The 57,671-nt window shown below is 50.2% G+C and carries 31 protein-coding genes and 1 CRISPR repeat array (1 of these 32 running past the window's edge); of the genes, 16 read left to right on the plus strand and 15 right to left on the minus strand.

Translation table 11 applies throughout. The annotated features are described in order from the left end of the window. Nucleotides 1-132: 132 nt before the first annotated feature. Nucleotides 133-831 carry a TRAFAC clade GTPase domain-containing protein gene (locus F1593_RS10265; protein WP_149401467.1) on the plus strand — a complete coding sequence of 233 codons (699 nt, stop codon included), beginning with the start codon at nt 133-135 and terminating at the stop codon, nt 829-831. Between the two features lie 75 nt (nt 832-906). Here F1593_RS10265 and F1593_RS10270 read toward each other — a convergent pair whose 3' ends face one another. The 3 genes from F1593_RS10270 to F1593_RS10280 all read right to left on the minus strand — a co-directional run bounded on the left by F1593_RS10270 (nt 907) and on the right by F1593_RS10280 (nt 3,806). Further along, nucleotides 907-1,758: a hypothetical protein gene (locus F1593_RS10270; protein WP_149401468.1), complete on the minus strand. Its 852-nt coding sequence runs from the start codon at nt 1,756-1,758 to the stop codon at nt 907-909. Between the two features lie 290 nt (nt 1,759-2,048). Continuing rightward, complete coding sequence (locus F1593_RS10275) at nt 2,049-2,825, minus strand: GNAT family N-acetyltransferase (protein ID WP_172632026.1); 777 nt, start codon at nt 2,823-2,825, stop codon at nt 2,049-2,051. Nucleotides 2,826-3,011: 186 nt separating this feature from the next. Then, nucleotides 3,012-3,806, minus strand: a complete 795-nt coding sequence (locus F1593_RS10280; protein ID WP_149401470.1) for a PhzF family phenazine biosynthesis protein — start codon at nt 3,804-3,806, stop codon at nt 3,012-3,014. A 661-nt stretch (nt 3,807-4,467) separates the two neighbouring features. Here F1593_RS10280 and F1593_RS10285 point away from each other — a divergent pair. Both F1593_RS10285 and F1593_RS10290 read left to right on the plus strand, forming a co-directional pair. Next, entirely contained in the window at nt 4,468-5,679 is a 1,212-nt protein-coding gene (locus tag F1593_RS10285) for a S53 family peptidase (protein ID WP_149401471.1), read from the plus strand. A gap of 403 nt (nt 5,680-6,082) precedes the next feature. Further along, nucleotides 6,083-7,261, plus strand: coding sequence for a permease (locus tag F1593_RS10290; protein ID WP_149401509.1), 1,179 nt, complete (start codon nt 6,083-6,085; stop codon nt 7,259-7,261). A gap of 181 nt (nt 7,262-7,442) precedes the next feature. On the opposite strand, the gene F1593_RS10295 is transcribed toward F1593_RS10290, so the two are convergent. Next, nucleotides 7,443-12,362, minus strand: coding sequence for a beta strand repeat-containing protein (locus F1593_RS10295; protein ID WP_149401472.1), 4,920 nt, complete (start codon nt 12,360-12,362; stop codon nt 7,443-7,445). Between the two features lie 875 nt (nt 12,363-13,237). Here F1593_RS10295 and F1593_RS10300 point away from each other — a divergent pair. Next, entirely contained in the window at nt 13,238-14,821 is a 1,584-nt protein-coding gene (locus F1593_RS10300) for a hypothetical protein (protein WP_235932541.1), read from the plus strand. Nucleotides 14,822-14,998: 177 nt separating this feature from the next. Then, a complete protein-coding gene (locus F1593_RS10305; protein WP_149401473.1) occupies nt 14,999-15,574 on the plus strand; it encodes a hypothetical protein in 576 nt (191 codons plus the stop codon). Nucleotides 15,575-15,841: 267 nt separating this feature from the next. Here the strand turns inward: F1593_RS10305 and F1593_RS10310 are convergent, their stop codons facing one another. Beyond that, the gene (locus tag F1593_RS10310) at nt 15,842-16,423 is read right to left on the minus strand and encodes a TetR/AcrR family transcriptional regulator (RefSeq protein ID WP_149401474.1); all 582 of its coding nucleotides are present in this window, start codon (nt 16,421-16,423) and stop codon (nt 15,842-15,844) included. A 126-nt stretch (nt 16,424-16,549) separates the two neighbouring features. Then, nucleotides 16,550-17,035, minus strand: a complete 486-nt coding sequence (locus tag F1593_RS10315; protein ID WP_149401475.1) for a hypothetical protein — start codon at nt 17,033-17,035, stop codon at nt 16,550-16,552. Nucleotides 17,036-17,590: 555 nt separating this feature from the next. Here F1593_RS10315 and F1593_RS10320 point away from each other — a divergent pair. Both F1593_RS10320 and F1593_RS10325 read left to right on the plus strand, forming a co-directional pair. After that, nucleotides 17,591-18,304, plus strand: coding sequence for a TetR/AcrR family transcriptional regulator (locus F1593_RS10320; protein WP_172632027.1), 714 nt, complete (start codon nt 17,591-17,593; stop codon nt 18,302-18,304). Between the two features lie 32 nt (nt 18,305-18,336). Further along, nucleotides 18,337-19,761: a cytochrome P450 gene (locus tag F1593_RS10325; RefSeq protein ID WP_235932542.1), complete on the plus strand. Its 1,425-nt coding sequence runs from the start codon at nt 18,337-18,339 to the stop codon at nt 19,759-19,761. Nucleotides 19,762-20,522: 761 nt separating this feature from the next. Here F1593_RS10325 and F1593_RS10330 read toward each other — a convergent pair. Continuing rightward, entirely contained in the window at nt 20,523-21,749 is a 1,227-nt protein-coding gene (locus F1593_RS10330) for a cytochrome P450 family protein (RefSeq protein ID WP_149401512.1), read from the minus strand. A 950-nt stretch (nt 21,750-22,699) separates the two neighbouring features. Here F1593_RS10330 and F1593_RS10335 point away from each other — a divergent pair. Then, nucleotides 22,700-25,753 carry a hypothetical protein gene (locus tag F1593_RS10335; RefSeq protein ID WP_149401477.1) on the plus strand — a complete coding sequence of 1,018 codons (3,054 nt, stop codon included), beginning with the start codon at nt 22,700-22,702 and terminating at the stop codon, nt 25,751-25,753. A gap of 284 nt (nt 25,754-26,037) precedes the next feature. Next, nucleotides 26,038-26,913: an RNA polymerase sigma-70 factor gene (locus F1593_RS10340; protein ID WP_149401478.1), complete on the plus strand. Its 876-nt coding sequence runs from the start codon at nt 26,038-26,040 to the stop codon at nt 26,911-26,913. Between the two features lie 314 nt (nt 26,914-27,227). After that, nucleotides 27,228-27,631: a CRISPR direct-repeat array (repeat unit 37 nt; unit sequence CTTACAGGATCCTCTTTCGGATCGATTCCTCTGCAAC). Nucleotides 27,632-28,061: 430 nt separating this feature from the next. On the opposite strand, the gene F1593_RS29815 is transcribed toward F1593_RS10340, so the two are convergent. Beyond that, nucleotides 28,062-28,190: a PLD nuclease N-terminal domain-containing protein gene (locus F1593_RS29815; RefSeq protein WP_149401479.1), complete on the minus strand. Its 129-nt coding sequence runs from the start codon at nt 28,188-28,190 to the stop codon at nt 28,062-28,064. A gap of 31 nt (nt 28,191-28,221) precedes the next feature. Beyond that, nucleotides 28,222-31,731 carry a CHAT domain-containing tetratricopeptide repeat protein gene (locus F1593_RS10350; RefSeq protein ID WP_149401480.1) on the minus strand — a complete coding sequence of 1,170 codons (3,510 nt, stop codon included), beginning with the start codon at nt 31,729-31,731 and terminating at the stop codon, nt 28,222-28,224. Nucleotides 31,732-31,942: 211 nt separating this feature from the next. On the opposite strand from F1593_RS10350, the gene F1593_RS10355 reads away from it, so the two are divergent. The 3 genes from F1593_RS10355 (at nt 31,943) to F1593_RS10365 (ending at nt 35,570) form a co-directional block, all read left to right on the plus strand. Continuing rightward, nucleotides 31,943-32,626: a hypothetical protein gene (locus F1593_RS10355; protein ID WP_149401481.1), complete on the plus strand. Its 684-nt coding sequence runs from the start codon at nt 31,943-31,945 to the stop codon at nt 32,624-32,626. Nucleotides 32,627-32,975: 349 nt separating this feature from the next. Beyond that, a complete protein-coding gene (locus tag F1593_RS10360; RefSeq protein ID WP_149401482.1) occupies nt 32,976-35,294 on the plus strand; it encodes a PLL family lectin in 2,319 nt (772 codons plus the stop codon). 60 nt (nt 35,295-35,354) lie between these two features. Beyond that, nucleotides 35,355-35,570, plus strand: a complete 216-nt coding sequence (locus F1593_RS10365) for a hypothetical protein (protein WP_149401483.1) — start codon at nt 35,355-35,357, stop codon at nt 35,568-35,570. Between the two features lie 969 nt (nt 35,571-36,539). On the opposite strand, the gene F1593_RS10370 is transcribed toward F1593_RS10365, so the two are convergent. Genes F1593_RS10370 through F1593_RS10380 form a run of 3 tightly spaced genes read right to left on the minus strand, consistent with a single transcriptional unit; the run spans nt 36,540 to nt 48,833 of the window. Continuing rightward, nucleotides 36,540-40,586 carry an Eco57I restriction-modification methylase domain-containing protein gene (locus F1593_RS10370; RefSeq protein ID WP_172632028.1) on the minus strand — a complete coding sequence of 1,349 codons (4,047 nt, stop codon included), beginning with the start codon at nt 40,584-40,586 and terminating at the stop codon, nt 36,540-36,542. A 25-nt stretch (nt 40,587-40,611) separates the two neighbouring features. Further along, complete coding sequence (locus F1593_RS10375) at nt 40,612-43,521, minus strand: DUF8741 domain-containing protein (protein ID WP_149401485.1); 2,910 nt, start codon at nt 43,519-43,521, stop codon at nt 40,612-40,614. Next, on the minus strand, nt 43,518-48,833 hold the full coding sequence (locus F1593_RS10380) for a DEAD/DEAH box helicase family protein (protein ID WP_149401486.1): 5,316 nt from the start codon (nt 48,831-48,833) through the stop codon (nt 43,518-43,520). The genes F1593_RS10375 and F1593_RS10380 overlap by 4 nt, the downstream gene beginning before the upstream one ends. Nucleotides 48,834-49,041: 208 nt before the next feature. On the opposite strand from F1593_RS10380, the gene F1593_RS10385 reads away from it, so the two are divergent. From F1593_RS10385 to F1593_RS10395, 3 genes are all read left to right on the plus strand, one after another. Continuing rightward, complete coding sequence (locus tag F1593_RS10385) at nt 49,042-50,421, plus strand: McrB family protein (RefSeq protein WP_149401487.1); 1,380 nt, start codon at nt 49,042-49,044, stop codon at nt 50,419-50,421. After that, nucleotides 50,396-52,123 (plus strand): DUF2357 domain-containing protein, encoded by a 1,728-nt coding sequence (locus F1593_RS10390; protein ID WP_149401488.1) that lies wholly within the window; start codon nt 50,396-50,398, stop codon nt 52,121-52,123. Before F1593_RS10385 ends, F1593_RS10390 begins: the two co-directional genes overlap by 26 nt. A gap of 187 nt (nt 52,124-52,310) precedes the next feature. Continuing rightward, a complete protein-coding gene (locus tag F1593_RS10395) occupies nt 52,311-52,634 on the plus strand; it encodes a CU044_2847 family protein (RefSeq protein ID WP_149401489.1) in 324 nt (107 codons plus the stop codon). A 32-nt stretch (nt 52,635-52,666) separates the two neighbouring features. Here the strand turns inward: F1593_RS10395 and F1593_RS10400 are convergent, their stop codons facing one another. Together F1593_RS10400 and F1593_RS10405 are read right to left on the minus strand one after the other, a co-directional pair. Next, on the minus strand, nt 52,667-53,587 hold the full coding sequence (locus tag F1593_RS10400; RefSeq protein ID WP_149401490.1) for a hypothetical protein: 921 nt from the start codon (nt 53,585-53,587) through the stop codon (nt 52,667-52,669). A gap of 20 nt (nt 53,588-53,607) precedes the next feature. Further along, nucleotides 53,608-55,053 carry a S1 family peptidase gene (locus F1593_RS10405; RefSeq protein WP_172632029.1) on the minus strand — a complete coding sequence of 482 codons (1,446 nt, stop codon included), beginning with the start codon at nt 55,051-55,053 and terminating at the stop codon, nt 53,608-53,610. Nucleotides 55,054-55,249: 196 nt separating this feature from the next. On the opposite strand from F1593_RS10405, the gene F1593_RS10410 reads away from it, so the two are divergent. Beyond that, entirely contained in the window at nt 55,250-56,659 is a 1,410-nt protein-coding gene (locus tag F1593_RS10410; protein ID WP_149401492.1) for an outer membrane protein assembly factor BamB family protein, read from the plus strand. Between the two features lie 75 nt (nt 56,660-56,734). Here F1593_RS10410 and F1593_RS10415 read toward each other — a convergent pair whose 3' ends face one another. Then, nucleotides 56,735-57,671: the 3' portion of a WD40 repeat domain-containing protein gene (locus F1593_RS10415; protein WP_149401493.1), read on the minus strand. The gene runs 587 nt beyond the window's last position; the window shows 937 of its 1,524 coding nt (coding positions 588-1,524); the start codon falls outside the window, past its right edge; the stop codon is at nt 56,735-56,737.

Consider the following 57,671-nt stretch of genomic DNA (forward strand, 5'->3'; position numbering starts at 1 on the left):
ATTTGAACCCAGGTTTGTTCCACTAGATAACATCTCGATCTGTGAATCTTGGCGCTGGTTCACCTCCTATTTTACCTCCTTTTCATCGTTCCGGGTGCTCCGCAGGAGCATGGACTATTTGAAAAGCATAGTATGCTCCAGCCGACGCAGCCCTCCGCCATCAATCCTCAGACCAGAGTGCCGCTTATTTTCCGTCTTGAAATCGGCAAGGGCAAGCAGAGACGCATCCTCCACCTGAGCTTCTTTGACGCCGCTGGTGAGGATATGACCAACCATGCCACCCTTTCAAGCTATAACCGCTATATCTGTGGGGCCGATGGCATTATCTTTCTGCTTGATCCGCTGCAAATGTCAGGCATCCGGCAACGCATGAACACGGCGCAGTTGCCGCCCCTGGATACAGCGGCAATGCCGGAAAACATCGTACGCGCCTTGCGTGAGCTCTACGAGAGCGTTAACCACATTCCTCCCAAACAAAAAATCAAAACGCCCATCGCCTTCACCTTAGCCAAAACCGACCTCCTCACTTCACTCATAGACGATCCAGGCTCCCCGCTTCTTCAATCCAGCAACCACCTGGGTAAGCTGGAACTGAATGAGCTTCAATCCTTACATACCGATATCAACCATCGTCTCCAGGAGTGGCTCACACCAAATTTCTGCCACACTATCGAAACCAACTTCGCCAATTACAGCTACTTTGGTATCTCTTCCCTGGGCAAACAACCCGACATACGTGGACACATCGACAACATCAGTCCCCGGCGCGTCGAAGAGCCCTTCCTGTGGTTACTCTATCGCAACAACTTAATCAAAGGAAAAATGTATTAAAAGAGGAGGGGCAGTACACTATCTGTACAGATAGCGCGCTGCTCCTCCTCTTTCCTGGCTTGATGTGGATGGAAACTATTTAGTTTTTGTGGGTGTATTCAGCTTTTTGGTAGCTTGCTTGTAATCATCGGCACTGCCGGTATGGAAGACAAGCGCGTTGCTCTGGTTGGTGGCGCCGGCCTGATTTAAGGTCAGGGTATCGTTGTTGGCGTTGATCTTACCCATCAGGGTCGTCGGCTGACCATTGATGGTAACGACGACGTAGATGATATGGTTGTCCTTGTTGTACAATCCTACAGTCGGGGCTGTAAGCGACTGTGGGGTGCCATTGGGATTAGCTGCGAGCTGTAGTTGACCCTGCAAATCTCCGTTCTGGTTTGTCCAGTGAAGATAATAAAGGATTTTTACCGGGGCGCTCGCAGTGGTAGCAGGCGGCGTATAGGTAGAGATCCAGTCGCTTGGCGGATCTTTAGGACGGTTGAGAAAGAACAGGAGTCCGACCAGCAGGGCAGCCACAACAATGACGCTGGCGATCCCGATCAGGACGCCTCTGTGTATAAATAAGCCCGGGCGCGACGCTGCTGCAACTGGCTGATATGACTCGTCATCCTCGTCATCCTCCACCGTTGTTGCATCTGAATACACGGTCGAAGTATTTTCTCCATCTGATGCAGGCGTTTCACCCTCACCCGTTGCGGAAACTTCGCGCACATCCGATACAGGAGCCTCAACTTCGTGTGATTCTGAGGACAGTGCTGGCTGCGTAGGAATATCTTCTTCTGACACAGCAGGCGTTGACTGCAGTTCTGCCTCATTCTCAGGTGAGTCAGCATTGGGCACCGGCTGAATATGCGTTTCTTCAGAGGCATGCAATGCAGGCTGCTGCTCTGGTTCCTCTGAAGCAGGTGGCTGGGGGGTCGTATTCATGAAATACTAGATCCTTTCCTATGAGCAAAACGCCGGTCTTTCATGCATCAACGCACTATCAGGCGTTTGTAATTTCGAAAAGAGTACATTATCTATTGAACAACGTAAATTGCGCGTTATCTACATTATCTAATTCAATATATGCATCTTAGCAAAGTTTACAGTCTCTGTCCAGCGATAGTCAATAACACGTCAGTAAACCAACGCCATTCGAGCAGCATCTCAAGGGATACGATGGAATCTCTACCTCCAAATAAATTGATCCAGTCACATGAATAAATAGCGAGAAGCTAGAACGCCGATCCACCTGTAGAAGGGCTCATTTCGCCTTCATTCCTCTTCTTCAGGTACCAGTAGTCATAGCATGGCTGGAAGCCGAGTTTGGCGTAGAGTTGTTGGGCGATGAGATTTGTCTCTATGACTTGTAGATAGGCATAGTGAGCGCCGTGTTGGCGACCCCAGGCGAGCATAGCTGTGACCAGTCGGGTTCCATAGCCTTTTTGTCGTTGTGCCGGATCTGTCACGACATCAAAGATCCCAAACATCTCATGTTCCAGGACGCCCAGCCCACAGGCCACGGGAACGCCTTCCAGATAAAGGACCGCATAGAGGAAGGGCGGTGGGATGCGTTCCAGCAGTTCGCCATGTAGATGCTGGAGCTCGCTATACCGTGTACTAAACTGGCAATAAATCGGCAACCAGCTTGCCAGCGATACATTGTGCAACGCTAGATCGGGCTCTGTGAGCGTTGAAGAGAGGGTAGTGGACCAGACGTGCGAGCGTTCAAAGGAGTAATAGCCACGCTGCTCCAGGACGCGCTCTAAGGACGCGCTTTCCGCCGCGAAGGAAGGCAAACGAAAAATCGTTGGGAGCTGCTTCTGCTCGTAAAAACGCTCACAATGATCAATTTTTTCCTCGGACGATAACTGAGAGGGATAGATAGGTGTAACTGAATTTGCTCGCTTGGTATATCCCCGGGCGAAGCGTATGATCCATCCATCAAAGAGCAACTGCTGGAGCGCAGGCCAGCTATTGAGTCCCGCCTCCTCAATCCGTCTCTCAAACATATAGTTTCCACTTTCTAGATAGGCCGTTGAGTAATAATTCATTCTTGTAATTATTTATAGTGGCTCTATTTTATACTAACAGCACAATATCAGCAAGAAAGAGCTCCCTCGCCTTTTCATCTTTCGATAGAGAAGCGAGGGAGCTCTTTCTTTCATGAAGGATGGGCTAAAAAGCCGCAACAATGATTAGAGCAGTTCGCCGCGCAGGAGTGTGAGGGCCTGACCGCCAAGGCGTACGCGATCACCGTCGAAGAGGACACGGACAATGCCGCCACGAGTGGAGGCTTGATATCCAGTGAGCTGCTCACGGCCCAGTTTTTTGTGCCAGAAGGGGCTGAGGACACAGTGAGCAGAGCCAGTTACTGGATCTTCATTGATGCCGACGCTCGGACAGAAGAAGCGCGAGACAAAATCATATTCTGATGCTGAAGAATCAGCAGCGGCAGTGACGATGATGCCTCGTGCGGGAAGGGAGGCGATCTTTGCGAAGTCGGGCTGCAAGTTGCGCACAATCTCTTCTGATTCGAGCTCAATCAGATAATCGAGATGGCTCTTGCCAACGTAACGCGGCGTCACGCCCAGGCATTCTCGGAAAATGGGGAGTATTTCTGTGGCTTGCTCTGGCTTGGCCGGGAAGTTGAGCTCAATCCATTCTCCATAGCGGTTCGCCGTTAAGTGACCAGCGCGTGTATAAAAATGGGCAGGCGTATCATTTGTGAGATAGCCCTGCTCCCAGAGCACATGTGCACTGGCTAATGTACCATGTCCACATAATTCAAGCTCGACCGCCGCTGAAAACCAGCGCAAATGATAGCCGTCGTCCTGAGGTATCAGAAAGGCGGTGGCCGCGAGATTCATTTCACGTGCCACCTGTTGCAACCAGAGATCCTCGCGGGGTTGATCCAGCATACAGACGGCGGCGGCGTTGCCTGCAAAAGGGGTCGAGGTGAATGCATCAATGTGAAATAAGGGAAGGCCCATGTATTTCTGCTCCTTTATACTCTTTTCATACCATGAGTTCTTTCACTATTATAGAGGAAAAGAGATCGTTTATCTACAGCCAAGTGCGATTTACCGCAACAGCCAATGTACAAAGATAAGCTTGCAACATCTCTATTTCCCTATAAATAAAGTATGCAACCGAGGTGCGCTTTCCTCGTCTCGTACGAGAAACTCTCCCGTAGGCTCTGATCCCATCTGATCCCATCATGTCAGCGCGTTGGGGCGAGATGGTGGTACGTGAACGGGAAAGCGCACCTCGGTTGCGACCTCGGCACGCACCTACACTTCTCCATCGCCATTCCAGGTATTTGATTGAGCGGTATTGCCCTTCACGGGTGGTTCCTACGAAGGGTTAAATAACGGGGTGATTAGCCCATTATACCTATGTTTCATTGCATATCAACATGTATCAATGTGATTCCTGTTATGCTATACACAACAATAAGCAAGCAGAGATTTCACTGTTCCTTTCAGGAAGAAGCCAGGAACGGGGGATAGCTTATTGTGAGTGCGAAAAAGGACGCAACAACTATTTGAGCGACCAAATTGCACTCTTCTTCCGCATCCTCATCCGCCGCCATTGACATGGAATGGTGTCGAGACCCGGCCGAGGATCACTAGCTATGTACAGAGGGTTATCATGTTTATTTCACGTCAGGACAACCGATTGACAGGGGAAAAAATCCGGACCGCTTACAATGATGTACGCCATAGCATAAATTCCATCCAGCAGGACAGGAGCAAGCGTCTATCTGGCGCTCTTTTACTCCTGACGCTGGCCGTCCTTATCCTTCCAGGTTCCGCTTTGCTCTTCTCAAAACAAACGGCAAATGCGGCTCAAACAAATCCATCACATCTCGCATTTGCCAACACCCGTGGAGGCAGAGGAGGACGCGCAGTTCCGGGCTTGACCCCACAGGATCTGTGGAAACAATATAATTTGCCCGGAGTCAACGGCGGTGCGGGCCAACTGCTCGCCGTGGTGATCGATAGCGGGGAACCAAACATCGAGTCTGATCTCACTGCTTACAGTCAGAGATTTGGCCTGCCAACATGCACAGTTGCCAATGGATGTCTGACCATCAAAAATCGCGGTGGACAGCCGATCTCTCCTGGTCCAGATGAGGCAGAAGGAACGCTGGATCTTGAGACCATCCATGCCGTCGCGCCACAGGCAAAACTGCTGCTCTATAGCGTCCAGCACGGTGGCGACGCCCTGGCCCGTGGACCAGCCGATCTCATGAACATGCCTGGATTGAAGGCTATCAATATGAGCTATGGATTTGGTGGCAATACGCAACAATATCAAGCACTCTTTGCCAATAATCCCCATAATATCTCCCTTTTCGCTGCCAGTGGTGATAGCGGTCATGGACCAACCGCCCATCCAGCGAGCTATCCAGGCGTGATCGCCGTCGGTGGCACAACGATCACTAACGGTGTCGAGGCAGCCTGGAGAGGGGCTGGTGGCGGATTAGCCAGCAATCTGCCAGAGCCAGCTTATCAGAAAACATATGGGATTCCGCAGGCCAACGGGCTACGTGGTGTACCAGATGTCGCAGCGGTCGCGGGCACACCGATGACCATCTATCTGAGAGGCCAGTGGAACGCCATGGTTGGCACCAGTGTTGCGGCCCCCATCTGGACCGGCATCGCGGGTCTGGTCAACAAACCGATCACCCACGATATGCTGTATAGCCTGGCAAAGAGCCAGCCAGACTCATTCACCGATATCACACGCGGCACCAACGGTAGCTGTGGCTTCCTCTGTAGCGCGCAAACCGGCTACGACTACATCACGGGACTGGGCACGCCCAAAAACTTCGTGAAAAACGTCAACGCCCTGCCCTAAACGCAGACGGTTCGGCAGAACAGGATCATCCCTGTTCTGCCATCCTCTTCCCCCCATCCGCTTCTCCCTGGACAGGATTATCCTAATAGTAGTCCTTATGCGCTTGTTTTTCTTCTCCACTTCTATTATACTTGCAAAGCTCTATATACACTCCTTCGCAGCAGCATCTGGAAAACCTCAACAAAATACAAACTCTAAAGATTGCGAAAAGGAGAGATAAGTCTGCACCGCATTCAAAAATCTGGCTTAAAAAGAAAAGATCCGATGAAGGCTGCACAAAAGAGATTTGGAATGTCCCGATCAAGCCCCTCCTTCAGCTTGACAAGTGATGAAAACGCTGCTTATACTTCATGCATACCCATCCCAGGGGGGTGGGATTAGAAGGAATAAAAGGATGAGTTCTATGCAGATTATGCAGAGTATTGGGCAGGCATTATTGATGGCATTCAATATGTTCTGGGAGATTCTCTGGCCCTTAATACTTGGTTTTACCCTCTCTGGCATGGTGCAGGCGGTGGTTTCCCATCAAACGCTGGCCAGAACGCTGGGAGATGATGGACCAAAGAGCCTCACCTTCGCTACGCTGTTTGGGATTACCTCAAGCTCTTGCTCCTATGCCGCGGTGGCGCTAGCCCGTTCCTTGTTCCAAAAAGGAGCCAGTTTTACATCCGCGATGGTATTTGAACTAGCATCCACGAATCTGGTCATTGAGCTGGGTATCCTGCTGATCGTGCTGCTGGGATGGCAATTCGCCGCCGCTGAATTCGTCGGGGGCATCCTGATGGTGATCTTGCTTGCTTTAATCTTCCGCTTTACGCTGACCCCGCGCCTGATACAAAGCGCAAAGATCCATGCAGAAAAAGGAATAATGGGCAGGATGGAAGGGCATGCCGCTATGGATATGAGCGTGTCCGGCGACTCGTTCTGGCAGAAACTCCTCAGCCGCAACGATCTGACGGCCATTAGTAACTACTTTGTGATGGATTGGGCGTCGGTCTGGGTGGATATTGTGATCGGGCTCTTGATTGCTGGTGCATTGGCAGCATGGGTTCCAGATACCTTCTGGCGCATCTTTTTCCTTACGAACCATCCTACCCTGGCAAAGATTGAAGGACCACTGGTTGGACCATTGGTAGCCATTGTGAGCTTTGTTTGTTCGGTTGGCAATGTGCCGCTGGCGGCTGTGTTATGGAGAGGCGGGATTAGCTTTGGTGGCGTCGTCAGTTTCATCTTTGCCGACCTGATTATCCTGCCGATCCTCGATATCTATCGCAAATACTATGGCTGGAAAGTGATGGGTTATATCCTGATCACATTTTACCTTACCATGGCGGCCGCAGGCTACGTAGTGGAATTCCTCTTTGAGGCCCTGGGGATCATTCCACAGAACCGCAATGTGGTCGCGATCGGCGCGGGAATACAGTGGAACTACACTACTATCCTCAATATCATCTTTCTGGCTCTCGCAAGCATCCTGGTGATCCGATTTATACGTACCGGTGGACTACCGATGCTGCGGATGATGGGCTCGACCAAACACGAGATGCCTCAGGAACATGCTATGCAGCATCATGATAGATGATTCTGACAGAGGAAAAGTTCATACCCTTGATGCTCAGTTCTTACTTTGACATCTTCGATGAAAAAGCCGTGTGGCCCGTTCTTGTATTGATACAGGAGCGGGCCACACGGCTGGATCTTCGCGCTGGCGCTGGCCGTATGTCCTCATAGAAAGAGCGACATACAAGCCAGAAGAACAGGTACTACTTGGTCGCGACGGTGAAGACGTGTACCTGTCCGCCAGTTGTGGTGGAGGGCAATATCACCCCTGTAACCGTCTTGCCGGGTTGCAATGTCACATCGACATACAGAACAACCGGTCGAGAAGTTGCCTGCTGACCATTTGGTGTATTGCGGTAGCCGGTGGTGGCGACTACCTGGTTGCCAAAGGATGGAGCATCGGTACCTGAACCACCCAGGGTCCAGTCACTAAAGCCCAGCGTAAAGGTCTGCGTCGAGCCATCGGAATAGGTGATTGTGGCCTGACCACTGCCTGGACCACCCGCGGCTGAGCCGAGGAAGGCCAGCGTGGATGCTCCAGCGACAGGAGTAACAGGAATCAATTGCCCATTCGCGATATAGTTATCGGGTGTTCCCACCGTTGAACTCGGCCAGGTGAAGTTCACACCATTGAAGGCCACGGTTCCACCGGGCGTGATATTGACTGCCGCTAAAGCTTCTGCGGAGTAACTATTGGTCCCATCGAAGTTGCCAGTCGTGGGACTGGTATCGTCACTTGTGGCTGTATTGTTGTAGACAGCTGGCAGTGGCGTTGGCGTTGGTGTCGATACACTCGGCGTCGGCGTCGGGCTGACTGTCGTAGCGCCAGTTGTCGCCACCGTGAAGACATGAAGCTGTCCGCCAATTGTGGTGGAAGGTAAGATCACACCAGTAACTGTCTTGCCAGCTTGCAACGCTACATCGGCATACAGGATGGATGGTTTGGATGTGGGCTGCTGACCCTTCGGAGTATTGCGATACGCCGTGGTGGCGACCACTTTATTGCCGAAGGATGGGGCATCGGTACCCGAACCGCCCAGGGTCCAGTCGCTGAAGCCCAGCGTAAAGGTCTGCGTCGAGCCATCAGAATAGACAATCGTGGCCTGACCACTCGCTTTACCGCCAATGGCCGCACCCAGGAAACCCAGGGTAGTGGCATTAGAGGAGGAATTGATAGAAATCAATTGTCCCTTCGCCACATAGTTGTTATTCGTGCCTGCCGCCGAAATCGGCCAGGTGAAGTTGATACCATTGAAGGCCACGGTTCCACCAGGCATGATATTCAGTGCGGCTAACGCCTCTGCTGAATAACTATTGGCTCCATCAAAGTTGCCAGCCGAGGGATTGGTATCGTCACTCACACCCCGGTTGTTGTAGACCGCTGCCGGAGGTGTCGGCGTTGGCGTGACACCAGGGGTCGGCGTGACACCAGGGGTCGGTGTGATACCAGGTGTCGGTGTTGGCGCTACCGGCGTTGGCGTTGGCGCTACCGGTGTTGGTGTCGGGGTGACAGGGGTTGGCGTCGGGGTGACCGTCGTGCCACCTTTGGTCGCAACCGTGAAGATGTGCAACTGTCCACCAGTGACTGTGGAAGGTAAGGTTACGCCGGTAACGGTCTTACCGGATGGCAGGGTTACATCGGCATACAGAATGACTGGTTTGGATGTTACTTGCTGTCCACTCGGGGTATTGCGATACGTCGTAACGGCGACGACCTGGTTCCCGAAGGATGTGGGACCTGTTCCCGAACCGCCCAGGGTCCAGTCGCTAAAGCCCAGCGTAAAGGTTTGTGTCGTACCATCGGAATAGGTGATCGTAGCCTGACCGCTGGCTTTACCAGCGGTGGCCGATCCCAGGAAGGCCAGCGTGGTCGCCCCAGAAACTGGCGTGACAGGAAGAAATTGTCCCTTTGCCACATAGTTATTGGGCGTTCCCGGCGCTGAACTCGGCCAGGTAAAGTTGACCCCATTGAAGACAACCGTACCGCCTGGCGTGATATTCAACGCAGCTAACGCTTCGGCTGAATAACTGTTAGCCCCATCGTAGTTGCCAGTCGAAGGACTGGTATCATCACTCGTGCCTTTGTTATTGTACACAGCGGGTGTCGGCGTCGGCGTTGAGGTCACCGGTGTCGGTGTCGGCGTCGTACCAGGTGTTGGTGTCGTACCAGGTGTTGGTGTTGGTGTCGGCGTCGTACCAGGAGTCGGCGTCGGTGTGACTACAGTACCACCTTTCGTGGTGGCTGCAAAGACGTGAAGTTGTCCACCATTGAGAACCGAAGGTAGGACAACACCCTGGATCGTTTTACCCGCCTGTAAGGCGATTTCCGCATACAGTACCACGGGCTGTGATGCCGTACTGGAACCTTTCGGGGTATTGCGATACGCAGTAGTATCAACGATCAGATTGCCAAATTGGACTGAATTGGTGCTGCCAGTCGCTGTCCAGTCACCAAAGCCTAGTGGGAAATCCTGGCTCGTGCCGTCCGCATACTGGATGGTCGCGACACCGCTGGTTGCTCCACCAGTGGAGGCACCCAGGAAGCAGAGTGTAGTGGCACCGCTGACAGGGGTGATCGATAATAATTGTCCCTTTGCCACATAGTTATTGTTCTGGCCGGCGGGAATATTAGGCCACGTGAAGGTGGCACCATTGTAGTTGATGGTCGCGCCAGGCGTGATGCCTACGGCCTGTAAGGCTTCAGCAGAATAACTATTGGCTCCATCGAAGTTTCCACCCGAGGGATTTGAATCATCGCTGGTGGCGATATTATTGTAGACGGCTGGCGGTGGTGGACCCTGGTTGGTAGTTACCGCAAAGACATGCATTGTGCCGCCTGTGGCATTCGAGGGCAGGGTCACACTTTTGACCGTTTTATTCGGCTGCATGGTGACATCGGCATAGAGCAGATAGGTATCAGCAGTGGTCTGACCTGTCGGGGTATTATAGTAGGTCATGTAGGCCATCTTACCATTGCCGTATTGCAAGCCACCCTGCAAGTGCCAGTCGCTAAAGCCAAGTTGAGCAAACTGTGCCGAGCCATCGGTATAGTTCACGGTGACCGTGCCCGAGGATGCTCCTCCGGTCGATGCGCCAGCGAAGGCAACGACAGTCGCATTTTTCAAGGGTGTTACTGGGATAGTTTGGCCGTTGGCGATATAGTTCTCAGGTTGTCCCGGCACGACGTTCGGCCAGGGGAAAACGGTATGACCAAAGAAGGCGTTGTCACCAGGATTGATGCCGTCGGAACGCAATGCCTGCTCGGAATAACTATCACCACTGGTATCAAAGTTGCCCGGTGCGGTTGCAGTATCATCAGTAATACCAACATTGTTATAGGTGACACCCGGTGTGGGTGTTACGGTTGGAGTACCCGTCGGCGCAGGAGAAGGATTCAAGCCGTAGATTACCAGAGAGTCCTGGGTACCGACAAAGACCTCACCGTTCGCCACGGTCGGGGCTGAGAATTTGACGTAGTTGTCCAGACCATCACGAGCAGCGTTCAGTTTGCTGGTATAAATCTCCTTGGAGATATCACTGGCATCATACGCTCGCAGGACCGCGCTCGGATCGATGGTCCACATGACACCACTGCCGCTGGCACTTCCATTGCTAGAGATTACAAGGTTGCCACCGGTAAAGCTGAAGCTATCAGTTGACTGGGCCACAGGATTGGTCGAAAGGACGCCATTGGTCAATGTAAAGGCTCTGGCATGATCACCAGCACCGGCAATGTAGAACATCGGGCCATTGGGACCATTCCAATAGGTCGGGGTGCCATAAATACCACCCACTGTGTTTGGCGGCGTCTCTTGCTGTACCTTGTCAACATCGGTACGGTTACGCTCAGTAGTATCACAGTTCAGCGTTGGATCGCTGGTGAACTTGCCCATATTGTCTTTGTTCATGACATAGATACGCCCCTCCTTACCACCACCAATCACCTCATTAAAGTCATTCACAATCAACGGACCACCCGAACCAAGATCCGTATCTTTATTGTTGAGACAGAGCTGATTGAAGGGAGAGAAGTAGTCTTGCGTCTGCAATTGGGCATTCAGTTTGATATAGCTATCACCGGCCTCGGTCCCGCCAGTGTTGAGGTTGAAGTCACCATTGCCATCAACATAATAGATATTGCCATTATTGTCAGCGGATACCGCACCACCAGCACCCCAGAGTCCAGCCCCGGCCCCATTGGGAGTATTGTTATAGATCGCTGACTGCACAAATTTTGTCCCATCATAGCTATAACTCATAATCCATCCATGATAGGGACCATCATCACAGAAAGAGCCAAAGGGAACGTAGACCTGCCCATTGGCCCCGGTCAAGGCGGCACGCTGCCGTTCCTTTAGAGGCTTAAACGCAATCTGTCCATTCACGGCTTCATAGTTCGAGCCGGTACCTGGCACAGATCCCTGAATAACAATTGGACTGCCGGGCTTGTCAAGGCCGGTCGTGAGATCCACGGCGTGCAGGCGATAGACCAGGCCACTATTCTCTTTGGTAAAGGCAACCACATACATTGTGTTGGTGCTGGTATCAATCGTCGGTGTTCCGGTAATACCAATCTGGGGCTGCAAATCATTACAGGAAACATCGGCTGTCTGGACAATGCTTGCCCCATTTCCTAGATAATTTGTATGCCAGAGAGGAGGGGTCGTTGTACTTTGATCGGCATCAAAGGCATAGATACTGTCATTCTCAGTGGCTACATAGACGACATTGTGTTGTGTTCCATTTATAATGACATTGGGTACAAAAAGTGGTTCGGCATAAACCTGACCATCAACTGGATAAGAGACGCGTTTCCCAAATTGGGTTTGATTAACATTGCTGGTATTCAGAATAGTTTCATTCAGAAACGTTCCTGTGCGTGCGTTGTTCCCTTTATAGGTCGTTACCGCCGTATTTGTGGGAGCCGCGCTGGCTGAAGCTGCGTGCGCGGAGAACTGATGAGCGAAAACGGGGGCGACCAGGCTCCCCCCGGAAAACGCGATCAATAGCAGAACGGTGGAAAGAGAAAGAAGAGTAGAGCGCGTCATTCTTCTTTTCTTGAAAAGCGATCCCGCTTGCTCAGGGCCGGGATCAGGTTGGATAGACTGTATTCGATTTTGCATCCAGGTATTCCTTACGTACGCATCATAGATTGAATAAGAAACATAATCATAAGTCTAAAACTAAAACTAAAACTAAAATGGATTCATAACAGGGAAGAGGGAACGGCGAATCCATAGAACAGGGTGTTCAGGGGTATTTTGTGAGCGTGCTCCTTTTCGCCAATAAATGCATATATACCTATTAAAAAGTATACGTAGGTGAGAAATAAGGGTCAATGATGATAGGCATATAGTCCTAAAAAAGGCGTGGAACAGAATATTTTGGCGCACCTCGCTAAACTGAAAGTTATGGCATGGAAAATTCTAAACAATATTTAGCTTTAATGGATAAAAAAAGTGTAGTCAACACTCTTTTTTTGTCGATTAGAGCTAGCCTTTCATGATCTTCAACGAGGTAGCACAGAGAGAGATTCTCCCTAAAAATTTATTGTTCCTATGCTAAAACGCTTAAATGGAACAAAATTCGTCCATGATAATGAAAGAATATGAACGAGAAGGATACAAATGCCAGGGTCACTTCTTACGTTTATGGGGTGAAATAATACAAAATGCAACAACCGAGATGCTGATTTGAAACATGACTTCTAGTTCGATTGCTTGAAAAAGCTTTGAGACAATGCTATGTTAATAACATCATCCATTGCATATATTTTATTCGTAGAGCATATGTGAAATGCTTGTATATATTTGTTGCTTGTAGAGTGTTAGATAATTATTGTATTTGATAGCTAATGGATAAAATGAGTAGAGAACAGTCTGCACCGTCACGACGGCAATTTATACGCCCAATGTCGCCGCTGCGAGATATACTGTCAGGGAGTACTCCCGAGCCGCTGAAGCCCTACCCGCCATCTCAACCAGCAGCAAATAAGGAGATGTATCCAACGCAGTGGGACCAGCATCAGATAATGGCTGATAGGACCGCAGAGGCGTCGCGACAGCCATTATCTCCCCACGCCCTTATTTTGGAAAACCAGGATACCATTCCTACAGCGCAAATAAAACCGTCTGCATCCGTCAAACTCGCACCTCAAAATGAAGCTGATCATGCTAACATCTTTCGCACCTCACCGGGTGGCGTATCACAATTAGAGGATTTCACCTCGAAATCCTGGGCCATGCCGCAACACGTAGAGACATTACAGCCCGAGGAATCCCAGATGAATGGGACTCCAATAGAAACCGGACATGACTCCGCCTTATTATCGTGGATGATTCCTCCTCCGGCACCTCATCCACTACAAACACAAGAAACAAAGCGCCACGTCAGTCAGAAGCAGGGGCAAAAAAAGCAAAAACGACAAAATTCGCGCAAAAAGCGTGTCCCAGTCTGGCTGGTAGCGGTCAGCATCCTCACGATTCTGGCAATTGTGTTAACCCAGGGTAACGGCGTGGCCGGTGCGTGGGCCGCCGATGAGTTCCGTGCCATTGCCGGACCAGTGGCGGCCGCCCAGGTTGAAGCCTGGTATCTCAGTGCCCAAAACACGGCGAACAAATTGGAGTATCAGCTCGGCTTCCAACACATTTCCGCGCCCCACACGAAATTGAAGGTCGTAAAACTGGCCCGACCAGCAAAAGCCCTGCTAAAGCCGATGGCATTAACAGCCATGCAACCCATGCTCTTGCCCGCACTCGACGGCGAGGGAACATGGAATACGCTCGAAGCTGCGCCCGGAACCTATAACTACCTCCCACTGGATGCCAAAGCCTTTATTCGGCCTGATCCCAACACGTCTTATGCTGTTGTCTCGCTATTACAATTCGACGCACGTTTTATGAGACTGCACATTGTAGCGGGCACGCAAGAGCCAGGTGGGCCGCTCGCCATGTATGGCACCGGAATTATCCCTCAAGCGGATCAAGCAGGGAACGCGCTCCTTGCCACCTTAAATGGCGGATTTAAATATGCGGATGGTGCGTTCGGTCTGATGTCTGATGGTAAGGTGTATGTGCCGCCGCAACCAAATGCCGCCACCATTGCCATCACCAAAAGTGGAAAACTAATAATAGGGAGCTGGGGGGTCAATCCCCAACTCACCAGCAACAACAAAAATCTGGTCGCCTGGCGTCAGAATGCAGGATTGCTGATCGATAAGGGAGAGATCAGCACTCTGGCCAAAGACGGCGCAGCCTGGGGCGGCACAATCTTGAATAGCGAATACACCTGGCGGTCAGGGCTAGGGCTCACAGCCGAGGGCAACCTGATCTATGCCGCTGGCAATGCGTTGCTCCCGGAAACACTGGGGAAAGCCCTCAAAGCGGCTGGCGCAGTCATGGCGATGGAGATAGACATCAATCCATTCTGGACGCGAGCCTTCCTCTATCAACAGGACAAAAACGGGGCGCTCACCATCAACAAACTCAGCACCGATATGCAAGGGACCGGCAGAGAATACCTGACCCCCAACCTGCGCGACTTCTTCTATCTCACCCGCTACACCCCCACTCCCCCCAAATAAAAATTGGATACTGCATACATCAGGTTCAACAAAATGGAAGGAGAGATTATGGATGTAGACCCATTTTTCCGATTGGTTCTTTCTTTTTTGCACCTATTGGTGCTTTTTTTCTCTCTACATTTCTGGTAGTATATCCGCAAGGAATAATCTTTCGGCAAGGAATGAAAGGGAAAAACGATGTTAGCGTATGTGTTCTGGCACCAGCGGGCAAGTGAAATAGCGCGAGAGGAATACCAGGAAAAACTGGCCGCATTTCATCAGATATTGCAAGAGCGGCAACCAGAGGGCTTTGCGGGTTCAATGGTCCTGGAGATGCCACAGGTGCCGTGGATGTCGGCAGCGAGTGAGGTCTATGAAGATTGGTATCTGGTTGAGAATTCGGCTGCTCTTGATTTGTTGGATGAGGCAGCGGTTACCGGGATCTGTCGAGAGCCGCATAATCGGGTTGCACGCCTGGCTGATAATGGGACTGGTGGCCTGTATCGTTTGAAAGAGGAAACCATCGATCTTGCCCGACTGTCTGAAATTCGTTCCGCCATCTGGTTCAGTAAACCAACGGGCATGAGTTACGACAAGCTCTATGAAATTTTACAGCCGAGTCGAACTGAGCAGCCAGGCATCTTATGGCAGCGGCAGATGACAATGGGGCCAGCACTGGAATTCTGCATACATAGTTCACAGAAAAGCCTATTGGTGGATGAAATACAGGGAGTACAGGTAGAAGCACAACCAATCTTCACGCCTGGCCGATAAGCAAAGAAGGCCCGAACCCTTGCAGTCAATACCACTCAAAGAACGAGAAGGAAAGGCCAGCGAATGAACGACTATCAGCGATTAGCCCCCATCCAGAGAAATGCCAGTCACCTGATGGTTGCCTACCTCTTCCTACACAGGACGTGATTTGGTATCCACATCTCGGGATGGCGGAAAGCGAGAACATCCAGATTACAGCTCATGGAAGCGATCGTACCGACGCAGATGAACACCTAGTGAGGAAAAAGGAGAGAGCCCGTGCCATTCCTACCGACTCACCTTCAAGAGATCAACGATGCATTGAACATCTGGGACAGGAGCATCAGGAACCCACAGACGCATTTCAGCAATACCTTGAATAGCACCCCAAAAAGCGAGAGTTAAAGACCATGGATCTCCTTGTTTGATTTCCCCTAGGTGTTGCCCCTTGAGAATAAGCGGAATGCTGGCCCTCACCGCTTCCTGTGAACTCACCAACTGTTTGATCTGTTCGGGGATGGATTCCAGGGTGTTGATCTGATTGACCAGTAAAAACAAACGGGATGCAGCAGGCTCTTCCAGATACTGAAAACTCATCTCCACAATCTGTTCGAAAATGTGGAGCGGTGGGAATGGAGCAGCGAGGAGGTCCCTGGCTAATGACGTCCCCACAGAAGCAAGCGTGGCGAGTTCTTCTAAGATTGCCTGTTTGGTCGGAAAATAGTGAAATACCAACCCAACGCTGATATCGGCTTTTTCTGCAATATCCCTGACGGTCGTTCCATGATACCCCCTGCGGACAAATAGATCGAGGCTTACATCTAGTAGGTTTTGCCTTTGTTTCTCTTTTTGTTCTGCGCGTTTCCCCATGCCCTTCTGCACCTTCGTCTTTTTTCGTATGTGCTCTCCTCAGATTGTATCACAAGTTGCCTAACAGGCAAGCCCTCCGCCCCAGGACGCGAGGGCCGTGAGGCGGAGAGGCACAAGGTGATGTGCTTAGAAACTTTGCTGTCCCACTTTGTGGCGCGGCTGACGCAGAAGCTTGACCATGGCCACGTAGCAGAACGGGCTGAGGAGCACCGCGAGGTAGGTCAGGTAAATCCAGGGGAATTGCCCAACATAAAAGTCGTGTGGGCTGAGTGAGATCGGACTGGGGATCAGAACAAAACCCACAAAATCAACTGGCAAGGCAATAACTAGCCAGAGGGCACCTAAGGCAAGGGCTTCCTTGTAATTACTCCTTTGTTGGGCTCGCTGGCTAAAGTAAAAGGCGGCACCTGCCATCCAGCATGCCAGATTCATCAGTGGTTCATAAGGGAGGGTCAATTGAAAACCCAGATCTTTCATGCCAGCCGTTGCTGATGGGGCGTGCAGGAGCCCATCGACCAAAAAGCTAAATGCCACAGCTACAATGGTAACACCAATATAAGCTAAGAGAAATATGACCAAGGCCCGCTTGTAACGGAGTGTCTGTTTTGTCATAGTTGTTATTCCTTTACTTGATCTTATGAAAACTGCTATAGATTGATGAGCTTCTATGTAATGAACTAATGTACAATTGAAGCATGTGTAAGGATATGCACGTGATTTTGTCATTCTTCAGAGATGTTGTGAAGATCATCCCACCTGAGGGTGAACCTCGTTGCGAGCGCCCTGAAGAGATAGTCCATTTCATTAATCATTTGCTCAATGAGATAATACCATAAATATTCCGCAAAATCAATAATAATTGAGCAAATGATTAATGAAATTCGCTTGAGGCGGACATGTGGCAACGATCGCCCTCAAATCCCTTCTGCTGGAACGGGGAGACTTTAGTATCACCTTTTCAGATGACCCTGTTCGCAAGGTTCGTAGAAAACCCTCCGCATGAAAGCGAGAAAAGCTGGGCTTTCCAGCCCCTCTCGTTCATACATCAAAAGTCAGAAGTATTTGGCAAAAGAGGCCTTCTTTAAAGGATTGACATTTTACTTCAGTGAGTATATTATTGTGAATATTGAATGATTTTGAAAAATATTCAAACAAAAGTGAATGGCAATGAAAAAAATTGAGGCGCCCTCCAGACAGCAAGAGCGTGTGGAACTCATTTTACGTGTGGCTGCCGAACAACTTGTGCGCTGGGGCTACAAAAAAATAACCATTAATGATATCGCGCAGCAGGCCGGTATTGGGACGGGTACTATCTACCTCCACTGGAAGACCAGGGAGTCCCTGTTTCAGGCCGTGATGTTGCGTGAAATCAGCGCGGTCTGGGATGAGATGCTGGAACGTATGCGCCATGATTACAGGGAGTTTTATCCTCATCGCATGATGCGCTCCCTCTTGCTTATCACCATGCAGAGGCCGATTGCACATGCCATGTTTATCGGCGATGGAGAACTGCTGGGGAAGCTCGTGCAGAACAAGCTGGCAATACAGACGCGTATGATGCGTACGCCTGATCAGTTTGTTACCTTACTGCGCGATCAGGGGCTGATGCAAACGAACATGAGCGTGCATATGCAACAGTATGCTTTAAGTGCTGCTGTTACCGGCTTTTGCCTTGTTGATCCACTGATTGCTGAAGAAGACCGTGTATCGCTTGAGGAAAGGGTGGATGCTCTGGCTTATGTGATACGCCAATCCTTTGAACCTCCTGAGTTGGTAGCTGATGATGTGATGCGTGAAGTCGTGGCGCCCAGGATGCTCACGTTTTTTGAACAGATGAATACAGACCTTTCTCAACAGTTACAAATGATGATGTCTCTCTAAAAGAAATATGCTTCGCTGCATATTGGAGGTACATGATGGCAAAAAGCACAGTAATTTCGCAGACCAGATCGTCTCTTCCCGGTCCACAGGGCCTCCCACTGCTCGGTGGGAAAGTGGGTATGTTACAGCTTTATCAGCAACCTGTCACGTACTTACGACATATGTACAATACCTATGGCGATATTGTGGTGGTCACGAAGAATGATCCAATGTTTGTCTTCGCCTTTGGCCCTCAATACAATTTTCGCCTGCTCTCCGATCCAGATCTTTTCCATGTGAGCACTGATAAGACGTTTAAGAAGGTACCACATGGGACAGCACTGACCCGCCTGTGGTTCAATAATTTGCAGCGCATGAACGGGGATCAGCATAAGCAGCAACGCCGTTTGATGATGCCATCCTTCCATAAGAAACAAATTGTCCATTACCACAATGACATGATCGATCAGACACAACGTATGCTTGATCAATGGCAAGCTAACACTGGCAGTGAGCTGAATCTGTTACTGGAGATGCAGCGACTCACGCAGGCCGTGACTGTCAAGACGTTATTCGGGCTTGATGATGATGTAAAAGTGAAAAGCCTTGGCGATCAGATGCAGAATCTGGTAAAAATCACATCGCTGGGTTTATTGATACCGATCGATTTCCCTGGCTCACCATATCGCCAGGCATTGAAAGCTGCGCAAAAGTTTGAGGCGGAAATTCGTGCTATTATTGAGCAGAAGCGGGCGCAACCGGAGGCGACCGATGTCATGGCGATGCTGATCCAGGCGCACGATGAGGATGGCGAGAAGCTCAATGAGGACAATCTCATCGGCCACGCATTCGCCTTATATGTCGCCGGGCACGAGACGACCGCGAATGCTCTGACCTGGACGCATTTCCTGCTGGAGCAGCATCCACACTCCCTTGCCGACCTGCTCGATGAACTAGATGCGAAACTGCATGGCGCGCCCCCGACCATCGAGCAATTGAGTCAGTTGCCGCTGCTGGAAAGTGTTGTGAAGGAGAGCATGCGCCTGTTTCCTCCTGCAATGGCAGGTCTGAGAATTACGACTGAAGCATGTGAACTGGGGGGGTTCGAGCTCGCTGCCAACACGAATATCATGTATAGCGAGTTCATCACCCATCGTATGCCCGAGCTCTATGAGGAGCCAGATCGCTTCAAGCCTGAGCGCTGGTTGGCACTGGACCGTTCGCCCTATGAATACCTGCCTTTTAGTGCGGGACATCATATGTGTATCGCGGCGTCATTTGCCATGCAAGAATTGAAGATTGTGCTGGCGATGATGCTTCAGCGCTATCGCCTGGCGGTGCGGCCCAATGTGAAGATCTCCACGAATCTCAGGATGCATGCACAACCTGGCATGCCTGTCCGCATCTTCGCCCAGGATCGACAATTTAAGCGTACCCCGGTGCGCGGTCCAATCCAGAGCATGGTAGATATAAGGTAAATCCCAGGAGAAGCTTTTGCATAATTTCTAAGGCGGGCCATGCATAAATTCCGCCTTGCTCGTTGAACACAAACGGTGTCAGAATATCAATCGGTGGATCGATGTACTATGTATGTCTTGAGATAGCCCCACTCTTTTCCAGGAAGAGGTCACCGTTCTGTGGTTGAAAGGAATGATAAAACAAAAAGGGAGGGGAATTTGGCCACCTACTCCACCAAATGGGGGTGAAGCAAGAGCTCCCTGCCTGCTGACGGAATCTGTGTACTGATCCTGGCATGCTTGCAAGCGTTTTTTTGGGTGTGCACTACCATACCGCTTCATGAAGAGGAATGAAGGCGAGAGGAGCCATCCGTAGGAACCACCCTTCACGGGTGGAGGGCCACGATCCTCTCGCACTGGCTCTCCTTCCCGCCTGCTCTGGTGCGGCTTTGGGGCGTGATGGCAATGCCCCTCCGCCCGTGAAGGGTGGCATCTACGGATGCATCGGCATTCCACATTCTCCTTATTGAAGCGGTATGGGGGTGCACTCCCTCTTCAGATGGCGGCTGCACTCCGGTGCTGTCAACAAAGGGTGCCTCCTTTTTCTCTGGGTTGTCTTCCTCTTTCCCTCATTTGTTGGAGTAGGTGGGAATTTGGCACGCACCTACGTTTTTGATCATCATTCCAGGCATGTGAACCGTATTGGGGCACAGCCCTAGACCCCAGTCAAGGAGCTTGCTGCCCCTTGCATCCCCGCTTTTCAAATGAAAGGTAACGCAGTACTAGAACGTTATGGGCAGGCTCGTGAGGCCACGCAGGATAGGATTCTGGGTCCAGGTGAGTTGCGCAGCCGAACTTGCCTTTCGCAGGTTGGGCAGGCGTTGCAGTAAGGTGCCAATAGCGATCTGTCCTTCCAGACGCGCCAGGGGTGCTCCCAGGCAGTAATGGATGCCCTTGCCAAAGGCCACATGCTGATGCTCCTGGCGCAGAATATTCAGCACGGCTGGATCAGAAAACTGCTGCGGATCTGTATCCGCTCCGATCAAGGAAACAAATACCATCTCACCCTTGCGAATCACCTGACCATGTATGGAGATGTCCGAGCTTGCCCAACGCGGCGAGGAGAGACTCACCGGAGCTGTGTAGCGCAACAATTCCTCGATGGCTCCTGCAAGCAAGGTAGCGTCGGCACGGAGCAGACGCATCTGCTCAGGATGCTCCAGTAACGCCAGCATGCCGTTGCCGATCAAATTGACAGTTGTCTCATGCCCGGCAACGATGAGTAGGAAGATGGTGGAAATGAGTTCGGTTTCACTGAGGGTATCTCCACTTTCCTCAGCCTGGACCAGACCACTTATCAGATCACTGCCAGGATGGGCTCGCTTTTCGGCGAGGAACGTTTTAATATACTGGACAAACTCCTCCAGAGCAGCGAGCTTGTCCTCCATTTGAGGCCCTATAGGGGCATTCACGATCGTTTGCGTCCAGCTGCGGAATTGCGCGCGATCCGCGATGGGAATCCCCAGCATCTCTGAAATGACGGTGATAGGCAGTGGGAAGGCAAAGTCAGTAATGAGGTCCATCTTTCCCTGTGCCTCTACACCCTCCAACAGCTCGTCCGCAATCTGCTGAATACGTGGGCGGAGCTGCTCGATCATACGCGGCGTGAAGGCTTTGGAGACCAGACCTCGCAGACGGGTATGATCGGGTGGATCGACCGTGAGCATATCCCGCCTCCAGGTAATGAAGCGCGGGAGAACGGATGCGCCCTCGTCGACTGTATTCTGCCCCTCTGAAGGTGACGAGACTTTCTGTATGTCTTTGATGAAACGCGGGTCTTTGAGAAGCGCGATGCCATCATCATAGGTCGTCACGATCCAGCTCACCCCCGGTGCCAAAGGGCTGTTAAAAGGGATGAGTGGCCCCTGTTCACGTAAACGAGTATAAAAGGCAATCGGGTCGTGCTTGGTTTCTTGCGCGAGCAAATCGGCGAAGGTAATCTGTCCCATCGTGTTCAGCTCCCATTCATTCATCCTTATATTCACATCAATAGTCTGTCTACGAGCGTCATGTCCTAATCAATAAGAATGGGTATAACATAGATTCTTATGAAACGCAACGGTTTCGTACCAATTCTCAGGGCCGTTTAAAAGCATGTGCGAGAAAAGCGCAGAAACCGAGAAAAGCGCCAATGTCTCTTTTCTGCGTGAGTTCATTTCATTCCATTTTCTGGGCGAGTATGCTATAGTTCATGAAGAGCTCATCCTTACATTTTGACAAAGTGTTTGATTCCCATCACCAGCGGGATCTTGCTGCTGACTCGCTGGCAGGCGCTTGCGCTCCAGCGCCCTTTTTAGTGTGTGGTGCAGGAAAGGTGCTGTGCACCTTTCCTCCACCACACACTAAAAAGATATTTGAGCACCGCAGGTGCGAAACCTCATACACAGAGATCGTAGAGAGCATGGGAATCAAGCACTTTCTGAGCTCGACTTTGTACAATTTTGAAAACGTGAGCTCAAAAATGCGTCACACTCGCCCTTTTTCTCAGGCTCAAAAGCCTAAAAATGTACAAAGTCGAGCTGAGCTGTTAGAAGATTCCCATTGTAGCAAGATTGGATTCTTTTATTTCATTCCTTTGGGACTTTGGAACTTTTAAATAGTCCTGTGTGCGGGGCTTGACATAATATTGACATATTTATATAAATATGTCAATATTATATAAATAAGAATATATTTTACTACTACTGTAACAATTGAAAGTTCTAAAGTATATTGCCGGGAGCAATATACTAACACGTGTGAGGCAACTGGACTACACCTTTGCATTACGATTTACTAATAAGCATTGCAGGATTAATTTACTTATATACTTTATTTTGCAGATAATAGGGCAGAGGGAAACACCATGGCTTTAGAATCCAGGCTAACGACAGGGTTCATACCCAGGGAGTTAGAGGCAGTGGCGTTAGAGGAAGTAGGGATCAAACCCAAGATAAATGATAACAAGCCCGAAGGTGATGATGCCCCCAAGCTCAAAGGTGATGATGCCCCCAAGCCCAATGATGAAAATATCGCCAGGCCCAAAGGTGATGATGCCCCCAAGCCTAATAGTGAAGATGCTAGCAAGCGCCCGGAGGAATTTGGTAGAAAAAAACTTCAAAAAGGAGACAACTCACCAAAAAATATCAAATTAGTTCGTGACCTTGCGACGAAGTTTAATGATGCCAAAGAAATACCACAAGAACTAATAGACACAGTGAGAAAAAAGTCTCTCTCTTCTTCACCTGTCCCCAAACCATTTTATAAGGATTTGCTAAATGTTACCGAACTAGCACAGCAAAAGGCACCCATTGAATCGTGGGCGGAGGTGGGTGCTGCGGAAAAGGCCTTGCAGTGGTATCGCAATTACACGAGAACTAACAACATTGATAGTAAAAGTATTATAGATAATGCACAACAATATTTAACTGATAAAAGAATGTCGTTGCCGACACCCAGGGAGATGGCCTTTAACCTGATTTCCACTGACAAGGTCCCCTTTGACCTGACTTCCTCTGACAGGGTCCCTTTTGACCTGACGCGTTTTGATAAGGATATTTCTACGTCAGAATCACAGCCATCTACATCCGCTGCTAAGACGATAGAAATCACTAAAATGCAAAGAACTGCCAATGATGAGACCTCAAAAATAAATACACAGTATGCAGTTTTTGCAGAGCAGTATCTCCCTGCACTTGCTGAAAAAATTACAAAAAAAGAAACCTATATTGGTAGAGTCGCCAATCCCGATAACGACAAGATGCGAGCAGAGATCATGCCAGGTGAGACGCCTAATGCAGCATCTCAGATAGCTGATAGAGATATCATAGAAAAAAAATTAGGGAGGGTAGAGGAATCTCTCAGACAAATAGATGTAGAGAAACATAACTTGTCGACCATAAAAGATAATCGTATAGCAATCGAGCAAAAATTAAGCGAGACAGGACGTATATCGAAGTTCTTTAGTTACTCTCTTCGCAAATTGGAAAGAAGCATTCAGAATTTGCCAAATGATGAAGCTATTGATAAAAGATTATCAGACATTGAGGAGCGGGAACAGAAGAAACTGGTTACAGGTAAAGCACTCCTCTATGCACTTGGTAAAGGAGAGGCGAAGGATGAAACATATTATACAGCATATCTCTTGAGGCAACAAGAAAAATTGAAAGATATGCAACTACAATTCACAAAAGTAGTTATGGGCAACAATATAGAGGCAATAGGTCTCAAATTTGATCAGCTTCACACCACTGATACCTTGTCTGATCAAAGCGCAGGATTGCAGATGCTCAGCTCATTTGTCAAAGATAATTACGTCCCTAAGCTGTTTGACGGCTTATCTACTCACCTTTGGATCGGAGAGCCAATGATGTACGAGGGATTGGGAATCACGGTCGCTCTCCAGAACCACGGCGTTGGAGTGAATTTTGGGGCAACGATAGCGGATAGAGAGGGGGGATATAGTACATTAGGCGTTCTCTACCTTGTTAATACTGCTATACATGCTGTAAAAGGTTTCGCAAGCTATAAATTGCAAGGACGCTATGAACGAGCACTACAACAATTCAAACAAGGCTTTACAGAAGAGCAGTTTTATCAGGTGAAGCAACTTCCAGACGAACACCAGTGGATTATCAATCGAGACGAAATCTCCCAGAAGAAGCAAAAATCTCCCTTCAAGATTGATTATGATAAAGCGTGGAACCGCTATAAAGCCCTTTCAAAGCCTTCAGAAGAGAAGGGGCAGGAGGGCGTTTTATTACCCGCAGATAATCTCAAAAAGCATGATCTTGAATCCCGACAGCAACTTAAAGAGATATTGTTCTTGCATATGATGAAACACTATCGGGGTATCAAACCATTCAAACGTTCTATGGAAAGTGTGGCGACTTCTCTGGCTTTTGGGGCCGGAGCTATTACCTATGCAACGGTTGGCCTGGGGGCAGGAGTGTTCGGGTATGCAGCGGCTGCTCTGGCGCATGTAGCTATAACGGATACGAGATATTTTAAACATGACATGCGTGGCAGACACGCGCGCGCGATAATTAAAAGCGAAAATTCCATAACAAGGGATATGGCAACAATAATAGATCAGACAGAAACAGGTCAAGAGATAAAGGCTGCAAAGGCGGAGATTGTTGGTGCTAATAAGCAATCCTGGCTTTCTACGAAGAAGACGGAGAAGACAGCAGAGAATAGTCAGCCTACCGAGCGTGGCACAAATAATGATGGGAAAATAGATAAAAAATATGTGCCCGATGATAACGTTGCAGCCGAAAATCGGCGTTACTATGATGCTATTAATCGTGCCTTGCAGAGGACAGAAGAGGTTGTACAAAACAAGCACACCTTCTTCTCGGAAAATGTGAAAAAACAATATGTTGATGATCTTTTTGATAGGAATCTAAAGGAAGAACTGAATCAACTGGCCAGGGATGAAGTTAAAGCAGAGTCGTGGTTTTCTATGCGCAAGCGCTTTAATCCTGATAGGGATGAGGAAACACGGCAGAAGCTCAGTTTTTGTGCTCAAACTGCTTCAGAGATGGTCAGAAACCTGTTGTCTTCTTCAGAGAAGACCCCTCAACAGAATGCTCATCTTTCTCAGGTGCCCTCCGAGCAGCAAAAATCTATCAACATCCATGTGTTAGAGGCGGTTTCTGAGAAGGATGCTCTCGATAAGCTGGCGGCCAGGGGCTTTACCTTTACTGATCCAACAGGAATGAAGCACGAACCAACAGAAGTTATGGATGCTTTTGTACGCTATAAAACGGCCATGGCACTGCTTACCGACGGTGGCGCAATCAAAGCGGAGAAGAATATACGCGGAAATATCAGGAAAGCGGCAATGTCTATAAATAAGATAGCAGTATCTAAAAACACCGGTAACGAAGATACAAAGATAATAGAAGAAAGTCCGTTTGAGGGTCTGGAAAAACGAACTGATGCCGCGATGAAAGGTCTTCCCATAAGCTGATATTCTTTATATCCTTGCATGAGATATCCTTGCGTGAGAGTTGCCAGCAAAGCACTAACAAAGTGTTTGATTCCCATGCTCTCCACGATCTCTGTGCATGAGGTTTCGCACCTGCGGTGCTCAAAACAGTTTTTAGTATGTGGTGCAGGAAAGGTGCAGTGCACCTTTCCTGCACCACATACTAAAAAGGGCGCAGGCGCGCACGCGCCTGCCAGCAGGTGAGCAGCAAGATCCCGCTGGTGATGGGAATCAAGCACTTTGTAAGAATGAGAAATGAATAGAGGATGAACAAACCACAATACACTGCGCAAATCTTTCAGCACTATCGCCTGCTTCTCTTCTCCATCGCCTATCGTATGCTTGGCAGCGCAACCGACGCCGAGGATATCGTCCAGGATGCTTTTCTGCGCTGGCTTCAGGCCTCCGACAAAGATGTGCAGTCTCCCAAAGCCTATCTCTCAACGATTGTTGTCCGCCTCTGCCTCAATCAACTGAACTCGGCCAGAGAACAGCGAGAGGTCTATGTGGGTCCCTGGCTTCCCGAGCCCATAGCAACGGGCCAGATGCCTGAACTGGCTGAGACAGTTGCGCAGGCAGAATCGCTTTCGCTGGCCTTTCTCTTGATGCTGGAAAAGCTCAATCCTCTGGAGCGGGCTGTTTTCCTCCTGCACGAGGTTTTCGAGTACGAATACAGTGAGATCGCCGCCATCGTCGAAAAAAGCACAGTCAACTGCCGCCAGATCTTTCACCGCGCCCAACAACATCTTGATAAGCACCCCGCACGATTCTCAGCCTCACGCGAGCAGCAGGAGCACATCACCAACAGTTTTCTCCAGGCCAGCCTCAACGGTGATATGCAGGAACTGCTCAGCCTGCTAAGCAACGACATTGTCTCGATGGGCGATAGCGGCGGTAAAGCCGCGCTGAAAGCTGGCCTGTTGCCAATCTATGGATCCCAGAAAGTCTCCCGTGGCTATCTTGGTGCCCTGCGTAGCTTACCCCCCGGCGTGGTTACACGTATCACCGAGGTCAACGGCCAGCCAGCCATCGTCGCCTATCTCAACGAAAAACCTGTCGGTGCAATTCTCTTCCAGATCAAGAACGGGCAGATTTCGCAGCTCTATTACATAGTCAATCCTGATAAGCTGAACTGGTTGTAACCGTGGCCGAACTGTACTCACCTGGATCTTGATCAGGGTTATCGGTACCATCCCTATCAACAGTGCCACACTCACCTGGCAGCCGGGCGCGCCACCAAAGAATTGGAAAGCGCTCGTCAACCACGCGGAGCGGTTCCATATTGTTGATGTCTGGGCGGCAGTCATGGCATCTGCGTGCTTCTTGACTAGCCGTGGCACTCAAGCTAGCCACTCATCGAGCATTGAGAAAGCAGCCTCAATTCATGAAACAGATATACGTGACATATCTCATCGCAACACGCTCGGCTTTGTCTTTATGACGGAAAGCCTGACTACTTACAGGATCCTCTTTCGGATCGATCTCTCTGCAACTTCAAGAATGCTTGAAGAATATTCAAGCCTGGCCCCATCTTTCAGGATCCTCTTTCGGATCGATTCCTCTGCAACCCCAGACTATCCACCATACATCGTACTTGAGCCAGCTTACAGGATCCTCTTTCGGGTCGATACCTCTGCAACTAATCTGCCAGAAAGCCGAAGAGAGAAACATATATTCTTACAGGATCCTCTTTCGGATCGATTCCTCTGCAACTCATAACGCGATTGTCCCCATGCTGGCCGGAAAGAATGCTTACAGGATCCTCTTTCGGATCGATTCCTCTGCAACATCAATAGCCTTGATAAGCGTGTTGATAACAAAGTCTTACAGGATCCTCTTTCGGATCGATTCCTCTGCAACCGAGGGCTTTGTCAGTACTTTTTTTGACACATATGCCATTGAGATTGAGCAAGGCCCTTGTTTTGGCTTCTCAGAGCTACATGTTCTCTCTTGTTATACGCGATTTTGGCGTTGTGGTCAAGCTTTTTCGAAAATCGATTTTTGTCTGCAAACAAGAGAGGATTTTCGGATGCACTTTTGCGTTTTAAATCCATTCATACTATCTTATCCATGGTGTCAGGGAGCCAATCAGGACTGATTTCTGTCCTGATTACGAGGGATATCTGGATACTAGCGTGTTTGAGGAAGGGAGAATAGACTATCTACAAAAACAGGGCTAGCTCACACAGATGGCTTCTCACCTGTTCGCTTTGCTCCAAAAACAGGTGAGAAGCCATCTGTCCATTATGGCGAGAATCCTGATGACTGGAAGGTCTTTCTGAATGATCTTCTACGGTGTCTGTTTTTTGGGGCGCCCGATAAGGGCGTAGAGAATGGCACCGATGATGTGACTGAAGAGGATAAAAAGGAGCCAGAGAACTTTCTGGTCGAGTTCAGACACCCGTTCGTTGGTCTTCATAAGGCTGATTATGTTAGAGTACGCTCAATTGCTACCAGCCGATCACCTGAAATCCGGCCCAATAGTAGGGATCTGCATATGGTTGAGCAAACGGATCCTCTTTTTCCGCATCAAGACGGACGATGACCTGGGCATCATCATCGTGCCAGCGCAACGATCGTCCCCGCACAGTAATGCGTTGCCATGAGCGCGTGATATGCTGCTCTGGTAATCGTGTCATGGGGACGAACCCGGTAGCCATTGGCATTGTTCTGTACCACACGGCTAATTCTGCGTTCGTAACACAACGCAGCCATGTCTGTGCGCGTGTTAAAGCCATTACAGGTGGTTCCTGTTCCAGGTGGGGGAACCATTCCTGAACAAAGCGTACCATCAGGAGATATGTTGCCTTATCATCGACTGCCCATTGCGCGGCAATCACGGCCTGTGCTCCTGCCTGAAGCATCGCAACAGCCAGGCTATGGGCCTCATCACGGGCTCCTTGCAAATCGAGCAACGCAGTCTGGCAAGCGGAGAGAAGCAACAGACGTACCCCCCGTAAATCAGCGAGATGATTAAGCATCTCTGCCATGGTGATACGTCCTTTCCCCGCCAGGAGCAAAGCGGATTGTAAGAAGTCCTGCGTATCAAATATCCCATGACAACACACATTTACAATCCATCGACTCTTAAGTGCGGCAAGCAATCGCTCACGGGTAGCCCGTTTTTTGAGATGAACCTCGGCAGGGAGGGCTGCGCGACGAGCCAATGTGGTGAGAGCCAGCGCCTCTGCCTCACTCCAGCCCAAATTCTCATGAGGATCACCGAGAGTTGCGATACCAGCCCGATGGCTGCGCAATGGCGTTGTGCGGAGGAGAGAACGCGCACTGGGAGCTACACTGGTGGGAAATATCTCTCCTACTAACCGTCCATCTGCAAGAATAGTAGTAGTCAAAGGAAAGGATGCAAGCTGTCCACAAGGGATAATCGTGAGGCTCGTCGTTCCCTGCTCTTGCAGCCAGGTCATCACAGGAGAGAGAACTGAAGAACTCAGCAATTGCAAGCATCTGCTGAGTTCTTGTTGGAGGAAAAAAGCATCGAAGGTGGCGGCTAAGAGATGACGGTCTTCACGAGTGAGCGAGGTAAGCGGTTGGTAGGCCAGTGCAGCAAACAAGGGACAAGTCATTGCTCTGTGTGTAGCCTCCTCCATAGTGCTATGCTGCTGTGCGTTGCGACATGCAGTCTGTAATGTTTGTACCTTAGACTGCAATGTTTCCCCTTCCCACTCTTGACACAGGTGCTCAAATCCTTCTCCTATCTGAGCAAGCATAAAGCCGCCAATGAACTGTTCTGGTCCGCTGCTTAAGCGTGTCTCAATTAATGAATTGACAAATGATTCAGTCAGATCTGGCAGATCCAGGGAGGCAAATTGAGATGAAGATGATTTTTGTCCACGTCCACCATGGGCTGCCACCGCTACTCCACCCCATGGAGTTGCTACGAGATACACCAGGGTATGTCCTGGCCCAATATGAGTGGCAGCACGAAGAATGGTTGTAGCATCAAGAGAAGTGCTCAAAAAATCGTCGGGGTCATGAGCGTCACGGATCTCTGTCACAAGCGCATCAAAGGTAGCTTTGACATGTCGGTATGTGCCTGTACGCTCTAGATCCAGATGACGTCGCCCATGCTCATCCAGATCATGTGGGATGAGTGTATGGAGGTCAACTTGCGCGGCAACCAACTCTGCTCGTGTAGCCGTATAGCGTGACCGGCGTGCTTCCTGAGTGATGAGAGCCGGATCAGCAGCATCAAAGGCCATGGCTTCGGCGAGTCCGCGAGCACGCCCTTGTTCGATAACGACGGCTGCCTCTCTCACCTGTCCTAAACGATGAAACACATACCCTTGACGCATAGCAGCATCGCGCCCCTCTTTAAGAATAGCATCGCGTCCCAGAGTGCCAGTTCCAAGGATGATCAGCAGGTCTTCAGCCTGTAGCGCAGCGGCATAGGCAGCCTGTGCCTCTTTCCAATTTGCACGTTGGGCCTCGATTTCGGCAAGTTGCAAAAACACCTCACGAGCCACGCGTGGAAAAGCTTCTACAGTAGAGATGCGCAAGGCTTCATGAAAACACATGATAGCTTGTTGGAGGTTTTCCCTTTGCTCTCCTACAAAGCGCATTCTATATGTAATACCCAGATTCAGCTGTATGCTAGCATAGTAGAATGGAAAGGCATCCAGCGTCCACACACGTAGGGCTTCATGAAAACAGGCAATCGCTTGTTCAAAGTTTTCCTGCCGTTTACCCGCTACACGTTCCCGATAGGTATTGCCAAGGTTTTGCTGTGCCATGGCGTAAGAGAACGGAAAGGCATCCAGCGTCCACACACGTAGGGCTTCGTGGTAACAAACGATTGCTCGCTCAAGGCTTTCCCGTCGCTCTTCCACAAGACATTCATGATAAGCAACACCCAGGTTGTTCTGCGTTCGTGCATACTCGAATGGGAAGGCATCCAGCGTATGCACACGCAAGGCTTCATGAAAACAAACAATCGCTCGCTCAAGGTTTTCCCGTCGCTCTCCCGCTACACGTTCCCAATATCCCAGACCAAGATTGTTTTGTGCTCTTGCATACTCGAACGGGAAGGTATCCAGTGTATGCACACGCAAAGCTTCGTGATAACAAACAATCGCTCGCTCAAGGTTTTCCCGTCGTTCTCCCGCTACACGGTCTTCATAAGCAACACCCAGACTGTTTTGCGTTGTCGCATACTCGAGTGGGTAGATGGCAAGAGTGCGTACACGCAAGGCTTCGTGATAACAAGCAATCGCCTGCTCTAAATTGTCTCGTCTCTTTCCAGTAGTATACTCCCAGTACGCACGAGCCCGGCTGTGTTGCGCTTTTGCATATTGATAAGGATAGTCGACCAGAGTATAGATACGTAAGACTTTCTCACACAGGTCGATTGCTGTTTCGAGCGCCTGGATACGATCAGCGTGGGGATGGTATATCCAGGCGCTGGCCAATTCATAACAGAGAGTCGCAAGAAGCTCTGGTGATGTGCTTGCATTTCCTTGAACTTGTTCCAACGCTTCCTCTAAAAGAGCTACACGCATCTCTGCTGTTTCGTCTGGACGATTTAGCATGAGCAATTTGGACACCTGTTGCGCGACCGTTTCCAGCCAGGGCGGCAGGTCGAGACCAAAGCCACCATACAGATTCACATAGGCTTCACGAACAGCCTCTACTGTTCCTCCACGCCTTTTCGCATCTTGCAGCAGAATGGAAGCCTCATAGTTTCTTTGCGCTTGCTCTGTATCTTCGAGTTCCTGGGCACGTTGTCTGCGAAGAATCTGTTCATTGTACTCAGTGAGCAGAACACTATGGTTTTCGAGAAAGCAACGTTGTTCACGCGTGGTTGGAAGATCCAGCCACAACTGGAGCAGATAGGGATAACCACCAGGAAGATTTGAGGACAGAGCGGGAGGAAGCGCTTGAGAAGAAGTGGCATTTTCGCTGCTGATCGTAGTATATGCTTCCTGATAAACACGTTCATCCATGAAGTCTATCACTCCTTGAGCAGAGCTGTGTATGCATGTGTTCCTTAAACTATGATTGCGTTTTCGAATGCAATAGAAGCTAAAATAGATATTAATATTATAACATGATGTTACATATTTTTCAAAATACTAGTCACATATCTGTGACTAGAAAAAAAAGCAGAAAGACAGCTATAGTAGAAACAAAAGGAAGGAAGGAGAGGAGAAACCTATGAAGCAGCATGCAGAGGAGAGTGCACGATGGAATCTCTTTGCACGTGAACTTGAGGATCGCTTGCGTGAGCATGGATGGAATTTCAATGATCTGGTGAGCGAGGCAGGATTGCATCCAGAGAAAGTTCGTCGGCTCAAGCGATCGTTGATACAACCCAAGTTTCATATCCTCAATCCCGAAGAACTTGAGCAGGTGAGTATGTGCTTTGCCTTCACGGGAGATGAACAAATTCGACTCCGTGCAGCGATTCTCGCGACAGCGGTAGAGGAAACACTCATGAACCGCATCGATCCAGAGAATGCTCTGCATGCCGCAGAGGAATTGTTTCCAGTGTTGATCAGGGCATTACAGCAACGCTTTGGGCAGTTCAGAGGCTTAGCGGCAACAAGGAGAATGCTGGTGATTGAGGAATCATCACCCATACATGAGGCAATAGATCTGATTTTAGAGCGCTTTGATCAGGCGATGCTGGCATTGTACCTGAGCCGACAAAGCCAGAGAGATTATGAGCATTTGGAACAGGCAACCCTGGCACACACACGATTCGCAGATGTCTTGTCCGACTTAAATGCTTTATGCGCAGCAGATCCGTCACTGGCGAGGGATGAAACCTGGCTTTTCTGGCACCAGGAAACGCAAAAAAACTTGCAGGCGGTTGAGGAAGATCTCTCACCACTCTGACCATAAGTATACGATTTCTACGAAGATACGATCAAAATCTGATTTTTTTCATTTTTGTAGAGCATTAGCATCTTACGCTATAATTCGGGCGTAAGTAGAGAGTGCTACGATTTTCATACGTATTATTTGGATCTCCGTCCTTGCGGGTGAAAGCGGGGTACAGGGGCGGCAGCTCATGACGGAGCGCGATGGCAGGCATGCCGGGGGCATGACAGTCCTCGCAAACTCTCCTTCCTCTCAATCCCCCGGAAGGAGAGAGAGCCTATTATTTGCCAAAAAGTACGTATCTTGTTTCATACATTTCAATACTTTCTTAGCGATTATCAATGCACATGAAAGGAATCATAGTATGCACATTCAAAAACCGTTGTCTGCCCATCGTTTTTCCTGGCACGGAATCTCCTGTGGACAAGCGATAGTGCTCCTGATCAGCCTGCTTTTTATGGGCCTGGCAAGCATGATAGCTACTCCCGCTTACGCAGCATCAACTTCAACAATTCCTAAATCGACATATATCAATAAGACACTGGGTTTTAGCTTACAACTCCCCACAGGCTGGGTAGCCACACCGCATACGAGTATCCACAATACTGGCAATGCTGATGTGATCTTTACAAATACTGCATTACCAGGTACACACCTGGAGATCAACGTTGAACGTAGTTCAGCTGCCCCGGCCAATTTCGCTCGGCAAGGCAAAGCGAAATTGGCCATTGGCGGTTACCCTGCATTTCAAATGGATACGCATGGAGGAAAAAATGTCGCTTTTCCTTGCCTGGTACGTGTTCTGTTGGCACATAATGATATAGTGACAGCCTCATGGTGTGCGAAAGATGCCTCTGCCCATGTTGCACAATTTGAGAGCATGCTGGCAACCTATCATGATCATGCTATTACATCAGCGAACTCAAAGGCAATGCCTCAAACACAAACCCCGGTTAATTCTGTACAGAGCTGTGGCCAAATCATGCAAAATCCTGGTCCAGAGATGTGGGGGAATTTTCCTACCGGTGATGCGACATTTGGGGGACAGATGGTCTCTCCGAACGATCCCAATTGGACGAACAGTTTTGGTGAAGGAGTTGCGGTCTGTAACGACTACTATTCTGGTGGCGGATATATGTGGGAGTCCAGCTATCTGTTCCAGTGTACAGAATTGGCAAACCGTTTCATCAATGAGGAGTGGAATCTTCCCGAAATTGGGGTTGATGCGTTTGCCTACTACGACTCCTACCAAAATGGGGTTGAGGTGCCAGGTGCAGCACGTGGAGCCGGATATGGCGCGACACTTGTTGATGACGCAAGCCAGGGGAACAACTCGGCTCCCCCTGTTCCAGGTGATCTCCTGGTTTTCCAGGATGTCACCGACGGTGTACACTGGACCTCTGGCCAAATCGCAGGCGATCCTGGTCATATTGTTGTCGTTACCGGTGTAACGTCCAACACAGTAAACGTCGTACAGCAGAACTGGCATAATGGTGAAACCCATTCTTTTGCGCTGGAACACCTGAGCAACGGATATCACATCGTCGATAATAGCGGCTGGACTGGCCGTATCACTCGTGGCTGGATTCATTTCTCAGCGAATGGGGGCAGCGGGACTCCACCACCTCCCACTCCATCCAAAGCAAATGCGTCACCGACCTTGATTACCTATGCCGATGGCTCCAAGGATCTTATTGCCGTTGGCTCAGATGGGCGCATGTGGCACAACTGGACCTCCAGCTCTAATAAATGGATCGGGTGGAACTGGTGGAGCAACAGCACTCCTTTTGCGAATGCAACTCCGACGCTCATCAAATATGCCAATGGCTCTATGGATCTCATTGCGGTAGGCTCGGATGGACGTATGTGGCACAACTGGACCTCTGGCTCCGAAAATAGCTGGATCGGCTGGAACTGGTGGAGCACCAATACTCCCTTTGCTGCCGCCGCCCCCACTCTGATCACCTATGCTGATGGCTCCAAGGATCTCATCGCCGTTGGCACTGATGGACGTATGTGGCACAACTGGACCTCCAGCTCCAATAGCTGGATCGGCTGGAACTGGTGGAGCACCAATACTCCCTTTGCTGCCGCCGCCCCCACGCTGGTTACCTATGCTGATGGCTCCAAGGACCTCATCGCCGTTGGCACTGATGGACGTATGTGGCACAACTGGACCTCCAGCTCCAATAGCTGGATCGGCTGGAACTGGTGGAGCACCAATACTCCCTTTGCTGCCGCCTCGCCAACTTTGATTACGTACACCGATGGCTCCAAAGATCTCATCGCCGTTGGCACTGATGGGCGTATATGGCACAACTGGACCTCCAGCTCCAATAGCTGGATCGGCTGGAACTGGTGGAGCACCAATACGGTCTATGCTACAGCGCCAACAACCCTGATCACCTATACCGATGGCTCCAAGGATCTCATTGCCGTTGGCAAAGATGGGCGCATGTGGCACAACTGGACCTCTGGCTCCGAAAGTAGCTGGATCGGTTGGAACTGGTGGAGCACCAATACTCCCTTTGCCGCTGCTGCTCCAACCCTGATCACCTATACCGATGGCTCCAAGGATCTCATCGCGGTAGGCTCGGATGGGCGCATGTGGCACAACTGGACCTCCAGCTCCAATAGCTGGATCGGCTGGAACTGGTGGAGCAACAATACTCCCTTTGTGTAGCTCTCTCTTCATTTGACATGAAATGGGGCACAGCTCTTTGAGCGTGCGGGGAGCCACCTCTTGCTGGCTCCCCACATCTTACTGCTTCTCCCTGAGGAAATGATCACGGCCCCCTGGGAAGACGAAACAAACGACGCCCCGACCATTATCCTCCCGTACCAATCTGACTTCTATGGACCCCCAGACTGGCAGGGCGTGTCACAGCCAGAGAAGCGGCTTGAGGCACTCCTTCCTGGGGAATCGTCCTGTATACAGTCCTGGTGGCACCAGGCATGATATTCCTCTTAGCGAGAGAGCCTCTTTTGCCAAAAAAATTGGCATACGTCAAGCATCATTAAAACGACTCATAAACGGTCAGATACCAGAATATAATGGCTGGACGACAACACCAAAGCAGGACATGAATACACTAGCTGCCCCACCATTACCTCCACATCCACCAGAGGAAGATCCGCATGTTTCCAGGTTGCGCAAGCACAGCCTTCTTGGAACCTCACGCCTCGATCCTGTAACAGATCCCGTCGGCTCTGTAAGGACTGAGCCGATGAATAGGCCCTGGGATGAGAACAGCGGGGAATGAGCTCTTTGGTGTGAGACACATATGAATGCCACTCAACAAATGCATTAGTGAATGTAAATCTAGAAGAGATCTCCTGGCTATTTCTGCGAAGAGGCCTCTTTTTAAGATCACGACGCTACTCATTTATACCGTAAAATAAATACAGGTGCTTATGACAAATTAGAAGAATTATGGTAACAGAGGTGGATCAGCAAAAAAAGAGCAATGCTCTTCAAGGGGCTCGATTACCAATCTTGCTGGATGGAATTACCTTCGGGGCGAGATGATTGGGAGCGGTAGGTAGGGTGTAGGTCTTCGGGGCGCGGGGCTCGTGCGATTCACGGACGCGCGGACCTACGCGACGCTTCGTGCCACACCTACGTTATTGTTCATTTGATGCTATGGCGAGCGTCTGGACGAGATGATATGTTTTCTCTCTTGCAGAGATTAGAATAGCACAACGATTTTCCTGTTGTATAGAGAGAAACGTATTTTGCGGCTGCTAACAAACAAAAAAGAGGGGATCAAGGCCGTGCCTGCTAGTGGCACAAGCTTGATACCCGGCAAAGGTTGATAACGCTCATCAGGAAGAGATCAGGCTGGCCTGTTTCAGACCATCACTCAAGATCTGGCTTGCAGGGGATAAGTGATGGCTACTGGTACACGGAAAGATTTACCTCCCCAGATCAAATGGAAGGCCAGGCTTCAATCCTGGCCCGAGGCGGATGCGCCACCGCAGGATCAGCTGGCGGCGGATCGAGCCGCGTCTGATAGGGCACTCCCGACTCAATTGCCCGCTGCATCTCATCATAGATATCCAAAATCACCCGCTTCGTACGATACTCGCCCTTGCCTTCCGCATCGATATATTGCTTCTCATCTTTGCGCTTCACAATCGGGAAGGTTTCCATAATGTAATCCACATCAGCGCGCTGGATGCCATACAGGTGGAAATAGGCAGCATCAAGTTCACAACGCAACAGGAAACGCCGCTCTTCATCCCAGCGGAACGGAGGACCATCGTAGCCACAATCCTGAGCGAAAGCCTCCAGATCCCAGGCATTATATATGAGTTCTAGAGTACGGGTAAAAACCCAATCATATAAACTAATATCTTCATCCCATTGAGGAGGTAATAAATACTTTTCAGATTCTATAGCAGGCAATTGCTTCAAAATAGAAAATGTCATATGCATACCCCCCACTTTCTGGCGAGCAACATAATCAAAAACAAAACTATTTAAATTAGCACTTAAAACATTAGCATTAATTATTGAAGAAAAGCCTAAAGCAGGACAAGTCACTGATGCTAAAGTTTTAGGGATAATGGTTGCAATACACGTTCTTTCGTTAGTGGCATTCGTTACATCACGCCATAGTAGTAGCCAGGGATGAGTATAACTCGGATATTTATCAAACAATTCGTGGGCAAAATTGGAGGATAAATAGTATCTTGCTATAATGCTTTGATTTGGATCTTCTTTCTCTGGATAAGTTAACTTTCTAGCTTGTCCAGCAATACAATCTTTTTCATTTACATCAGCAAATGTACAATATCGATGATCGAATATATTGACTAATTTCGACTCATATAAAGGATTTAACCAGTTTTCTTTCCCAACCTCCCATTTAAAATGAACCTGATCTGCATGATCACCTAAATGAACTAAACGTATATAATAGATACCCCAATTATTAATGTTGTTAACTTCATCTACAAAAGCTGGCAAATTCCTGTAAATCGATAGGTTTAACTCTGCATCACGACGTGAGCGAAAAATTGGGCATGTCTTTGTATTTGGATTAAGTAGAGCAATATCATCCGCGCTGAGTGTAAAACGCCGAGCATCATCCTTTAAATCTTCAACTGTGTGAGCAAAGAACATAAAATCAATACCAGGATTATTCCGTTGCGAAGAGCCAGTCAATGTAAGTAAACAAAATTTGACACGACTATCAACCGCAGGAAATATCTTAGATCGATTTTCAAAATCGAACAAGCTTACAAGATGATTACCCTCTATTAAATATTGAAAGAAATATTTCGTTGTATCATCTGTCGCTATGCCGGATGGTACGATACAGCCAACGCGCCCTTTAGGTGCACAGGCCCCTAGTAAATTTTCAGAGAAGACGGCATAGGTATTGATGTCGCCGCGACCACATAAGGGATAGCGGTCACTATCACGCAGAAAGTGCCCTTCACCTTCTGATTTACGCCGATCATCCAAGAAGTTAGCATACATATATGGATCTTCTTGAGCCAGTTTCTTGATGAGTTGCTGCCGCTGTGCGCCATTAGCAGCATTAGCTATACCGCGATGCCGCGATGCGAACCATTCTTTCTCTTGAAATTTGATGCGTTCCCAGGGTGGATTTCCTAATACTACGTCGAAGCCGCCGGACCAGCCGGTCTGTTCGTTTGTGGGGGTTTCGTCTTTGGCGGGGAGGTGGAAGACTTTGGGGAAGGCGAGGTGCCAGTGGAAGAAGTGATACTGGTCGGCGAGGCGCTTAATCTCGTCTTTCATCCAGCCGACGCTGCTATAGGGATTTTGCTCAAGCTGGCGAAAGATTTCCTGTGTGATGGGATAGGCGAATTCGCTGTTCTTTTTCCAGACAAAGGCGGCGCACCAGGCGTCGGCAAGCAGTTTGCTGTTTTCGTAGTTACTGGAGGTGAGCAGGCTGTTATATTGCTCCTCTTTGCGATGAATCGCTTCTACGGTAGTATCATCCATCTCTTCCATCTGCAACATGCTGACGGCCAGGTTGTCCTGGCGCACCCAGGGCACCTCACCCGCTGCATCGAAGAGTGTGAACTGTCCGGCGTTGCGAAAATCCTTGTTTTCCTTTTTGAATTTGCTCACAATTTTTTTGTCGTCGCCTTCAATAAAATCAAAGGCGCTATCGGGGATGCCGCTGCGCAGGAGGGCCGGGGTGGTGCCGAGCAGGCTGTTGCCACACTGGATATGGGCATCGAGGAAGGAGAGCGGCTTGCCGGGCTCGATAGCTTCCATCCACAGGTTGACTTTACACAGTTCGACGGCCATCGGATTGATGTCCACGCCATAGATACAGTGGCTGACCACCTGGCGCAGGGCGGCCCGACGTGCGGCAGCATCGGGCTCTTCGCTATCCGTGAGTACCGCTGCCAGACGGCGCGCAATACGATGCGCAGCCGCGATCAGGAAGTGTCCACTACCACAGGCGGGATCACAGACCTTGAGGTCCAGAATAGCTTTTTGAGCCTCGTCTTTGCTCTTACCGCGACAGGCTTCATCCAGAACGGGATCAAGGGCCGAGTCGAGCAGGCAGTCGATCAGACTGGTAGGCGTGTAGTAACTGCCAGTGGTCTTGCGCTCATTGCCACTGGCCGTCGTCAATTCAAAGCGACCAGCTTCGATATCCAGTTCAGGATGCAGTTCCAGCAAGGATTCATAGACGCTCCCCAGTTCTTCAGAGCCAAGGTTTTTGTAGTCCACATGGCGCGGCACATTATTATCCCAGGTTTGTGAGAGCGAGCGCACCGCTTTTAAGAGGTCGTGGTTAGCCAGTTGACAGCCAACCAGGTCAAGGGCTGATTTAGAGGAGAAGAGGAAACCATTGAGGGCAGGCAGTCCAAGGCCAGGACAACCCTCAAAGCCTGCTTCGCCACCGATCTGTTCCATGACCAGCCAGAGCACCTGATAGAGATCGGCATGGCGGGTGCCCACACGCTGCTCGGCAGAGCGACGCAGGCGGGCCGTCGAATAATAGCGGAGATAGCGAGCCTTCGCCTGCTCATCGGCAGCGGGCGCAAACAGAACATCGCGATCCTCAGCCACAAAGAGCACGATCATACGATAGACAAAGCGCAGCACCTGCCGATAGTAATCCTGTGGCAGCAAGACGCCATCGCGCAACTTCTGCTTCAGCACGTTATTGGCGGGATGGGCCAGATAGCCTGAGCCCAGCGTATTAATCGCCGTCGTCACCCCATCGCGCAACTTATCAAGGATACGCATCCCCTGATCCTGAGCCATGCGCGACCACTTCTCCAGCCAACAATCGCCGGGACGCTCAGCCTCGATCCGCGACTGATGGCAAAGCAACCAGAGCAGCACAAAGTCAGCATAGAGTTCGCCACGCAACATCGTATCCAGATCAAATTCGACATACGATAAGCGTGTCAGGCTGATATTCTTACGCAGGAGCCGCAGTTGCAGACCATTCGAGACCATCCCCCAGAGATGGTCCGTGGAGCGATTCAATAACTCCTGCACCAGACTAGAGGGACTGCGCTTCGCGCTCCCTGAGCCACCCGCAGCCAGCGTAGTGCCCCGACTCAACTGATCCAGATCCACCTTATAGCTCACAAGATGGATCGGCAGGTGTTGCCAGCCATGCGAGATCGGATAGCTGTTCTCGCCTACCTCCAGGGGCTTCATAGTAAATAAACGTCCATAACCCAGCTCAGAAAAAAGCGGCAACAACCAGTACTCACGCGTCTGAGTGGTCCCGCTCTGACTCTCCGACAGGTTATCAGTAGCATGCTGAAATTTCTGCCAGGAGCGCAGCACCTTCGACCACGAAGCACTGATCACTTCATTCAGCTTCTCACCCTCATGATAATAGTCCTGTGGTCGCAGCCCGCTCAGATCAGGATCAAGCTGAGCGATACGTTGCAAGACATCCATGGGCAAGAGTGCCCCTTCACTGGTCACAGTAGGAAAGGTTGACCGCTGACGATTACGCATAGACTGACCGCATCCTCTCTCAAGTTTAGCCCTGCATTGGCAGATACACATAGACACCCAGCACATCGGGTGGCAACTGCGGCTCAACCGCGACATTCCGAATACTTAAGGATGAAGCGCGGCGCACGCGCCGATGGGCGTCCTTTAAGGCTACAGCCCGTGAACAGGCCAGTTCCTGCAAATGGGGAGACAGATGCTCATGATAGCCATTGAGCACCTGCTTCAAGAAGTGTTGAATCTGGATCGCGGGCATATTGGCCCCGGACGTGGCAGAGAGCAGCTCCTCAATCGCCTGTTCATCATCCAGCCAGCGAGCAGCGGCGGGCATGCCCTCAAAGGCAAAGATTCGACAATCCTCGGCCAGCAGCGGCTGCGCCTCACTGCCAGGACGCTGCGGAGTCGTAATATGGAAGCGCATACGCACCAGCAACAACGTCGTACGCGTCTTCACCTGACTGGTCTTAATCACCCCACAGCGGCGCGCCAGAGCAGGATTCTTCTCATCCACCACACTATCCAGCGAGGTATCCATCACATATCCCGCCAGCCCCTCAACCAGAGGATGCGTTCGATTGATATACAGCGTTTCAGGCAGTCCAGGGCGACTAAAACTCAGCAGCAGATGCTTATCTTCACCCTTGAGCGCATAGTGTTGCGCCCCAATCGCATCCATCACCGGCAACGGCACATCCTTCAGACGATAATTCACAATCTCGCCACTGGCCGAGGTACTGACAAAGGCACGATACGCCTGCAACACCTCGCTGGTAAACTGCGAGACATCGGTTGCGATACCAATCGCCGAGCGCACCGCCTCCAATTCCCGCCGCACCTCATCTATCTTCAGACTATGGTGGGCAAAGAGCGAGCGCGACACCTGCTCACGCTCCGCCTCTACATCCCAACGCTTAAACAGCTCCTCGCGCTGCGTATGGATCGGATTAGCAAAGCCCGGCAACTGCTGCTGCTCCGACAGATCCTCGTCATGGGTCAACACGCTCTCAAAGAGCGCCTCTACCACCTGCTCAGTATTCAGCGGCACCGGCACCGAGATACCCAGCGTACTACGGATCTTACGATGCTTATTGATCAACACATCGAGCACGATACTATCCACAATATTATTCTTGCCATAGTAGGTCAGCACGCGCACCTGTGGATGCGCCTGCCCAAAGCGATCCACGCGCCCCTCACGCTGCTCATGACGCGTCGGATTCCAGGACAGATCATAGTGAAAGACAGCATTGAAAGATTCCTGGAGATTGATCCCTTCACTCAGGCAGTCAGTACACACCAGGACACGCTGGGGAGATTGCGCTAACTGCTCGACGCGCTGCTCTCGCTCGGTTGGAGGCAGAACACCAGTCACCGCCGCAATCTCCACCGTTTTCGGCAGATATTTGCGTAGTTCCTGCGCCACATACTCAGCCGTCGGAATAAAGCGGCAGAAGACAATCGGCTGATAACCATCCCTGACCATCTGCCCGATCAGCGCTATCGCCTGCTGCAACTTGGCATCCTTCGCGCCATGGAGCGACTCAGCCTCACGGGCCATCGCCAGCAAGCGCTGACGCGTCTTCATCTTCTTCTCACCCCCGGCAGTAGCATCATCATCATCAAAATCACTACCCGGCGTAATATCAATGCCCTCCGTCGTATCGCTATCCGTCAGATCCAGCACGGTACGCTGACCGATGGCATCGGCCTCCGACTCGCTCTCAGCCCCCGCAACCTGAGCACGATTGCGCAGAGTCGTAGCCGCCGCAGCCGGACTTGAAGCCATCGAGCGCAAGAGCGCAAGCACTGACCACCAGCGCACCCGCTGATGCCTACGCCCTCCACTGGTATCCCGCACCGTCTCACGCGCATAGCTCATAATCTTATCAACCAGGCGGCGATATTCCGGCGTCAAAATATAATGCTGCTCCTGATCATCCCGGCCAGGAAACGGCGTCTCTAGCTGCGTCTCCTGCTTCAGAAAGGCCTGGATATCCGCCCGACGGCGCTGCACAAAATGTTCAGCCAGTTGCTGGCGATACCGCTCATTCTGCCGCCCGCTCAGGTCGTCCGGCAACGCCTTAAAATCCTCAGCCAACAAGGTCAATAAAGAACGAAAGGCCTGCTCATCGCCACTATGCGGGGTCGCCGTCACCAGGATTATATGGCGCTCCTGACGCGCAGCCAGGCTGGTCAGCAGTTGATAGCGCTGGTGACGCCCGCCACGAGCCTCATTGGAAAAGGCGCAGGTATGGGCCTCATCCACAATCACCAGATCGGGACAGGCATCCACAAACTCAGTGCGCCGCTTATCAGCCTTAATAAAATCAATCGAAATAATCACAAAAGGATAATGCTGGAACAGCGATTCATCCCGACGGCAGTGGCGTTCCAACTGAGCCGCCGTACTGGACAACACCAGGACCGCATCGATATGAAATTTCTCCTGTAACTCTGCCTGCCACTGCTCCGCCAGATGTGGTGGACACAAGACCGCCAGGCGATCCACCTCACGCCGATCCAGCAATTCGCGCGCAATCAGGCCAGCCTCAACCGTCTTGCCGATCCCAACATCATCGGCGATCAACAGGCGCACCGGGTCCAGGCGCAACGCCATCAGCAACGGGACCAACTGATAGGGACGTGGCTCCACAGCGATATGCGCGAACGAGCGAAAAGGTCCGGCGCTTGAGCGAAAGCCCAGACGCACCGCATCGCGTAGCAAGCGGCAGGAACGATAATCCCCCCACTGCGTCGGATCGGGCAACTCAAACTGAGCAGACGTCACAGACTGCCCCTCCAGCGGCAAAAAGATCCCGGAAACCTCCTCATCCGTCCCACCCAGAGGCCGCACAATCAACATCTCCTCATCCGACTCTGGCAAGACCACCCACTCACGTCCCCGTGCCCTGACCAGCGAACCAACCGCGTATATCATGCATCCCTCCTGAATAGCTCCGCGTACTCCGCGAACACAGCATCCCATTGCTCACGCGCGCCAAAGCGCACCACCATATAACCGGCGTTCTCCAGTTCTTCAATCAGAGCGCCATCGCGCTCCCCACGCTGCGGCTCATCCCCATCCACATAGACCGCCAGGGCACGACCATCCTGCGTATACAGAAAATCGGGGCACGTCGATGTAGTGGGAACAACGCCATGATGCTGATCAGGCGAGACAAACTGACGAGCATGCGCCTGTGTCAGCCACTCCTGCTCAAGCGCAGAAAGCCCGGAATCAACCGTTATCAGCTCAGTCGCATCAATCACAGGCGTGCTGCCGATCAGGCGTTGCAGATACGGCTTGATGGATTGGCGATCCAGGAAACGATGATCCTTCTGGTTAGCATAGGTCATCAGGCAGTGGTAGCAGGCAGCGACACACTCTTCCAGCGCCCGCTCAGCCTTCCCGAAGTCCTCACCCGTCTGAGGATCAAAATGACACAGTTCCAGCGCCACCGCAGCCACCTCGGCGACAGCTAACGGAGCATCGATCAACTGGCGCAAGACGCCCGCGCCACCCTCCGAAGCCTCATACAGCAAAATCATGCTCCGCTTTCGCGCATCCGGCATTGGCTCGGCAGCCAGCTCATTATCTTCAAGCTGAAAGCGCACCTGAATAGCATTCTTCAAGGCAGCCTGCAACGAGATCATGCGGGTAGCATCCAGCGAGACCAGCGGCTCAAACAACAGACAATTACGGGTATCTTCGACATAAGGGATCACGCGCAGCCGACTGCCCGACATCGCATCGCCAGGATCATCCGCCGACTCATCCTCCTTGCCCCAATAACCGCGCTCCGTATCCAATACAAAGCCATGAACATCTTTATCTTTGCGACGCACCGGACCAAGGTTGATGCGCCACAGAGAGGCAGCCTGTCCATAGGTTAATCTGGCGATGCGCTCGCCATGTGCATCCTCGACATAGGCCACAAAAAACGAAGGCTTGCCATCACGGCGATTAGGGAAACGCACGCCTGTCCGAATATCATAACCCTGCCGCTGACGCTCCTCTTCATCCGAATTAATCTTGTCCCGCCGCCGGGTCGAAACATTCTGCAAGCGATAGAGGGTCGTCAATGTTGAAAGCTTGTCATGTTTACAGCGCACACAGACATCCACCGAGTGGGTCATATCCAGTGGATGCAGATAGCCACAACGATCACACTGCTTGATCGAGCTGGTCAGCACCCCCGAACGATCCTCACGCACCGAGAGGATAGAACGATTGATAATGTAGCGAGACCCTTCGTGGTAGACAATCGCACGGGGTGCAAACTCCGAGATCGCCAGAAAGCGGGGGCGGGAAAGATACTCATCCCGTTGTCTGGCGCGCCGCGCCGGAATATAAGCCGAGAGAGGCAAGCGAGGGAAATTATAACCGGGCAAAAAGCCCTCGCTGGCAAAGTAGCGATAGCTATAGAATTCCGAGAACTCGATACGCTCGGAAGAACTACTGGCCGTCAGGAGCTCCAACTGAGCCTCAGCCTCTGAGCGGAGGCGCCTGGCTTTTTGCTTATCCTCCTCGCTACGTGAAGCATCGCGGATAATACTATTTTGCGTATCGCGTTGCGCCTGGGCCGCTCGATACAGCCCGCGCCAACGGTCGGCGGCAGCATCAAAACTCTGCTCAATCGTATCCAGTTGCACCCGCACCCAATCAGAGGTAAACCAGGGAGCAGTATCTTCAGTCAAATCGTTCTCCAGGGTTTGCAGTACCCGGCGCGCATGCAAATTAGCCCGCTGGCGGGCCGAAGGATCACGCAGGGCATGCAGAATGGGTGGCTGCAACTGCAAACCTGGCTCATCCCCCTCTACATCCAGCAAATCCTTCAGCGACTCACCCAGCGAAAGATGCGTTTCCGCCAGCCAGATTGCATACACATGGGCACGCAACAGATCCTCATTCGTTAAATCCAGTCGTGGCGGACTGACCGCGCCACTGACCATAGTGCCGGGATGTTGGAAGAAATATTGGTCATGGGAACTGCCGGTAGAACAATAGGAGAAGACCAGCGCGGGCTGTCCACTGCGTCCGGCGCGCCCACTGCGTTGCGCGTAATTGGCTGGTGTTGGCGGCACATTACGCATATTCACCACATTTAGCTCGGCGATATCCACGCCCAGTTCCATAGTTGGTGAACAATAAAGGATCGGCAGCTCATTGGCGCGGAACGCATTCTCGCGCTCCTCACGCCTCTGCGCCGGAACCTGCGCCGTATGCTCGGCCGCATGCAAGTCTTCCATATGCTGGAGATCAGCCGCATTATCCTGATAAAATTGCAAGAAAAATTGATTGACACGTTTCTCCGGCACATCTGGGAGATTGGGTGTACGCAAAGGATCATGATACGGCTCAGTCCCATCACCGGCATACCAGATAATCGAGGACGCCGCGAGCTGATACCCACCAACCGGAATCTCGTCTGTCGCGGACTCCCCATTTTTGCCCTTCCTTTTTGGACGGGGAGGTCGCACCTCTTCAACCAGATCTGCCGTCGACAAGGCTGCGAGCAGATCTCTGATCACATTCTGCGTCTCATCCGCCTTGAGGGAAAAACCAAAGCCACGCAGAATAGCGCGTACATAGCGACCATAGCTACTCAAGCCAGACAGATAACGCTCGCTGCGATCATCCTCTTTGCCACGTGAGCGGGGATACAAACGGGTCGCATAGAGCAACTCCTCATTCTCATCCAGCCCCCACGGAGCAATCAGGTGCTGGCTACTCTGCTGCTTAAACTCGGACTGCCTGGTATCGTCCAGATAATCCACCCGAATCGCCAGTTCGCGCCGCATATGATCCAGCAATGTACGACAAAGCTTATAACGTGCGTCCGCAGGAATGGAGCGTAGTGCCTCATGATACAGCACTTTCACTTTCTGATCCCCTACTTGATGAGGCTCCCGCCAGAATTCCTGATCCGCGCAGATCTCATGCAGATCCTGATATTCAATGCGCAGCAAGCCACATTGTTCCAGGTTAGGAGAAGTAATACGCCAGCCGCGCCGCAAATCCAGATAGAGCCGATAGCCCAGGATATTGCGCAACGCCTGCTCGGTCTTGATCTTCGCGCTATATTTAGCCTCAGGACTGGCGGCATATTTATCAGGGCGCAACTGCAACACATCAAAGACCTGCTGCGTCAGAGTATCATGCTGGATACCAGCGTCTCCGGCCTTTTTCACGGCACAATAGAGTGCTGAACGCAACTGACCAATCTCGACAAAATCATTGAAGTGACCGGCCTGTAAAGAGGCATCCTGGCGATTATCGGTAAAGCTCAACATCTTGGCGGCCATCTGTAAAGCATCGCCGTGCTCCTGCGCCTCACGCAAATGCCGAATCGCCGACAAACTCAGAATCGTGGTGGCAGTACTGCGCCCCTCCGAGCTCAACTCAGTCAGCTTCTCAAAGTCATTATCGACATAAGAGTTATAGGAAACACCACAATGTAGACAGAAACGGAACGGAGCTGGCACAAAATGGCAGAGCATGCCCTCATCAGCATCCATTTCCAGCACCTGCCCCGCAGGACTGACATAATAGGGCTGTGGCACATTCTTGCGCATTGAAGAAGAGATCAAACGCTCTTTGTTATTGTGGACCTCTTTCCATTCGCCAGGCACACGGGCCAGAATACCATCCGGATCAGCAGGCCATTGCTCCTGATCATTCTGCGAAAAATACAGGAAACCAGGAACGCCAACCAGCGATCTTTTATCAGTGACGATCCCCTCGCCGGTATAGCGCAACTGATCCTGCACATCGCGCTCCACAAACGAATGCTCATCCTGCCAGCGCACCGAGTAATATTCCTGACCACAGGCGCGGCAGAACACCAACGGGAAAAGGACCCGCTCACGTCCACCGGGCGCGAACTGTTGCCGCTGCAACGTAATATGGCGCTCAGGATCAAGCTCCAGCGTGCTATAGACCGTATCCCCTTTACTGATAAACTGATGCAGGCGAAAAGCGAAGGGGGCTCGACCGGTCAAAGGACTGCTGATCCTCTCATTGCCGGACAACAATCCCTGGGTGATGGCAGCGATACATTGCTGCTCAGACGCGCCCGTGGCCCGTTGCAGCAGGGCAGCCGCACACTCAGACTCGCCGGTTCCAGTAATACGCAGCGGCTTTTTGCGACCCAGGCGGCCATCCGCTTGCCGCTGCACTCCAAAGGTGCTCTCAATCCAGATCGAGAGCGGATCATGCTGGAACTCGCTATAGTGCTGCGGCTGCGATTGTTGATAGTGCGCCACCCGTTGCGTGAGCACGCCGCGGAATTCGGGAGAAGCCTCATCGACCTCATCGGTAACGCGCACCAGGGTCTCCCCAATCACATGCGCGGGCTGAACCTCACACCCAAAGATACGCGAAGCCATCACCGAAACGTCCTGCCGCTGCTGCGCATAAGTGCCTGCGCTCGCCAGAGTAGCCGAAGTACCGATACACTGCAACGCAGCCCCCTTCGCAGTCAGCCGCTCCCGTACCCGGCGCACCAACAGTGCCACATCGGCCCCCTGACGACCACGATACGTATGGAGTTCATCCAGCACCAGGAAGCGCAACTGTGCATTCTGCATCAAGCGCCGCTCGCGTAAACGCGTCAACACCAGTTCCAGCATCACATAATTCGTCAACAAAATATCAGGGGGATGAGCAATAATCTCCTCGCGCTCGCTCTGTCGCTCCTGACCCGTATAGCGACGGAACGTCACCTCGCGGGCAGAAGCAGGGAAATTGAATTGGATATACTTATTGAGCTCACCAAGCTGACTATTCGCCAGCGCATTCATCGGATAGACCACAATGGCCTTAATGCCTGGCTGCTCAGGATGACGCAGCACATAATCCACAATCGGAATAATATAAGAAAGGCTTTTCCCCGAACCTGTGCCGGTCGTCAACACATAACTCTGCCCCTCGCGGGCCACCCGAATCGCCTCATCCTGATGCGTATGCAAGCGCAAAGGCTCACCCAGAGGATGCTCCTCATCCTTGCCGCGACGAAAGATACGAGCACAGGCCGGATGCAAAATCCCTTCCGTCACCAGTTCATCAATGGTATGGCCTGGTTCAAAGACAGGATTCAACTGAATCAATGGATCAGGCCAGAGCATACTTTTATGAAACAATTCATTTTGTACATATTCACGAATGCGAGGAGTTCTAATCTGAATAAAGCTTTTAATATAGGAAGAGTAATCATCAATCAACTGACGACGTAGATCAAAAATATTCATCGCAAACCCTCGTTGAGGAAACACAACTCTGCTTGTGCATTATAGCCAGCACATTCCTTATTGTCAATAAATACCAAATGAATCAGAAGACACTTTTTACTTGACTTTTCCCTGTAATTACAGTAAAGTGAGAAAACCATAGTGAAACCTATCGCGGCGCTCATTTTGCTTATACTTCCATATATTCAAATTTACAGAAAGCTGAGATATGAGTAAATCCTACCTCCTGTATCTCTCTTCATCCTCCAGCTCCAGGCCCATCTCGGCACAGCAGTCACGCCTGCTGCTGAATCAGCATGCCACGCACATGCAGGTTGGAGATCGTATCCTACTGGTTCAAGATCAGAAAGAAAAAAACATATTGCCGGTCGTTTATATTGTTGAAGCGCTCAACCGTGGTACAGGTGCGCTCACACTGAAGCGGGACAAGATTTACAATCAAACGGTAAAGCTAGCAGATATCGCGACAATCCCTTCGCTTCAACGCAATAGCATCCAGAACAGCACACAGCAATTAAGCGACAACGACCTCACGTTTGTGATAGAGACAATGATGGGTGGAAGCAGGATGGAAGAAAGATCACTCCTCGATACAATTGCAGCGTATATTACAGATCGAGGCTACTATTTTGAACGGGAAACGCTCGACAATTATCATATCTGCCTGAAAACCAGGCCCTTTGCCATTCTAGCGGGACTCTCAGGCACCGGGAAATCCAAGCTCTCGCAGCTCTACGCCGAGGCGCTAGGCCATAAAAAACACTATCTCCGCCTGCCCGTCAGTCCCAACTGGTATAGCGACCAGGCCCTGCTCGGCTATTTTGATACGATCAGCGGCCAATATATCACCGAGCAGGCTGCGGACTTTATTCTCAAAGCCAACCAGGACACAGACAACCTGTATTTCATCTGCCTGGACGAAATGAACCTGGCCCACGTCGAACACTACTTCGCGCAATTCTTGAGCGCCATGGAAGAAGAAGATCCTGAAGAGCGTACCGTACGCCTGATGGCAGACAACGTATACCAGCGGCTGGAAGAAAAGGCAAGCTTGCAACCGAAGCTCCAACTGCCTACCAACCTCTTTTTTACCGGCACCATCAATGTCGACGAAACCACAAAGTCTATCAGCGACAAAGTCATCGACCGAGCCAACACCCTGGAGTTCTTCAGTGTTGACCTGGAAAAAGCGCCATTGCCAGCGGAGATTCCGCCCTCACCACTCAACATCTCAGCCTATACCTGGCAAAGCTATGTCAGCACCAGGAGAGATACCACCTTTCGGCCACAGCTCAGCGAGATCAGTAAAATCCTCAACCGCGCTGACATGGGCCTGGGCTTCCGTATCCTCCACGACATCGAACGCTACCTGGCAAATAGTCAAGAACTCCTGGAACCAGGCGTCGCCTTTGATCTCCAGGTCAAGCAGCGCATCCTTCCCCGTGTCCGGGGCACCGAAACCATCAAAAAAAACATCGACGAACTGCACGCCTTTGCCCGCAACAACGGCCTGAGCCGTACCGAAAACCGTCTAGATGCAATGAAATACAGGTTACAACGCGATGGCTACACCAGTTTCTGGCGCTAACAGCTGGCTCTCAATCCAGGGACGTTTACTATTTTTCCGTCCCGAAGAAGAAAATCAGCAGCTCGAACTTCAAGAATACGGCGACTACACCATCAAGGTCACTCCGTATGCTCCTGAGGATGTATCACTCTACCTGGATGATGAAAAAGTGGAGAGTGAACATTATGGTCTGTGGAAATTTCATCCCTCTCATTATGCAGGACTCTATAAAGTGATCGCCAGGGCCCCTGGTCAGCCAGATCAAGCAACCTGGCTACGAGTTTTTCCCCACAAATTCACTCAAAGGGCCTACGAACATATGAAGGATGAGCTCAGTAGGACCGCCATCGACCTGCTCTTTCATCTCAATTCGCCGGCCCTGGAACGCGCCAGCTATACATCCCATAGCAGGGAAACCTCAGCCCTGCATGACTATCAGCAGATACGTAGAATTATCGGAGAGATGCGCGATATCATATTGCGCATACGCCTGGCACCACAGACCATCCTGCATACCGAACTCGTCCAGCAAAAGCTGCAGCAAATCAGGCACTTCTCACCGGACATGCAACCTGTACCAGGAGCAAGGATAGCTGTACCCGCACGAAACGGTCAGGCAGTGCAGCGGGAGCGAGTCATTCCCCAGGAGTGGATGACGCGGCGCACCATCCTGAGCTACGATAGCTACGAGAACCGGTTGCTCAAACACTTTATCAAACAACAACTGCTTCCCAGGCTGGGAAGCATACAAGAGCGAGCAGAGCAAGAGAAGATAAAAGTAAACGACAACTATCACCGTTACCATAATAAGGAAGATTTGCAACTTGTGGGCAAGCTCGAACAGGCGATCAAGCAATGCGAAGAGATGAAGCAGCGTTGCCTGTATTGGACCAATGAGCCCTTTTTGCAAGCAGCCCAACCGCTCGGTATACCCGGACATGTCACCCAGATCCTACAAAAAGATCCCACCTACAGCCGCTTTTATCGCCTCTATTTACAATTTCAGCAACGTCTCCAGACCACCATTGAGACTGACAAATATATTACCGCCATCTCCCTCAGAAGGGTGAGCGCCCTCTATGAAATGTGGAGCATATTTGGTGTCACGCGTCTGATCACCGACATCCTGGAAAAAGAAGGCTACCAGATGACCGCTAATAACACATTTGAAATCGCCGAAAACCTCTTCCACTTCAGCGTCAAAACCAACACCGCCAGTATCATCCTGAAGAAAGGCGACACCCGCGTCGTAATCAAATATGAACCCTATTATCACAATATAAACGAGCGTGGACTCGCGTTCCCAGCCATCGTCTCCACGACTATCAAGGGAGGTCAACTCACACCCGACATGGCGGTCGAAGTATATAGAGGAGCAGAAGCACAAACCGCCTTAATCTTCGACGCCAAATATCGCTGGAAACGCCATGGCACGAACACCTTCGTCCCCAATCCAGATGACATGGATACGATGCATAATTACTTCAATAGCATCCGGTATCAACGATCCGCGCCCACACCCACCACTCACCGATCAAGAGGAGCCTTACCACCATCGTTTGTCAGTAGCGCCTACAGCATCTATCCAGGCAGCAAGATACACATCCAGGACAATGATCGCATCGGGGCGCTCCCATTTTTTCCCAACATCTCAGAAGGCAAGCTCCACGACATCCAGGAAAAGCTCAAAGACCTTCTCTACTACGCCTACGTGATCGACTAGCTTGCCTGGTTATATCGCTGCACTAGCGCGAAAGCCGGGCAATGGTCTGCTGGAGCACACGCAGGCCAAAACCAACTTTCTGTGTGTCTCATTTCAACGCACCTGTTATGGTTTTTATAAATGTTATATAATCCAAACAAGTAAATATTCATATATAACGATACTAAATATTTGCAGGAGAACAGGAATGAAGCATCTGGTAGAATTTCCGCTAGATACAGGCGAACATATTGTCATCGAGGTAAACGAGCCTGACACAGGTGGGACTGTGCGTGCTGGTAGAGGAGAGAGAATAGAGAAGGCAAAAGAAACATTTGAGGCAGCTCTTGATCGTGTATTGCCGGCCACCCGTCGCATTGTCGAGAAGTTACGTTCCACAACAGACAAACCTGATGAAATTGAAATCTCTTTTGGCGTCAATCTCGGCTCTGAGGCTGGCGCATTTATCGCCTCTGCCAGCGTCGAAGCAAACTTTTCCGTTACTGTGCGCTGGCAGAAAAGCGATAAATAAGAGCAACTGTGTCTGGTGTTAAGGTTATGCAACTAGAGACACCAGCTATTCGGTGCATTAAGGGGGATCAGATAAAAGAGATTGTTGCGGAGCTGGTAACAACTCATTTGCTCTGGTTTGGCAAAGGCTATTGCGGTCTTTTGTAAGATCGGATAGTCTTTGTTTCCATCAGGCAACTGAATAGATGCAGTGGCGGTTATATTATAGATGAAGTTTTGTTGTGAACTTATATGAATGGTGGCAACAAGCGTATCTTGAGGATTAAGATAGGTATCAGTACATAGTGGCTGATTATCGGTATTCATTGTGGTACCAACAAAGGTTGTCGCAGTATTCTTCAAGAGAATAGTATCTTCACATGTATATATTCTCGATGGCGTATCTCCCCCTCCAGCGCCACATTGTGTACAGGTCGGTGGTGTACAGGTCGTCGGATTTAAGGCTCCCAGCGAGCAATAATCCAGCAGGTGATACACAGCATCGTTTTTCACGGGCGTTTGTATTTCCCTGACAGTAATATTATGGAACAAAAAGGGCTGATTGCTACTATTTACTAATGTTAACGTCATCGAACAACCATTTTGTGCAGTTCCCCCCGTTGTGGTGCCATACATCCACTCCAGTGCCGCAGGCATTGTTTCGGGATGCGCGATGCCATTCTGGCTGATATTCCCTACAGCGGCTTTCTGAACATAGGCTTTGATTTGTTGTATTTCACCGCTATCATATTGTGTCTGATCCGTCTTTAACACCAGATTATTCGATGGTTGCTTGATAGCGGTTCTATCCGGGCAGTAGATACTTTGTGCGTTCACGGTAATAGTAGATGCAGTATTCTTCATGGGTGTCGCTGTATTTGGTCCGTTCGAGCCACAGCCTGTAAGAAGGAATAAGATAGAACAACAGAAAAGAAAAAAGATATTGTGCTTACCGTATCTATATGATGCCGTCATGAGTAACTCCTTCATACTTCTCATGATTTGTTAGCTACAAATTTTCCACCTGCCCCTATGGGCTGATAGAAATGCCAATTGTGTTCATCGCTAACGAAGAACACATGGAATATCTGTGAGGATGATGCCGTATATGTGTGATTGAGTGTCTGGTACGTAATCGTTATTGAGAAATCCAATGCGGCAGGCCATGTGGAACTGAGACCAATATCCAACGATTGATGTTGACCAGGATAGATGATCGGTTGCTGATTGCTGTTTGCCGGATAAGCTTCTATAAGTAGCCCTGCGGTATCAGAACTATGATACTCCGCCGTATAAAGGTCGGAAGAATATGGCTGTGGTGCTGGTTGATGCCAGACGTTGAGGCGTGCAGGGAGAGTAGATACAGTAACAATATGGCATGAGACAGCGTTGATGGTCAAAATATCATGATTCTGGCTCTGGTTACTTGCATCCACAATAACGTGGTACATAGGAATAGTTGAGGGTGGATTGTGGGCATTAAAAATATGCACAATGCCAATTTGTGACGCTGTCTGCAAATTCTGTGTTGTTGCATTTTCGGGAACTTTCGCTGGTATTTGTATATCTGGACTGATCGTATCGCGCCAGGAGATTGCGAGTGCCGGTGTGGGGCTCGTTGCTCCGGTTGTTGTTTTCGTGAAGAATAATGTACTGTAGTTGAGCATAAAAAAGAGCAGCATACAGAGCAGCAGGAGACTAAGTCCATATATGGTAATATGTTTGGCGGTGAAGTATTTTTTTTCGATACGCAGTTGAAAAATGGTACTGGGAACTATTTTTTTGTGCCTTACTGGCTGCTCAATGCTCAGAAATTTTCGACCGAGTCGTGCGCTAATATCTTGTATCAGTAGAGTAGGGAGCATAAAAGCAGTTTTTGTCGCACTTTGTCTATCGGCCTCAACAATCACACCCACCACGGCATTTGCCTGTTCGTCCCATACCGGAGTGCCGCTGAAGCCTTGCTCGATGCGATGTCCCGTGACATGTGTGCTTTCTAGTTGCACAAAGCCCCTATTATCGCGTCCTAGGATTCTCCCACTGGTCCAGACCCCATTATCGTAACGATCAGGAAAACCAAAAGCGCGAAACGTATGGTTCCACATATCCTCATAGGGAACTACGACCATACAGGTTGCATTGGCGACGTCCGGGTACGCTTTCTCTAAACGCAACACAGCAAGATCTTTATCTCCCTGTGGATACCATTCTCTTACCGTGGCGTAGCGTTGCTCTAGCGGAGCGGATTTGAAGCCAACAATCAACGTGTGTTGTGGAAGAGCCTGTCTATGATCGTTATCCTCATGCAGCTCAAGTGCTTGTGCTATGACATGCGCACAGGTGAGAATCTCCATGTTTGAAATGAGAAAGCCTGCACCAATCACATACTTTCCGGTTGCGTCCATAATATAGACAATTGAAGTATCAAAGGAAGATGGCATGATTCGCAAATTCACCTGCACCATTTTACTACTAGCACGTCCTATACAAAACAATACCATATCTACCTTTTATTGACAACAAAGTATGAGCTAGTATAGTATAAAATAACAAGTAAATATTCGTAGTAGTAATTTCTATGGCATTATTCATTGCTAGCTGCTATGAAAAAACTATAAGATATGCGATGCCTTTTGTATGGAGTACAGAATGGGAAGAGCGCCATTAGCAGCAATAGTAAAAAAGCGTTTTATCCTGGTTGGCATGTCCTTTTGTTTGATAACGACTCTCTTTCTGGTATGTACCAGTGCCAGTGCCATAGGGGTAAACTTACTCTCCGGCTTTACTCCAGCCGCAGCTCCTCATTTCTATTTGCATGGTGTCGATGATGCGGTATATACAGTCAATGCGGCTACCGGCGCGGTAGAAGGTCACTATAATTTCAATTATCGAGATCCTACGCTGGGCACTCTCTCTCCCAATCCAGGATATGTAAAGCAGGATCCGGTATTGGTTGATCATGAAGTGGTCTATTACGATGGATACCGAGGTATCTATGCGGCTCATTTACGCGATGGCACACCACTCTGGAAACATAATTTGTCCGCGGTTTCCTTTGGAGACAATCGTCCTTTACAGGTTAGCGGAAATGTGCTTTATGTGTTTACAGCAAGTAGTGACATGCTTTCTGCCTTACACACTAGTGATGGAGCGCTGCTATGGCACCATACTGCTGCTGAAGGGATTCAAGGGGCTCCTGCTGATTTTCACACCCGTATATTCAATATTGCTATCGTAAATAATGTGCTTTATTATACCCTATCATATACCCTAAAAGCTGATACCATTAGCATATTTTTTGCGCTCAATGCACGAAGTGGAGCACTCCTTTGGAACAAAACAATCAGTGGATCGCTGGTTATAACAAGTGATAAAGGAGCTATCTACATTGCGGGGGATGCGACATTGTATGCATATCGATTGCAAGATGGTCACCTTCTCTGGCAGCGCAAAGGGCTAGCTCAGATTGTGTCTGTAACTACCGTCTCCGGGCTTATTCTTGTCTGTGATACAGAGGATGTCTTTGCCTTACATGAAAACGATCATAGCTTCGCATGGATTGTGCCTAGAAAAAATGCCATTCCTGGTGAAAATGTCTTTTCTATTTTCCATGGTATAGCCTATATAGATTCATCCGCGATCGATATCTCTTCAGGAAGACAATTATGGCAATTTCCTGCTGCAAATCTGGTTGTCGATGACATTGATCAGTTTGATGGGAGCAGCCATCTGTTCAACACCAAACAGAATTTCATCTATATCACACGTGCAATTTCTCTGCCTGAAAGCAACAGTAGCGGCCTCTCGCTGGAAGCGGTAGATTATTCTACAGGAGGAACAGCGTGGTGGCAGGATATTTCCAGTACGAGTGTTACAGATGAAGTGTTTATAAATGGAACACTTCTGATGCACTATCAAAATAAAATTTATGCCTATATGGCAAATACAGGACAATTCCTTTGGGAAAAGCAGTACAAGACTATTGGCAGTCTAGCAGCGTCAAATAGCTATTTCTACTTGTTCGGCAATGATAATACATACGCATGAAGGATACGAGAATAATAGAACTACGCGTAGCTCTATTATTCTCATCTATTCCTGTGGAGTGATAGAGTACTGACATTATTTGCGAACTTTTCGTGTTCTCCAAATATGGACAGTGGTATCGCGGCTACCCGAAGCGATGAGCAGACCATTCGGTGACCAGGCGATGGCTGTGATAGCGTGCGTGTGCGCCAGATGGCGAGTGAGTATCTTCTCAGTCTCTACATTCCAGAGCAAGGCTGTTTGATCTGTACTACCAGAAGCGATCATTTTGCTGTTAGGAGACCAGGCGAGCGCGCAAATCGTTGCAGTATGGCCTTGATAACGATGGATGGTTTTGCCGAGCGCAGCATCCCAGGTACGAATGGTTTTGTCATCGCCTCCCGACGCTACCAGTTTGCTATCAACCGACCATGCCAGTGTATAGATTGCCCCTGTGTGATCTTTATGCGTGGTACTGGTAGTGCCCAATACTGTATCCCAAACATGTATCGTCCCTTCTTTGTCTCCAGAAGCGATCAACGTACCATTAGGAGACCAGGCAAGTGCGAGAACATCAGCCACATGCTCTTTATATTCGAGCAGAGCCTTCCCATTATGTGCGTAACAGATACAGATCGTACGACCATCTATCACGAGAGCGATAAATTTACCGTTAGGTGACCATATAGGTGCGACGTTGTCACCGACAAGAGACGTTGTAAATCCTTCAGAGCTGGTAATCTGAAATGGCATATCCCCGGTAATGTGCAGAACCTTAACCGACTGGCTGGCTACCGCGAGAGAGAAGCCCTGCGAAGAACAGTTGACCGTGCCTGGGACGACGATAGGATCATGCGAATAGATTGTCTCACCCGTCTGTGTATCACTGATGCAGACATGATGTGAACTGATGGATATGAGCTGTTTTCCATTGCGCGACCAGGAAAGAGACGATACTGGTCCGAGATGATCTCCCAGGCGCAAATATGCTGTGGTATGCCGTTGCCGAGGGATATTTCTCAGAAAGACGAGA

The sequence above is a fragment of the Dictyobacter arantiisoli genome (genome assembly GCF_008326305.1).
In the GTDB taxonomy this organism is placed as follows: Bacteria; Chloroflexota; Ktedonobacteria; order Ktedonobacterales; family Ktedonobacteraceae; genus Dictyobacter; species Dictyobacter arantiisoli.

Coding starts and splice junctions, on each gene's coding strand:
- F1593_RS29815 (WP_149401479.1), bottom strand. CDS start 28,190: ATGAAGACCAACGAACGGGTGTCTGAACTCGACCAGAAAGTTCTCTGG.
- F1593_RS10390 (WP_149401488.1), top strand. CDS start 50,396: ATGGCTACACCAGTTTCTGGCGCTAACAGCTGGCTCTCAATCCAGGGA.
- F1593_RS10280 (WP_149401470.1), bottom strand. CDS start 3,806: ATGGGCCTTCCCTTATTTCACATTGATGCATTCACCTCGACCCCTTTT.
- F1593_RS10350 (WP_149401480.1), bottom strand. CDS start 31,731: ATGGATGAACGTGTTTATCAGGAAGCATATACTACGATCAGCAGCGAA.
- F1593_RS10265 (WP_149401467.1), top strand. CDS start 133: ATGCTCCAGCCGACGCAGCCCTCCGCCATCAATCCTCAGACCAGAGTG.
- F1593_RS10375 (WP_149401485.1), bottom strand. CDS start 43,521: ATGATATACGCGGTTGGTTCGCTGGTCAGGGCACGGGGACGTGAGTGG.
- F1593_RS10330 (WP_149401512.1), bottom strand. CDS start 21,749: ATGGGACAGATTACCTTCGCCGATTTGCTCGCGCAAGAAACCAAGCAC.
- F1593_RS10370 (WP_172632028.1), bottom strand. CDS start 40,586: ATGCGTAATCGTCAGCGGTCAACCTTTCCTACTGTGACCAGTGAAGGG.
- F1593_RS10355 (WP_149401481.1), top strand. CDS start 31,943: ATGAAGCAGCATGCAGAGGAGAGTGCACGATGGAATCTCTTTGCACGT.
- F1593_RS10400 (WP_149401490.1), bottom strand. CDS start 53,587: ATGACGGCATCATATAGATACGGTAAGCACAATATCTTTTTTCTTTTC.
- F1593_RS10275 (WP_172632026.1), bottom strand. CDS start 2,825: ATGTTTGAGAGACGGATTGAGGAGGCGGGACTCAATAGCTGGCCTGCG.
- F1593_RS10295 (WP_149401472.1), bottom strand. CDS start 12,362: ATGCAAAATCGAATACAGTCTATCCAACCTGATCCCGGCCCTGAGCAA.
- F1593_RS10310 (WP_149401474.1), bottom strand. CDS start 16,423: ATGGGGAAACGCGCAGAACAAAAAGAGAAACAAAGGCAAAACCTACTA.
- F1593_RS10270 (WP_149401468.1), bottom strand. CDS start 1,758: ATGAATACGACCCCCCAGCCACCTGCTTCAGAGGAACCAGAGCAGCAG.
- F1593_RS10325 (WP_235932542.1), top strand. CDS start 18,337: ATGATGGCAAAAAGCACAGTAATTTCGCAGACCAGATCGTCTCTTCCC.
- F1593_RS10405 (WP_172632029.1), bottom strand. CDS start 55,053: ATGCCATCTTCCTTTGATACTTCAATTGTCTATATTATGGACGCAACC.
- F1593_RS10300 (WP_235932541.1), top strand. CDS start 13,238: ATGTATCCAACGCAGTGGGACCAGCATCAGATAATGGCTGATAGGACC.
- F1593_RS10410 (WP_149401492.1), top strand. CDS start 55,250: ATGGAGTACAGAATGGGAAGAGCGCCATTAGCAGCAATAGTAAAAAAG.
- F1593_RS10315 (WP_149401475.1), bottom strand. CDS start 17,035: ATGACAAAACAGACACTCCGTTACAAGCGGGCCTTGGTCATATTTCTC.
- F1593_RS10395 (WP_149401489.1), top strand. CDS start 52,311: ATGAAGCATCTGGTAGAATTTCCGCTAGATACAGGCGAACATATTGTC.
- F1593_RS10340 (WP_149401478.1), top strand. CDS start 26,038: ATGAACAAACCACAATACACTGCGCAAATCTTTCAGCACTATCGCCTG.
- F1593_RS10380 (WP_149401486.1), bottom strand. CDS start 48,833: ATGAATATTTTTGATCTACGTCGTCAGTTGATTGATGATTACTCTTCC.
- F1593_RS10360 (WP_149401482.1), top strand. CDS start 32,976: ATGCACATTCAAAAACCGTTGTCTGCCCATCGTTTTTCCTGGCACGGA.
- F1593_RS10290 (WP_149401509.1), top strand. CDS start 6,083: ATGCAGATTATGCAGAGTATTGGGCAGGCATTATTGATGGCATTCAAT.
- F1593_RS10320 (WP_172632027.1), top strand. CDS start 17,591: ATGAAAAAAATTGAGGCGCCCTCCAGACAGCAAGAGCGTGTGGAACTC.
- F1593_RS10285 (WP_149401471.1), top strand. CDS start 4,468: ATGTTTATTTCACGTCAGGACAACCGATTGACAGGGGAAAAAATCCGG.
- F1593_RS10305 (WP_149401473.1), top strand. CDS start 14,999: ATGTTAGCGTATGTGTTCTGGCACCAGCGGGCAAGTGAAATAGCGCGA.
- F1593_RS10385 (WP_149401487.1), top strand. CDS start 49,042: ATGAGTAAATCCTACCTCCTGTATCTCTCTTCATCCTCCAGCTCCAGG.